Consider the following 40682-nt stretch of genomic DNA (forward strand, 5'->3'; position numbering starts at 1 on the left):
AGGTCTGCGATCTGTTCTCCGACGAGGAATGCTACAACTACTTCAAAGCCGCAGGTTATGAGGTCGATTGAGTGCAACAGGCTCTAGGTCCCGCGCGGCTTGGCCCGCGTGGTGGGATCGGCCTCGCGCGGATCGTCGGGCCAGGGATGGCGGGGATAGCGGCCGCGCATGTCCTTCCTGACATCGGCATAGGAGGATGCCCAGAACCCCGGCAGGTCGGTCGTCACCTGCACGGGCTTGCCGCCCGGCGACAGCAGGCTGATGCGCAGGGGGCGCCCACCCACGATCGGATGACGCGTCACCCCGAACAGCTCCTGCAAGCGCACCTCGATCGAGGGCTGTTCGTGGTCATAGTCGATCGGCACCTTGCGGCCCAGGGGCGTGGCAAAGTGCGCCGGCGCCTCGCGGTCCAGCCGCCGCTGGCCCTCCCAGCCGATCCGGGCCTTCAGCGGCTCGACCAAGTCAAGGGCGCGCAGGTCGGCCAGCGTCCTGATCCGCCCCAGCCAGGGCAGCAGCCAGCCGGCGTCGGCCAGCAGGCCGGCATCGTCCACCACGCCCAGGTCCGGCACCAGCGCGATCCGCGCCCGCAGCCGGGCAGCGGCCGGGCTCCAGGACAGGCCGTCCAGCCGCAGTCCTTCCAGCGCGGCGCGGGCAATAGCCTCGGGCGGCGCCTCGGGCCAGGGGCGATCCGACAGCACCAGCGCCCCCAGCCGTTCCTGCACCCGTGCCAGCACCCGCCCCTCGCGCCGGGACCATTCGCAAAGCTTGACCGTCTCGATCCGCTCACCATGCAGCGCGCGCAGCTCGCCCTCGCCCAACCGGGCGGCCATGCGGATGCGGGCCTCGCGCCCGTCGCCGTCCAGATCGGCGGCCACGACCAGCCGCTGCCCGGCCATCGGGTCCCCCGCATCCATCACCGCGCCCTTGCCGCCCGACAGCACGAAGCGCGGCTCGTCCCCCTTGCGCCGCAATCCGATCCGGTCGGGATAGGCCAGCGAAACCGCGCCTCCTGCTTCTTCGTTGCCCAAATACCCCCGGGGGGTCCGGGGGGGCAGCGCCCCCCCGCCATCGCGGGACGCAACCAGACGCCGCAACCGGGCGGCCTCGTCGCGGATCTGCTGGACCACCGCGCGGTTCACCTCATGCGGGTGCCGCGCCGCAAACCCCTTGGGATCGCGCACCGCCGCCAGCCGCAGCGCCAGATCCACCGGCGCGCCGCGCAGCGGGTCGCGGCTCGACAGCAGCGCCGCCAGATCCGCCGCCTCGGGCCCGACGCGCAGCAGCATATGCGCGGGACGCGGATGCAGCGGCAGCCGCGCCAGGGCGCGCCCGTGATCGGTGATCCGGCCCGATGCATCCAGCGCCTCCAGCCCATGCAACAGGGCCCGCGCCTCGGCCAGCGCGCCCTCGGGCGGGGGCGTCAGGAAGGCCAGATCGCCCGGCTCTGCGCCCCAGGCCGCCAGTTCCAGGGCCAGGCCCGCCAGATCCGCCACGGCGATCTCGGGCGGGGCGAAGGCGGGCAAGGCCCCCTCCTCGGCCCGCGCCCACAGGCGATAGCAGATGCCCGGCGCGACACGGCCCGCACGGCCCCGCCGCTGATCGGCCTCGGCCCGGCTGACGCGTTCCGTCACCAGCCGCGACATGCCCGATCCCGGATCGAACCGGGACCGCCGTGCCCGCCCCGCATCGACCACCACCCGCACCGCCGGAATGGTCAAGGAGGTTTCCGCAATCGCCGTCGCCAGCACGATCCGCCGCCGCGCGCCGGGCGGCGACAGCGCCGCCCGCTGCTCGGCAGGCTTCAGCGCGCCATAAAGCGGCAGCACCTCGCAGTCACCGCCAAGCTGCGCCATGACCCGCCGGATCTCGCCCTCGCCCGGCAGGAAGGCCAGGACGGTGCCGCCCGTCTCGCGGGTTTCCGCTTCGACCACGGCAATCAGCCGCGCGGCTTCATCGACCAGCCGGGCGACGGCGGACAACGGCTTGGGCAGCCAGCGCGTCTCGACCGGGAAGGCCCGGCCCTCGGACCGGATCACCGGCGCACCGTCCAGCAGCGCCGCCACGGGTTCGGCGTCCAGCGTGGCCGACATCACCAGCACCGCCAGATCCTCGCGCAGCGCCCCCTTGGCCTCCCACACCAAGGCCAGTCCCAGGTCCGCGTTCAGGCTGCGTTCGTGGAATTCGTCGAAGATCACGCAGCCGATGCCCTCCAGCGACGGATCGGACTGGATCATCCGCGTCAGGATGCCTTCCGTCACGACCTCGATCCGGCTGCCTCCGACCGATTCGCCGCGCATCCGGTAACCGACACGCGCCCCCACGGCTTCGCCCAGCTGCTCGGCCAGCCGCTCCGCCGCAGCCCGCGCCGCCAGCCGCCGAGGCTCCAGCATCACGATCTTGCCCGCCACCCGGTCCAGCAGCGCCAAGGGGACACGCGTCGTCTTGCCCGCCCCCGGCGGAGCCACCAGCACGGCGCGGCCATGGGCGGCAAGCGCCTCGCACAGCGCAGGAAGAACATCGTCGATAGGCAACCGATCCAGCATCCCAGCGTTATGTCGCAACGGCGGGCCAAGCGGAACCCCGGCCCGCCGCCCTAGGCAAACCCTTCCCCGGGGCCTATTTTCCAGAAAAGACGGCAGAAACAGGCAGGCGGAATGGGTATCGGCAGCACATTGATGGCGGGCATCGGCTTGGGCGACCCGGTGATCCGGCTGGGCGTCACGGGCCTGTCGCGCGCGGGCAAGACGGTGTTCATCACCTCGCTGGTGGCGAACCTGATGGACCGGGGCCGGATGCACGCGCTCCGCGCCGCCGCCGACGGCAGCCTCAAGGCCGCGTGGCTGCAACCGCAGCCCGACGACACCGTGCCGCGCTTCGATTTCGAACGCCACCTGGCCGCCCTGACCGGACCCGACCCGCACTGGCCGGACGGAACGCGCCATGTCAGCCAGTTGCGCCTGTCCCTGCGCCTGGACGGCAAGGGACTGCTGGGCGGCCTGACGGGCCCGCGCACCCTGCATCTGGACATCGTCGATTACCCCGGCGAATGGCTGCTGGACCTGCGCCTGATGGAAAAGGATTTTTCCGAATGGTCGGCCGAGGTCCTGGACCGCATGGACGGCCGCCCCGGCGCCGCTGACTACCAAGCCGCACTGAACGGCATCGACGGCGACCGCTTCGACGAACCCACCGCGCAATCCTTGGCCCAGACCTATACCGCCCATCTCCATGCCGCGCGCGAGGCGGGCTGGTCCGACTGCACCCCCGGCCGCTTCCTGATCCCCGGAGAGATGGAGGGTTCCCCCGCCCTGACCTTCGCCCCCCTGCCCGCCTCCTTCGCCGATGGCCGGCTGCACCGGGAATTCCGCCGCCGCTTCGACGCCTACAAGTCGCGCGTCGTGAAGCCCTTCTTCCGCGAACACTTCGCCCGCATCGACCGTCAGGTGGTGCTGGTGGACGTGCTGGGCGCGATCCACCAGGGCCCCCGCGCGGTCGAGGACATGCGCCGCGCCATGGCCGACGTGCTGACCGCCTTCCGCCCCGGCCGGGCGGGCTGGCTGGCGCAACTGCTGGGCACGCGGCGCGTGGAACGCATCCTGTTCGCCGCGACCAAGGCCGACCATCTGCACCATGTCCAGCACAACCGCCTGACGGCGATCCTGTCCGCCATGCTGCGCGAGGCGCGCGACCGCGCCGATTTCAGCGGCGCCCGGACCGAGGCCATGTCGGTCGCCGCCCTGCGCGCCACGACCGAGGACACGATCCGCCAGAACGGCGAGGATCTGCCCGCCGTGCGTGGCAGGCTGATGGACGGGCGGCAGGCGGCCTTCTATCCGGGCGAGCTGCCCGCCGATCCCGCCGCCCTGCTGCACCCGGCGCGGGATGGCGCTGCGCAATGGCTTGACGGCGACTATGCCATCATGAACTTTGCCCCCGCCCCGATGACTGCGCGCCCCGGCGACGGCCCGCCGCATATCCGGCTGGACCGCGCCGCCGAATTCCTGGTCGGAGACCGGCTATGAGCGACACCCCCCGCCGCGGCCCCGTGCTGATCGAACTGGACGCGCCCGCCGCCGAGCCCCGCACCGGCCCCGCGTCCGAAGTGCGGGACGACACGCTGAACCCCGCGGACGCCCCGCCCATCGACGCGGCCGACCCCTTCCTGCCCCGCCCCCGCACGATGGAGATGGTGACGCGCCTTGTCGGCCGCCCGCCGTCGAAGCTGACAAGGGTCTTCATCAATTCCGGCGTGGCGCTGTTCACCTTTCTTCTGTCCATCGCCGCGCTGAACTTCATCAACGACCTGCTGACCCGCTATCCGGTGCTGGGATGGATCGGGGTCGCGCTGTTCGCGCTGTTCACGCTGGCGGCGTTGGGCATGGCCTGGCGCGAATACCGGGCCTGGGCGCGGTTCGCCAGGATCGACGCGATCCAGCGCCAAGCGGGCACGGCCCTGGCCGACGACAGCATCGACAAGGCGCGCAGGGTAGCCGACGATCTGCTGGCGCTCTATCGCGACCGGCCAGAGATGGAGTGGAACCGCAAGCGCCTGTCCGACAACCGCGGCGACGCCTTCGACGCCCGCACCCTGCTGACCATGGCGGAAACCGAGCTTTTGGCGCAACTGGACCAGGACGCCCGGCGGGAAATCGAGGCCGCCGCCCGCACCGTCGCCACCGCCACGGCGCTGATCCCGCTGGCGCTTGCCGATGTCGCCGCCGCCCTTGCCGCGAACCTGCGGATGATCCGCCGCATGGCCGAAATCTATGGCGGCCGCGCGGGCGCCATCGGCGGCTGGCGGCTGGCGCGCACGGTCATCACCCATCTGGTCGCCACCGGCGCGGTGGCCGCAGGCGACGACCTGATCGAGACCGTCGCCGGGGGCGGAATCCTCTCCAAGGTGTCGCGCCGCTTCGGCGAGGGCGTGGTGAACGGCGCCCTGACCGCCCGCGTCGGCATCGCCGCGATGGAGGTGTGCCGTCCCCTGCCCTTCCTTGCCCAGCCCCGCCCCAAGGTCGGCAACCTGGTCACGCGCGGCTTGCGCGGGCTGTTCGGGTCCGACGAACGGGGCTAGAACCCTCCCGAAAGGGGACAGAGGATGGCGTTCTTTCTGGGAATCGACGGCGGCGGCACGGGATGCCGCGCGGCGCTGGCGGATGCGGACGGCCGCATCGTCGGCCAGGGCCAGGGCGGGCCCGCCAACATCAACACCGATGTCGAGGGCGCGGCGGTCAGCATCCTGCAAGCCACCGCCGAAGCCGTCGAGGGCACCGGCGCCGATCCCCGCGACCTGATCGCCACGCTGGGCCTTGCCGGGGGCACGATGGCCGCTGCCACGGAAAGGCTTTCGTTGCTTCTGCCTTTCGCGCGGGTGCAGATCGTCAATGACGGCGTGACCGCCGCGCGGGGCGCGCTGGGAATGCAGGACGGCATCCTGGCCGCGATGGGCACGGGGTCCGTCTTTGCCGTGCAGCGCGGCGGCGCGTTGCGGCAGGTCGGCGGGCGCGGCTTCCTGATGGGCGACGAGGGGTCGGGCGCCGTCCTGGGCCGTGCGCTGCTGTCCCTGGCCATGCGGGCCGAGGACGGGTTCGCGCCGATGACTCCGCTGCTGCAGGATCTGCTGGGGGAACTGGGCGGGGTCGAGGGGATCATACGCTTCGGCAACACCGCCCGCCCGGCGGATTTCGCCCGGCTGGCCCCGCGCATCGTCGCGGGCGAGGATCCGGCGGCGCGGCAGGTCTTCGATGCCGCTGTGGCCGAGGTGCGCCACATCCTGACGATGCTGCAAGCCGATGCGCCCCTGCCGGTGGTCTTCGTGGGCGGGCTTGGCCCGGCCTATGCGGCGCGGCTGACGGACTGGCCGCAGCGCCATGCGCTCGGGTCCGGGGTGGATGGCGCGCTGCTGATGGCGCGGCAGATGGCCGGGGCGGCATGACGGTCCTTGCCGCCGCGCAGGTGTTTGACGGCCAGCGGATGCTGCCCGACCATGCCGTGGTGATCGAGGGCGACCGCATCGCGGCGGTCCTGCCCGCCAGCGACGTCGGCCCGGTCACGCGGCTGGAGGGCACGCTCGCGCCCGGTTTCCTGGACCTGCAGGTGAACGGCGGCGGCGGGCTGATGGTGGGCGGCGACACCGATGTGGCGGAGGCCACGGCTGCCGTGATCGACGCGGGCATTCGGGCGGTGGGGGGTGCCGGGCTTCCTGGGCCTGCATCTGGAAGGCCCGCATCTGGACCCCCGCCGCCACGGCGCCCATGATCCCGCGTTGATCCGGCCCATGGAGGCCAACGATCTGGCGCGCCTCTGCAAGGCCGCGCGTGCCCTGCCCGTGCTGATGGTGACGCTGGCGCCCGAGGCCGCAACCCCGGACCAGATCGCCACCCTGTCCCGCGCGGGCATCATCGTCAGCTTGGGTCACACGGACTGCGACCACGACACCGCCCGCGCAGCCTTTGCGGCGGGCGCCTGCTGCGCCACGCATCTGTTCAACGCCATGAGCCAGATGGGCCACCGTTCGCCGGGTCTGGTCGGCGCGGTGCTGGCAGGCGACACCCATGCCGGGCTGATCGCAGACGCCATCCATGTCCACCCGGCGGTCCTGCGCACCGCGCTGGCGGCGCGACCGGACGGCATCTTCCTGGTGACGGACTGCATGGCGTTCGCGGGCACCGACCTGACCGAGATGACGTTGCAGGGCCGCACGATCCACCGCCGCGACGGGCGGCTGACCCTGGCGGACGGCACGCTGGCCGGGGCCGACCTGCGCATGGATGGGGCAATCCGGGTGCTGGTGGATCAGGCAGGCATCGCCCCGGAACGTGCGCTTGCCATGGCCACGTCGGAACCGGCCCGCATCATCGGCCTTTCAGACGAATACGGCGCGCTGCGGGAAGGCAGGCGCGCCGATCTGGTGCTGCTGGACGATGGGTGGCGCCTGCAATCCGTCTGGATCGCAGGCCAGCCCGTCACTCGGGAATGACCCGCACTGCCCCTTTCGAGGCGCTGGTGGTCATCGCCGCATAGGCGCGCAGCGCCGTCGTGATCTTGCGCGCGCGCGGCTTGGCGGGCTTCCAGCCCTCGGCCTCGCGCCTGGCGCGGCGGGCTGCCAGCGTTGCGTCGTCCACGGCCAGGTGGATCTTCCGGTTCGGGATGTCGATCTGGATCAGGTCGCCTTGTTCGACCAGGCCGATGGTACCGCCTTCCGCCGCCTCGGGCGAGACATGGCCGATCGACAGCCCGGACGAGCCGCCCGAAAAGCGACCGTCCGTCACCAGCGCGCAGGCCTTGCCCAGCCCTTTCGACTTCAGATAGCTGGTCGGATACAGCATTTCCTGCATCCCCGGACCGCCGCGCGGACCTTCGTAGCGGATCAGCACGACCTCTCCGGGCTTGACCTTGCCGGTCAGGATGCCGCTGACGGCATCGTCCTGGCTTTCGAAGATATGCGCCGGGCCTTCGAACTTCAGGATCGATTCGTCGACCCCCGCCGTCTTCACGATGCAGCCGTCCTCGGCCAGGTTGCCGTAAAGCACAGCCAGCCCGCCATCGGCGGTGAAGGGCGCGTTGACGGACCGGATCACGCCCGCCTGCCGGTCGAGATCCAGCGTCTCCCACCGCGCTTCCTGCGAGAAGGCCACCTGCGTCGGCACGCCGCCCGGCGCGGCGCTGAAGAACTTGTGCACCATCTCGCTGTCGGTGCGGCTGATGTCCCAGCGGTCGATGGCGTCGCCCATGGTGGGGGCATGGACGGTCGGCGTGTCGCGGTGGACCAGCCCGCCGCGTTCAAGCTGGCCCAGGATGGCAAAGATTCCGCCGGCGCGGTGGACGTCCTCCATGTGGACGTCCTGCTTGGCGGGGGCGACCTTGGACAGGCAGGGCACGTTGCGCGACAGCCGGTCGATGTCCTTCATGTCGAAGTCGATGCCGCCTTCATGGGCGGCGGCCAGGATGTGCAGCACGGTGTTGGTCGAGCCGCCCATGGCGATGTCCAGCGACATCGCGTTCTCGAACGCCTTCTTGTTGGCGATGTTGCGCGGCAGGACCGAGTCGTCCTCGCCCTCGTAGTAACGCCGCGCCAGATCGACGATCAGGTGGCCCGCCTCGACGAACAGGCGCTTGCGGTCGGCATGCGTCGCCAGGGTGGAGCCGTTGCCGGGCAGAGACAGGCCCAAGGCCTCGGTCAGGCAGTTCATGGAGTTGGCGGTGAACATGCCCGAGCAGGACCCGCAGGTCGGGCAAGCCGACCGCTCGATAACCTCCACATCGGCGTCCGACACGGTGTCGTCGGCGGCGGCGACCATGGCATCGACCAGATCCAGCGCATGGGTCTTGCCGTTCAGCACGACCTTGCCCGCCTCCATCGGCCCGCCGCTGACGAACACGGCGGGAATGTTCAGCCGCATCGCCGCGTTCAGCATCCCCGGCGTGATCTTGTCGCAGTTCGAGATGCATACCATCGCGTCGGCGCAGTGGGCGTTGACCATGTATTCCACGCTGTCCGCGATGATCTCGCGCGAGGGCAGCGAATAGAGCATCCCGTCATGGCCCATCGCGATGCCGTCATCGACCGCGATGGTGTTGAATTCCTTGGCGATGCCGCCCGCGGCCTCGACCTCGCGGGCGACAAGCTGGCCCAGGTCCTTCAGGTGGACATGGCCCGGCACGAACTGGGTGAAGCTGTTGACGATGGCGATGATCGGCTTGCCGAAGTCGCTGTCCTTCACCCCTGTCGCCCGCCATAGCCCGCGCGCGCCCGCCATGTTGCGGCCGTGGGTGGTGGTGCGGGAACGATAGGCGGGCATGGCTTGAGTCTCCTGTGGCTGGCGGGTTGGTTTAGCACCGATGATGGCGAAAGGAAATTGCCTGCCGACGGGGGATCGCGGGGTTTTTGTGTCGTCTTGCGTCCCGCGACCGCCGGGGGACTTCACGTCCCCCGGACCCCCCGTGGGATATTTGGGCCAAGATGAAGGTCAGGAAGCGAGCTTCATGGTGACGATGCCCGCGACGATCAGGCCCGCCGCCAGCAGGCGCGTGGCCGTGGCGGGTTCCCCGAACAGCACGATTCCCACAAGGAAGGCGCCCACCGCGCCGATGCCGACCCAGACGGTATAGGACGTGCCCAGCGGCAGCGTGCGCATCGCGACGGCCAGCAGCCAGAAGGACGCGATCATCCCCACGACCATGATGCCGGTGGGCCAGATGCGGGTGAAACCGGCGGATTGCTTCATCGCGGTTGCCCAGACGATTTCCAGAAGACCGGCGAGAAAAAGATAGAGCCAAGCCATGAACGACCCCAAGCCTGCCGGGTCGTCCCGGCGCGTTTGCCCGTGATGGGGAGGTCGTCCTCTGCTGCCCTTAAATAAGTGTGCCTGCCACCCTATTCAAGCCGCCCGACCTTGGCATTCTCGACCAGTTCGGTTTTGGCGCCCAGCAGGCGTTCGGCCAGCATCTTCACGCCCGAGATCAGCAGGTTGCTGCCGTCCCACAGTTCCGCCGAGGTGGGCCGGACGGTGATCACGCGCAGGTCGGGATGATCGGGGGAGGTGAAGAAGGTCTCGTCGGTCAGGCGCCAGACCTCGCGGGCCTTGTCGGGATCGTGGCGGATTTCGGCAGTGCCGTTGATCACGACGTAATCGTTCGCGCGTTCGTCCGAAAAGGCCAGCGAGACGTTCGGATTGGCCGCGATCTGGTCCAGCTTGCAGCCCTTGGTGTCGGTCAGGACATGGATCGCCCCTTCGTCCCGGCGGACGCGGGCATAAACGGGGCGGACCCGCTGGCCGTCGCCGTCGCACGTGACGAACATGCAGGGGTCCAGCCTGTCGGCGATGGTCCAGATGCGGTCGATGACGTCGGGATCGGGCATGGGGCCTCCGGGTCTGCGATACGGGCAAACGCATGGGACCGGGCGATGTTCCCCGACCTCAGCGCATCCCCAGCCCGGCCCGCATCATCAGCCGCCGCACCGGCGCGATGCCGTAAAGCCCGCCAAGCGCGGCCGCGCGCAGGTCGCGCAGGGGGCGCAGGGATGCCTGGCTGGCGCGGTTCAGCGCGTCGATGCCCAGCAGGCGGGCATAGGCCTCGGGGCGGCGGGTGCGGTCATAAGCGGCAAGGCTGTCCGGGTTGCCGGGGTCGTCGCCCGACAGGTCGATCAGCGCAGCGAGATCCGCCAGGCTCATGTTCAGGCCCTGGGCGCCGATGGGCGGAACGACATGGGCGGCCTCGGCGATCAGCGCCGTGCGCGGGCCGGTGAAGCGGTCGGCGATCTGGCTGATGATCGGCCATTGCGTCAGGCGCGTGGCAAGCGTCAGGCGACCCAGGACGCCTGCGGACCGGGCGTTCAGTTCCGCCTCGAAGGCATCAGGCGGCAGGGCGGCAAGGCGGGCGACCTCCCGGCCGTTCTCCATCCAGACGACCGCCGAACAGGGCTTGCCGTCCCGGTCGGGCAGCGGCACCAGCGTGAACGGCCCGCCCGAGCGGTGGATCTCGGTCGAGACGTTGCCGTGCGGCACGTCATGGGTGACGGCAAAGGCCAGCGCCTTCTGGCCGTAGCGGAAGGTCCGCACGCCGATGCCAAGCGCCTGCCGCACGGGCGAATCGCGCCCATCGGCGCCGATCAGCAACCGTGCCTGGACGCGGCAGCCATCGGTCAGCGTGACGATGGCGCCCGTGTCGCGGGCCAGCACGCCCGCCGTGCCGGTGCCGGGCTGGAAGCGGACGTTTTCCATCCCGGCCAGCCGGGCCGAGATCTCTCGCCGCAGGAGCCAGTTGGGCAGGTTCCAGCCGAAGGGTTGGTCGCCGATCTCGGAGGCGTCGAAGTCGCGGATCAGCCGGGTCGCGGGTTGCGCGCCGCCCGCATCGACGATGCGCATGACCTGCAGGGGCGTGGCATGGGGCAGCAGGCGGTCCCACAGCCCGATCCGCCGCAGCAGTGCGACCGAGGGGGTCAGAAAGGCGGTGGTGCGCAGGTCGGCCCCTTCGGCCCCCTCCTCGGTCACCGGCGGGGCGGGGTCGACGCAAAGGGTCTGAAAGCCCTGCGCCCCGAAGGCGGCAGCCGCGATCAGCCCGGCAATGCCGCCGCCCGAGACCAGGACGTCGATCCGAGAGGTGTCGCCTGCGATCATATGCCGCGGCCTAGTTTCCGGCGGTGAACAGCAGCATGACCGCGAAAACGGCCACGGTCAGGACCAGGCCCAGCAGGCCAAGCACCGGAAGGCCGAACTGGACGACGGCCAGAACGGCAATGGCAAGAACGACCAGCAGCAGGGCAACGGCAAGGAAATTCAGGCGATTTCCGCTTTTGTCGGCGGTATGGGTCATGGGGGAACCTATGGGATGGATGCGCGTCCGCCGGCATTGTCGCGCAATCAGCAGCCAAGGGCAATCTGGCGCAGGAAGCCCGTCAGGTCGTGGACGTGGTGATCGACATGGTCGGGCACCGCGCCGGCCATCACCTCTGGCCCGTGCCGCCCCGGCCCGACCAGGATCGTGCGCATCCCCAGGTCATGGGGAACCGCCAGGTTGCGGGGGTCATCCTCGAAAAAGGCGGCGCGGGTGGGGTCGATGCGCGCCGCCCCGATCACGGCCTGGAACGCCTCGGGGCGGGGCTTGGGGTGGAAATGGGTTTCGGCGATGCCATAGACCGCCTCGAACAGGGGGGCGGGGACGTCGTCGTTCACCAGACCCAGGCCCCGCGCCCGCAGCACCTTCACCGCATAGGCGGCATCGGCATTGGTGTGGACCAGCTTGCGACCCGGCAGCGCGGCGATGGCGGCGGCCAGATCTGGCGCGGGCAGCAGGGGGGCGAAGTCGATGTCGTGGACCTCGTCCAGGTAGGCTACCGGGTCGATGGCGTGTTCGGCCATCAGCCCGGCCAGGGTGGTGCCGTGCCGCATCCACCAGTCGCGCCGCATCCCGTCGGCGGCATCGCGTTCGACCGCCAGCGTACGCATGACGTAATCGGTCATCCGCGCCTCGATCTGCGGGAACAGCGCCATCTCGGGCGGATACAGGGTGTTGTCCAGATCGAAGATCCAGGTATCGACATGCGCGAAATCCATGCCCGCTGCCTAGCCCGCCAACAGCGCGCTTGCAATCGCCCCTCGCGCGGCCAATCGTGGCGGCCATGAAGGACGCATATTCCCTGATCCTGGCCGCGATCGAATCCGGCACCTATCGACCCGGCGACCGGCTGGTCGAATCGGAACTGGCCGAACGCTTCGGCGTGTCCCGTACGCCCGTCCGCGAGGCCCTGCAGCGGCTGGAAACGCAACAGATGCTGGTCCGCGACGGGCGCAGCCTGATCGTGGCCTCGCTCGACCACAACCAGCTGGCCGAGCTTTACACCGTCCGCGCCGAGCTTGAGGCCCTGGCCGCGCGCCTTGCCGCGCGCCACGCCACCCCCGAGGAGGTGCGCGTGCTGGCCCAGATGGTCGCGGACGACCAGCGGGCGGTCGGCGACCCCGAGGCCCTGGCGCGGGCCAACAAGCGCTTCCACCACCAGATCCACCTGGCGTCCCACAACCGCTACCTGGTCCAGCAGCTTGACCTGGTGCACCGGACCATGGCGCTGATGGCCAAGACCTCGCTGGCGGCCGAGGGGCGCAGCGAAACCGCGCTTGCCGAACACAAGCGCATCGTCGATGCCATCGCGGCGGGCGACGGAACGGCGGCGGACAAGGCGCTGCGCCAGCATATCTCGATGGCCTGGGAAACGCGCCTGAAGCTGGAGGCCGCGATCGACCGTGACTGACACCCCCCGCCCCGGGCCGCGCCTGATCCGGTCCGAGGCCGACCTGGCCGAGGGCATGGCGCATCTTGTGGCGGTCTGCCCCGTCTGGGCGCGGGTCGCGCCGCAGATCGGCCCCCTGCCCCTGCGGCGGCGCAGCGACGGGTTCGAGGCGATTGCCAGTGCCATCGTCGCCCAGCAGATCTCGGTCGCGGCGGCGGATGCGATCTGGGCGCGGATGGAGGCGGCGGGGCTGGCGACGGCCGGGGCCATTGCCGCTGCCGATGAGGACGCGTTGCGCGCGGCCGGCCTGTCCCGGCCCAAGGCGCGCTATCTGAAGGGGATCGCGGCGGCGGGGCTGGACTGGGACGGGTTGCGCGCCCTGCCCGACGACGACGTGATCGCGGCCCTGGTGGCGCTGCCCGGCATCGGCGTCTGGACGGCGGAAATCTATCTGAAGTTCGCGCTTGGCCGGGCGGATGTCTTTGCGGCGGGCGATCTGGCGCTGCAGGAATCGGCGCGGCTGATGTATGGCCTGGAGGCCCGCCCCGGCTCCGCCGCCCTGCGGCAGATGGCCGAACCCTGGCGGCCCTGGCGCGCGGTTGCGGCGCGCGGGCTGTGGGCCTATTACCGCCTGGCCAAAGGCCGCGAGGGAGTGCGATGAGCCAGTTGAAATCCGCCCGCAAGGGGCCGCCCAAGGCCGATGCGGTCGTTGTCTTCCTGCATGGCTACGGCGCCGACGGGGCCGACCTGCTGGGCCTGGCCGATCCCTTGTCGCCGCACCTGCCGGGCGTGGCCTTCCATGCCCCGGACGCGCCGGAACGCAGCATCAACAACCCCTTTGGCTACCAGTGGTTTCCGATCCCCTGGCTGGACGGGTCCACCGACGCGCAGGCCAAGGAATCGATGGTCCGGTCCGTCGGCCTGCTGAACGCCTGGCTGGACAAGGTTCTGTCCGACGAGGGGCTGACCGCGGACCGGATGGTCGTGGTGGGCTTTTCGCAAGGCACGATGATGGCGCTGCACGTCCTGCCGCGCCGCGACGAGGCCGTTGCCGGCATCGTCGGCTTTTCGGGTCGCCTGCTGGGCCCCGAGCTGCTGGCGGGCGAGGCGAAGGTCAAGCCGCCCGTCCTGCTGCTGCATGGCGACCAGGACCCGATGGTGCCGTTCCAGGACATGACCCTGGCCGGCGAGGCCCTTGAGGCCGCAGGCTTCACCGTCTACGGCCATGTGATGAAGGGCACGGGGCACGGGATCTCGCCCGACGGCCTGTCGGTCGCCTTGAGTTTCCTGAAGGATCGCCTGGGGAAATAGCCGGGGCGCTGCCCCCCAAGCCTGCCGCAAGGCGGCAGGCGTTCGTCGCTGAAAAAGGTCCGCCGGACCTTTTTCCGGGCGCTCCTTACCCCCAAGATTTTTCGACCGGGATGAAAGGGCGTCAACCCCAGATCGCCGGGTCGGCCAGTTCGATGGAGTTGCCCGCGGGATCGCGCAAATAGATCGACCGCGCGCCGTTCGGCCAGCGAAAATCAGCTTCGATGGCGATGCTTCGGGCGGTCAGGTGGCGGCGCCAGTCGTCCAGCCTGTCAGCCGCGACGGCAAGGCAGAAATGGCCCGGTCCGCGCGCGCCATGCGGGGGGACGGGCAGCCTGGCATCGGGTCCGGGCGGCTGTTCGGTGGCGGAGGGGTTGAAGACCAGCAGCACCTGCGAGGGCGCGACGCGAAAGAACACATGCCGCCCCGGCACGCTCTGGAACGGCTGCAAGCCCATCACGTCGCGCCAGAAGGCCGTGGCGGCTTCAAGGTCGCCTGCGTAAAGCGCGGATTCCAGCGTGCCCAGCACGGGTGGCGTTCGTTCGGTCATGGCGTGCAGCCTGCCATCCCCAGGGACATCCCGCAATCGTCATCGCGCTGTTACCGTTCGGGATTATTCCGGCGATGGATCGGATAGATCCGGGGGCTTGCCAGATCCCGGCCACGATATATAGTCAAGGTCACGGATCTGACGGGCGCCCCCGGTCAACCCCATGGGGGCAGGCGGGAAGGCGATATGCTGGATCATCGACACCAGACGGATTTTCGAACCCAGTTCGTGCGCGAGCCTGCAAGCCTGCGCCACTATCCCGCGCTGGTGCTGAACGCGGATTACCGGCCCTTGTCCTATTATCCCCTGTCCTTGTGGCCCTGGCAGGAGGCGATCAAGGCGGCCTTCCTGGACCGCGTGGACATCATCGCCGAATACGAGGAGGTGGTGCGAAGTCAGCGCCAGGCGTTCAAGCTGCCCTCGGTCGTCGTTCTGAAAGATTACGTCAAACCCCAGAAGCGCGTGGCCTTCACGCGCTTCAATCTTTTCCTGCGGGACGAATTCTGCTGCCAGTATTGCGGGGCCAAGGGCGACCTGACCTTCGACCATGTGGTGCCCCGGTCGCGGGGCGGCGTCACCAGCTGGGACAATGTGGTCGCCGCCTGCTCGCCCTGCAACCTGCGCAAGGCCAACCGCAGCCTGCGCCATTCGGGCATGAGCCTGCGCCGCAAGCCCCGCCAGCCCTCGCCCGAGGAAATGCACGCGGCGGGCCGGCGCTTTCCGCCGAATCACCTGCACGACAGCTGGATGGATTTCCTGTACTGGGACGCCGAACTGGAAAGCTGAAGGGTCAGGCGTCGTGGTCGTGCCGGCCCCGCTGCGACAGGTGCAGGGCTGCGGCCGCCGACAAGGCGACCATCGCCAGCACGACCATCGACGCGTCGGCCGAGAAGGCCGCCCACAACGTCAGCGCGGCGAAAAGGATGACTGCGGCGATCAGGACCAGGAAGTGCGGCAAGGGCATGGCGGGTCGTCTCCTCACCCTCAATATGGGATGAAGATTTCGTTTTGAAAAGACGATGCCGAAAATGCGCGCGAAATTGCCGCACAGTCGCGTGGTCGTCAGATCAGGCCCGCATGTTCCAGCGCCGCGTCGATCAGGCGCCGCGTCGGGTCGGTCAGCGGCACCAGCGGCAGGCGGACGCGTTCGTCGCACAGGCCCAGCCGCGACATCGCGTATTTGGCGCCCACCAGGCCCGGCTCGACGAAGATCGCGACGTGCAGGGGCATCAGCCGGTCCTGGTAGTCCAGCGCCTTGGCATAGTCGCCCGCCAGCGTGGCTTCCTGGAATTCCGCGCAGAGCTTCGGCGCGACATTGGCCGTGACGCTGATGCAGCCCACGCCGCCATGGGCGTTGAAGCCCAGCGCGGTCGCGTCCTCGCCCGACAGTTGCACGAAATCTGGGCCGCAGGTGATGCGCTGCTGGCTGACGCGCTCCAGCTTGCCGGTGGCGTCCTTGACGCCGACGATCGTGGGTAGCTTCGCCAGTTCGCCCATCGTTTCGGGCGTCATGTCGATGACCGAGCGGCCGGGAATGTTGTAGATGACGATGGGCAGGTCCGAGGCCTCGGCCAGGGCGGTGTAATGGGCGATCAGGCCCGCCTGCGTCGGCTTGTTGTAATAGGGCGTCACCACCAGGGCCGCGTCGGCGCCGACCTCGGCCGCGTGGCGAATCAGGCCGATGCCCTCGCGGGTGCTGTTCGATCCCGCGCCCGCGATGACCGGAATGCGGCCCGCGACGGCCTTGACGACCTCCTCGATCACCAGGCGGTGCTCGTCATGGGTCAGGGTCGGGCTTTCGCCGGTGGTGCCCACGGGTACAAGGCCGTGGCTGCCTTGGTCGATGTGCCATTCGACCAGCTTCTTCAGCGTGTCCAGGTCCAGCTCGCCGTCCGGGGTGAACGGCGTGACCAGTGCGGGCAGGGATCCCTTGAACATGACACGCTTCCTTGCAGGTGATATGGATTGCGCGCCTGATTAGCGGGGCAAGCGGCACTTGCCAAGGTTGTGAATTGCGTCATGGGTGCGGGGCGGCGACACAGGGCGGTGATGCGACTTCTGCGCGACATGATGGCCGCGGGGCTGCTGGTCCTTGCCACCTTGGCCCCCGCCCGGGCCGAGGATGCGGGCGCGATGGCGCTGGCCCTGTCGGCGGCGGATGCGCGCGACTGGATCACCGCCCGCGATGCCGCCCGCCGGTCCGGACCCATGGCCGAGGCCCTGGTCGGATGGCAGGCCCTGCGCGCGGGGCATGGGGCGCCGGGCGACTATATCGACTTCACGCGCGCCCATGGCGACTGGCCGGGCCTGGCGCTGCTGCGGGAACGCGGCGATGCGCGGCTGACCGCCGACCTGCCCCCGCGGGACCTCCGCGACTGGTTCGGGGAACGCCTGCCCGAAACGCTGGCGGCCGAGAAGGCCTATCTTGCCACGCTGGACCCCGAGGCGGCCAAGGCCGAGCGCGCGCGCTTCTGGACCACGGCTGCCCTGACCGCGCCCGAGGAAGCGGCCTTCCTGGCCGAGCACGGCGCCGAACTGGCGCCGCTGACGGGCGCGCGGGCCGTGGCGATGCTGGACCGGCAGGACTGGGCGCAGGCCGAGCGCCTGCTGCCGAAGCTGCCCGAGGCCGACCGCCCGCTGCTGGCCGCGCGCATCGCCTTGCAGGCCGGGCGGGCGGGGGTGGACGACCTGATCCTGGCGCTGCCCCCTGCGGCGCGGACCGATCCCGGACTGACCCTCGACCGCTATCTGTGGCGGGTCCGCGCCAAGCAGCACGAGGGCGCGCAGGCCCTGATGCTGGAAGCCTCGACCAGTGCGACGGCGCTGCGCGATCCGGCGGCCTGGGCGCCCATGCGGGTGGATTATGCGCGCATGGCGATGCGGAACGGCAACTGGGCGCGGGCCGAGGCGCTGGCCCGGGCCCACTTCCTGCCGCCCGACAACCGCCACTACGCGGATCTGGAATGGCTGGCGGGCTTTGCGGCGTTGAAGCAAGGGGCGCCGGACCGGGCGCTGGGGCATTTCCTGCATCTGGAAACCGTGGTCGGCAGCCAGATCAGCAGGTCCCGCGCCTTCTACTGGCAAGGCCGCGCGCACGGGGCGCTTGGCGACAAGGCGGCGGCGGACGCGGCCTTTGCCAAGGCGGCGGCGATGCCCGGCACCTTTTACGGCCAGCTTGCGTCCGAACGGATCGGCGCGACGATGCCCGCCGATTACGCCACGCCCGGCCCCCTGCCCGACTGGCGCGGCGCGGCGGCCCTGGGCGAAAGCAGCGTCTTCCAGGCCGGGCTGTGGCTGCTGGCGACCGGCCGCGCGGACGAGGCGCAGCGGTTCTTCCTGCACCTGTCCGAGACCGCCGATCCGCAGGACACCCTGCGCATGGCCCGCCTGATGTATGAAGCCGACATGCCGTGGCACGGGCTGCGCCTGTCCAAGCGCGCCGCCGACAAGGGCGCGATCCATCCCGCGGCCCATTTCCCCCTGACCGGGCTGCACGACACCGATTTCGGCGTCCCGTCCGAACTGGTGCTGTCCATCGCCCGCCAGGAATCCGAGTTCAACCCCGCGGCCCGCAGCCCGGTGGGTGCGCGCGGTCTGATGCAGGTGATGCCCGACACGGCCCGGCAGATGGCCCGCCAGATCCGCGAGCCCTTTCAGGCGGCGCGGCTGACGACGGACGGCGCCTACAACGCCCGATTGGGCGCGGCCTATCTGGCGGGGCTGCGCGACCGCTTCGGGGCATCGACGGCGCTGACGGCCTCGGGCTATAACGCGGGGCCGGGGCGTCCGGCGCGCTGGCTGCGCGACTTCGGCGACCTGCGCCGCGACGCCGACCCGGTGGACTGGGTCGAACTGATCCCCTTCGACGAGACGCGCAACTATGTCATGCGCGTGACCGAGGCGATGCCCGTCTATCGCGCCCGCATCCTGGGGCGCCCCGCGCCCATCGTGCCCACCTGGGACCTGACCGGCGGCGGGCTGATGCCGCCCCCGGTGGCGCGGCTGACGCTGGCCCTGTCGTCGCGGCCCGTGGCAAAGCCGTTCATCGGACCCGTGCTGCCCGAGGGGTGGGCGCCGGTGGCCATCGAGGCGTCGGCTGTCAGGCAGCCCTCACCCGCGCCCGCCACAAGGTGAACAGACCCGCCGCGACCACGATGGCCGTACCGATGACGACGTTCATGTGCAGCACCTCGCCGAAAACCAGGACGCCGATGACGCTGACCCAGGCCAGTTGCGTATAGGCGAAAGGCTGCAGGGCGGAGGCCTCGGCCAGTTCATAGGCGCGGATCAGCAGCCAGTGCGACAGAAGCCCGCAGACGCAGAGCAGCCCCATCCAGATCCAGTCGGCGGGGTCCAGCCATTCCCACTGGCCGATGCCCAGCACGGTCACAGTGATTGCCCCGGCGATGCCCGTCCAGAAGAAGCTGACCTGCGCCGGGTCGTCGCGCGACACATGCCGCGTCAGCAGGCCATAGACCGCGAACAGCAGCGCGCAGACAAGGGCCAGGCCGGCGCCCAGGTTCAGTTCCGTGCTGCCGGGCCGCAGGATGATCAGGATGCCGACAAAGCCCACGCCGATCGCCATCCAGCGCCGCCAGCCGACCTTCTCGCCCAGGATCGGCCCGGACAGGGCGGCAACCAGCAGCGGATAGGCGGTGAAGACCGCATGGGTGCCGACCAGGCCAAGGCGCACGAAGGCCTCGACCATCAGGGTCGTCTCGACCACCAGGATCGCGCCGCGCAGGATCTGCGTCTTGGGCCGCCTGGTGCGGATGGCGCGGCGCAGCCCGCCCGGCTGGCGAGAGACCATGGCGATCACGAACAGCGCGAAGACCCAGTAGCGCAGCATCACCACCAGCACCGGCGGATATTCCGACCCCAGCATCCGCGAGAATGCGTCCTGCAGCGCGAAGATGAAGCTGGTCGCGCACATCAGCAGGATCGCAAGGCCGGTGCGGTCGGGCACCGCGCCGGTCCTGGGCGGAATCGGAGGCGGCGCGGACGCGGTGGCCGCCGAGGCGGCGTAAGGCGGGTGGTTCTGGTCTTTCGGCATGGCGCGGTCCCTTGGACCCTTTCGCCATGCGCCTGTCTTGCCGCAAGGTCAAGGCAAGCCTGCCTTGCGCATCGTGCAATTCGCGCGCGTGGCGCCCCTGCCTCAGTCGCGGGTGCGGATGACCTTGGCCAGCGGCTCGAAGATCTGCGCGTTCGCGGCGATCAGGCGCCCCGATTCCAGCGGATCGTCGCCGTCGCGGATGCCTTCGACAAAGCCGCCCGCCTCGCGCACCATCAGGATGCCCGCCGCCACGTCCCAGGGCTTGTTGCCGCGTTCCCAATAGCCGTCATAGCGGCCCGCCGCCACATAGGCGAGATCCAGCGCCGCCGATCCCAGCCTGCGGACGCCAGCCGTCAGCGGCATCAGCCGCGCCAGGTCCTGCAAGGCTGCGGGCAGCGGACCCCGGCCCGCAAAGGGGATGCCGGTGGCAAACAGCGATTCGTCCAGGCGCCGCCGCCCCGAGACGCGCAGCCGCTGGTCGTTCATGAAGGCGCCGCCGCCCTTCTCGGCCACGAACAGCTCGTCCTTGGCGGCGTCGAAGATGACGGCGGCGACGATTTCCTTCTTGTGCTCCAGCGCGATGGAGACGGCCCAGTGCGGCAACCCGTGGAGGAAGTTGGTGGTGCCGTCCAGGGGATCGACGATCCAGCGCCGCGTCGGGTCCTCGCCCGCATCCTCGCCGGTTTCCTCGCCCAGCCAGCCATAGTTCGGACGCGCGCCGCGCAGTTCCTCCTTGATGATCCGCTCGGCCTCCTGGTCGGCCTTGCTGACGAAGTCGCCCGCGCCCTTGACGCTGACCTGAAGGTTCTCGACCTCGCGGAAATCCTTGACGAGGCTGCGCCCGGCCTTGCGGGCGGCCTTGATCATGACGTTCAGGTTGGCGCTTGCCATCGAATGCTCCGGGAAACAGGGGTTGGGGGCGTCATAGGGGCAAGCGGGGGGAATGTGAAGCGAAAGGGCGTCAGGCAGCCGCGCCCCGCAGCATCCGCAGGGGTTCGGTTCGCGACAGGCGCAGCACATGGGCCATGTAGGGCTGGGCCAGATCCTCGGCCCGCACGGCGGCGTAAAGGCGCCGGATGATGCCGCCGCGCGTCAGGGGCAGCATGGCGATTTCCGCATTGGCCGATTCCCGGCGCAGCACCCAGTCGGGCATCACCGCCACGCCCCGCCCCGATGCCACCAGCATCAGCGACACGGCGGTCAATTCGACCGTCCGCTGGCGGGCGGGTTCGATCCCCGCAGGCGTCAGGAACTGGCTGAACACGTCCAGCCGCGCGCGGTCCATGGGATAGGTGATCAGCGTTTCCCCGGCCAGGTCCTGCGGGTCGGCATGGCCCTTTTCCACCAGCGGATGCCCGGCGGGCACCACCAGCGTCGGCGAATAGTCGAACAGCGGCTGGAAGACGATGCCCGCCATCTCCTCGGGGTCGGACGAGATCACCAGATCGACCTCTTGCCGCGCCAGCGCGGGCAGCGCGCCGAAAGCCAGGCGCTGGCGGATGTCCAGGTCCACCTCGGGCCAGGCGCGGCGGAAGATATCGAGAACCGGCAGCAGCCAGTCGAAGCAGGCGTGGCACTCCATCGCGATGTGGAGCCGGCCGATGCGGCCCGCCTCGACGCCCTTGAACTCGGCCTCTGTCGCCGCGACCAGGGGCAGCACCTGCTCGGCCAGGCGCAGAAGGCGCATTCCGGCCGGCGACAGGCGCATGGGCTTGGCGCGGCGGACGAACAGGTCCACGCCCGCCTGCTCCTCCAGCGCCTTGACCTGGTGGGACAGGGCCGACTGGGTGATGTTCAGAACCTCGGCCGCGCGGGCCAGGCCGCCTTGTTCGTGGATGGCGCGGACGGTGCGCAGGTGGCGCAGCTCCAGATGCATGGTGAGACCGGCTCATGTTGATCTTGAAGATTATGAATTTGTCTCACGGCGGCACGCATGGCACAAGCATCCAAAGCAAAGGAATCGCGCATGTCCCGCCCCACGATCAGCTTCGAGTTCTTTCCGCCGAAGACGCTGGATGCGTCCTTCCGGCTGTGGGAAACCGCGCGGGCGCTGGCGCCGCTGGCCCCGGATTTCGTGTCCGTCACCTATGGCGCGGGCGGCACCACCCGCAAGCTGACGCACGAGGCGGTGACGACCATCAACCGCCATTACGGCATTCCCGTCGCCGCCCACCTGACCTGCGTGGAAGCCACCAAAACCGAGACGATGGAGATCGTGCAAGCCTATGCCGATGCCGGCATCCGCGAGATCGTGGCCCTGCGCGGCGACGCCCCCAAGGGCCAGGACCGCTTCACTCCGCATCCCGAGGGATTCGCCGATACGGTCGAACTGATCGAGGCAATCGCCACGCGGGGCGACATGACGGTCCGTGTCGGTGCATACCCCGAGCCGCACCCCGACAGCAGCGGCACGGATGCGGACGTCGCCTGGCTCAAGCGCAAGATCGACGCGGGCGCGACCAGTGCCATCACGCAGTTCTTCTTCGATGCCGACACCTTCTTCCGCTTTCGCGACAAATGCGCGGCGGCGGGGATCGCGGCGCCGATCATCCCCGGCATCCTGCCGATCCAAGGCTGGGCCGGGGCCAAGCGGTTCGCGGCCACCTGCGGCACCAGCGTGCCCGCCTGGGCCGAGGAGGCGTTTTCCAAGGCCGCCGCAGAAGGTCCTGCGGCGGAACGCATCCTGGCCGAACGGACCTGCGTCACGCTGTGCCGAGACCTGCTGGACGGCGGAGTGGAGCGGCTGCATTTCTATACGCTGAATCGGCCCGATCTGACGCTGGCGGTGTGTGGGGCGCTTGGGGTCCAGCCGGTGCGCGACCTGGGCGCGGTGGCCTAGCGGGGGACGTCCCGTCCCCCGGACCCCCTGTGGGTATTTGCGCAACGAAGAAGGCGGGGTGGGCCTGCCTATGCGAAGCCCATCACGGTTGCGCGGGTCAGGGCGCCGAAGCCGTTGAAGCGGGTATTGGTCACGACCGAATAGGCGCCGGCGCCGTGAAAGACGATGTAGTCATCCTCGGCCACGTCGTCGGGCAGCGCCAGTTCGCCCGGCAGGCGGTCGATCGAATCGCAGGTCGGGCCGAAGATGACCCGGCCGGACCGTTTGCCCGTGCGCGGCGTGCCCTGCGGGGTCAGGACTTCGATCCGGTCGAGATTGCCGATGACCGGCAGTTCGGTCAGCCCGCCATACACGCCGTCGTTCAGGAAGACATGGGTGCCATCGCGCACGGCCTTGACGCGCGCGATCAGTGCGCAGGCATCCGCGCACAGGCCCCTGCCCGGTTCGCAGACAAGGGCGGGCGCGTCGGCTCCGAAGCATTCCGCCACGGTGTCGCGGATTTCGGCGAAGATCGACGGCAGGTCAGGCTCGACCCCCATGGCGCGATACGAGGGGAAGCCGCCGCCGACATTCAGCCGCCGCGCCCGGACGCCCGCCATGTCGCAGATCTCTCGCGCGACGCGGATATAGCTTTCCCAGGCGATGGGGTCGGTGCATTGCGTGCCGGGATGGAAGGTCAGCGAAGGCACATAGCCCCGCTCGGCGACAAGCCCCAGCAGCTCTGCCGCGAGGTCCGGCGTCGCCCCGAACTTGGACCCGAAGTCATAGGCCGCCCCAAGCACCGGCAGCTTGAAGCGGGGCGCGATCTCGACCCCCTGCCCGTTCACCTGCGGCGGCACCTGCTCGAACAGCTTTTCCAGCTCGCTGCGGCTGTCCACCGACCAGGCAAGGATGCCTTCGCGCAGGCCATGGGCGATCTCGCGGCGCGAGCGGACGGGATTGTGGTAATGGCGCGCGGCGCGGGGGGCCAAGCGACCGATCAGGTCGATTTCCCACGGAGAGGCCACGTCGAAGCCCTTGATGCCGGCGGTGACAAGGTTCCGGATCACGGCCTCGTCCGGATTCGACTTCACCGCATAGGTGACAAGGCCAGGAAAGCCCGTCAGGAACTGACGCGCGCGATCCTGCAGCACCGTGGGCGCAAGGGCCATCACGGGATGGTCCGGCCGAAGATGCCGGATCAAGTCGGCCGGATTGTCCCAGACGGTCTTCTGCTTTCCCATGGACGGCATCCCTTTGCGCGGTCGGCTTGCAGCGATTGATGACACGGCCACGGCACAAGGGCAAACAGGCGGGGTCGGGAGTTCAGCGCAGCCGGAACAGGTCCACGAAGCCCTGCGCCGCCGCGGCATCGCCGGACAGCGCGATCCGCCCCTCTTGCGCCATCCGGGTGAGCGGTGTCCGGCCATAGACCGCCGCCGCCAGGCTGTTGCCGCTTCCCGACAACAGGAAATCCGCTGGGGGACCCTCGCCTGCCTCGACCTGCAGGACGCCGTCTCCGGACAGGCGCAGCACGAAACGCTCGGGCCCCATCCACATCGCCGCCGTTGCCCGCAGGCCTCCGGCGGGGCCGATCATCGCGGTCATGGAGATCACCAGGGCCGTGGGGCTGATGAAGCGCCGGGGATCGTGGCCCGGATGCCCGGCCCCCCAGCGGCACATCGCCTGCAGGACCGGCATCAGCCCGCGCCCCGACGCCGTCAGGCCGTAAAGCCCGTCGCCATGCACAGCCACGCCCGCCTCGATCAATTGCGCCAGCCGCTGCGTCAGGACCGCGGCCGTGATCCCCGGCAGTCCGTGGCGGATCGCCTGGAACCGCTTGGGCGCCAGCATCAGTTCCCGCACGACCAGCAGCGCCCAGCGGTCGCCCATGACGTTCAGGGCATGGGCGGCAAGGCATCCCTCGTCATAGCGGATGCGCGGGTTCTGGCGGGTCGCGGTCATCGTGGCACGGTATCAGTTGCTTTTTCATACTGCAACGGGCACCCTCAGCCGTGTCAGGCTCTCATGCCGCCTTCGGAGGAGTAAACCATGACCTATATTTCCGGCTTCGTCGCTGCCGTTCCCGCCGCCAACAAGGACGCCTTCATCGCGTATGCCAGGGCTGGCTGGCCCTGGTTCCAGAAGCGCGGCGCCCTGCGCATGGTCGAATGCTGGGGCGAGGACGTGGCCCACGGCAAGCAGACCGACTTCTACCGCGCGACCCAGGCCAAGGAGGGCGAGGTGCCGCTGTTCTCCTGGGTCGAATGGCCCGACCGCGCCACCTGCGACGCGGCATGGTCCAACATGGAAAGCGATCCCGACATGCAGACCATGCCGGAGATGCCCTTCGACGGGGCGCGCATGTTCTGGGGCGGCTTTTCCCCCATCGTCGAGGAAGGCGAAAGCAGGCCCCGCAGCTATGTCCAGGGCTTCGTCCTGGCCGCGCCGGGCGACAGGAAGCAGGCCTATGTCGACATGGCCAACAGCGCGACCGGGATGTTCCGGCGGTTCGGCGCGACCTACCAGGTCGAATGCTGGGGCGAGGACGTGCCGCATGGCAAGCAGACCGACTTCTACCGGGCCGCCCAGGCCAAGGAGGGCGAGGTGCCGCTGTTTTCCTGGATCGAATGGCCCGACCGCGCCACCTGCGACGAGGCGGGACGCAAGATGGAGGCCGAGATGGACGGGATGGAGATGCCGGAGATGCCCTTCGACGGGATGCGCATGTTCTGGGGCGGCTTCACGCCCGTCTTCGACAGCAAGACCGCGTAAGGGGCAGCCATGACCAAGGTTCACGGGCAGCCGATCTGGTTCGAGTTGATGACCGCCGGGGGCCGGCTGGCCGCCGCCGGCGATTTCTACAAGGCCGTCCTTGGCTGGCAGATCGCCGACAGCGGGATGGAGGGGTTCGCCTATCACCTCGCCACGTCGGAGGGGGACATGGTGGCGGGGCTGATGGAAATTCCCGACAATGCCGCCGGAATGCCGCCCAGTTGGATGCTGTATTTCGGGGTCGATGACGCCGACCGCGCCGCCGCCGATGTCACGGCGGCCGGGGGCCATGTCCACAAGGGGCCCGACGACATTCCCGGCACCGGGCGCTTTGCCGTCCTGTCCGATCCGCAAGGCGTGCCGTTCGGCGTCCTTGCACCCCTGCCGATGATGGAGGGCGACGCGGGCGGCCATGCCTTCGACCAGCGAAAGGCCGGGCACGGCAACTGGACGGAACTGATGACCACCGATCCCCGGGCGGGCTTGCGTTTCTACGCGGATCTGTTCGGCTGGACGGCGGGCGAGGCGATGGACATGGGCGCCATGGGCACATACCAGCTATTCCGCCATGACGGCACCGATATCGGTGGCATGATGGGCATCACCGAGGGGCAGCAGCCGTTCTGGCTGGCCTATTTCGGCGTCAATGGCGTGAACCCGGCGATCGGCCGCATCCGGGACGCGGGCGGCGCCGTGCAGCATGGGCCGCAAGAAGTTCCGGGCGGCGCCCATATCGCCGTCGCCACCGATCCGCAGGGCGCCTGGTTCGCCGTCGTCGGGCCGCTGGAGACAAGCGCATGACCCTGGTCCTGACCACCTATGACTGGGTGCCCGAATTTCCGCGCGGCTTCGTGCGCGACATCCGGGTGCGCTGGCTGCTGGAGGAACTCGGGCGGCCCTATCAGGTCGAGACCGTGCCCCTGCGGCAGAAATCAGCCGACCACATCGCGCAGCAGCCCTTCGCGCAGGTGCCCTTCATCCGCGACGGCGACCTGACGCTGTTCGAATCGGGCGCGATCCTGCTGCACCTGGCCGAGGACACGGTTCTGATGCCCGGGGACCGGCGTCCGCAGGTCCAGCAATGGCTGATCGCGGCGCTGAACAGCATCGAGCCCTTCATCATGGCCTGGATCGTCAACAAGTTCTTCGACAAGGACGAGGCGGGCGCCGCCCGGCGCGAGCCCCTTTTGCGGCAGCGGCTGGAGCAGTTGCAGGCAAGCCTGGGCGACCGCGACTGGCTGATGGGCGACAGCTTCACGGTGGCCGACCTGCTGATGGCCGACATCCTGCGCATTCCCGCCCGGAACGGCCTGCTGGACGACCTGCACGCGCTGGCGGCCTATGTGGAACGCGCGACCGACCGGCCGGCCTTTCGCAAGGCCCTGGCCTCTCAGATGGCGCACTGGAAGGCGGCGGATGACCGGATGGCCGCCGGATAGCGCCTGCACGCATGTCTTGGCCTTTGCGCCTCCATTCGGTAATCCGTCCCCAACAAAGGGGATAGGCCGACATGAGCATGGACAAGAGCTTTGACGCAAAGGCCGCCGAGGCCCGGATCAGCGCCGAATGGGAAAAGGCGAATGCCTTCGCCGCCGGTGCCAATGCCTCGCGCGCGGAAACCTTCACCGTGATGATCCCGCCGCCGAACGTCACCGGCAGCCTGCATATCGGCCATGCCTTCAACAACACGCTGCAGGACATCCTTGTCCGCTGGCACCGGATGCGCGGCTTCGACACGCTGTGGCAGCCGGGCCAGGACCATGCGGGGATCGCCACCCAGATGGTCGTGGAACGCCGCATGGCCGAACGGCAGGAACCCGGCCGCCGCGCCATAGGACGCGAAGCCTTTGCCCGGAAGATCTGGGACTGGAAGCAGGAATCCGGCGGCACGATCATCAACCAGTTGAAGCGCCTGGGGGCGAGCTGCGACTGGTCGCGCAACGCCTTCACCATGTCGGGCGCGCCGGGCGCCCCAGCGGGCGAGGAGGGCAACTTCCACGACGCCGTGATCCGCGTGTTCCTGGATCTCTACGGCAAGGGCATCATCTACCGCGGCAAGCGGCTGGTGAACTGGGACCCGCATTTCGAGACCGCCATCAGCGACCTGGAGGTCGAGAACCGCGAGGTTCCGGGCCACATGTGGCACTTCAAGTATCCGCTGGCAGGTGGCGAGACCTATGAATACGTGGAACGCGACGCGGACGGCAACGTCACCCTGCGCGAGACGCGCGACTATATCAGCATCGCCACGACCCGGCCCGAAACCATGCTGGGCGACGGCGCGGTGGCCGTCCACCCGGATGACGCGCGCTATGCCCCCATCGTGGGCAAGCTGTGCGAGATCCCCGTGGGTCCGAAGGAACACCGCCGGCTGATCCCGATCATCACCGACGAATATCCCGACCCGGCCTTCGGATCGGGCGCGGTCAAGATCACCGGCGCACATGACTTCAACGACTATGCCGTGGCGATGCGCAACGACATTCCGCTGTATGCGCTGATGGACACCAAGGGCGCGATGCGCGCCGACGGCCTGCCTTATGCCGAGTCCGCCGACATCGCCACCCGCGCGGCCCGGGGCGAGGATGTGGGCGACGTGTCGAACGTGAACCTGGTTCCCGAGGAACTGCGGGGCCTCGACCGCTACGAGGCGCGCAAGCGGGTGATCAAGCAGATCAACGCCGAAAAGCTGGCCGTCACCTATCTGCACAAGGAAATCGACGAGGACACCGGCGCCGAGCATCTGGAACGCCGTCCCCTTGTGGACAGCAAGCCGGTCATGCAGCCCTTCGGCGACCGCTCGGGCGTGGTGATCGAGCCGATGCTGACCGACCAGTGGTTCGTCGATACGCAGCGCATCGTCGGACCCGCGCTGGAGGCCGTTCGGTCGGGCCGCACGGAAATCCTGCCCGAGCAGCACCGGAAGGTGTATTTCAACTGGCTCGAGAATATCGAGCCCTGGACGATCAGCCGCCAGCTGTGGTGGGGACACCAGATCCCGGTGTGGTACGGTCTCGACCTGTCGCTGGAAGGCCAGGTCGATGACGACCGCGACGGCGCCCTGGACGAGGTCGAGATCTTCGCGCTGCTGGAGGAAGGCCTGGTCCACCGCGACGAGATCCACCACGCCGCCGCCAGCTTCGGCGATGTGGCCGAGCAGTTCCGCGATTCGATCGCGGCCCTGCCCCAGCCGCTGGAGATCGCCCGCGTCGTCGAGGTCGCCGACCGCAACGCCGCCATCGACGCCTTTGCGCAAGGTCTGGCCGACTACAACCTGACCCAGGACCCGACCCGGCTGGTCTATCCGGTCTGGCGCGACCCGGACGTGCTGGACACCTGGTTTTCCTCAGGCCTGTGGCCGCTGGGCACGCTGGGCTGGCCCGAGGACACGCCGGAACTGCGCCGGTATTTCCCGACCGAGGTTCTGGTCACGGGCTTCGACATCATCTTCTTCTGGGTCGCGCGGATGATGATGATGCAGCTTGAGGTCGCGGGCGACGTGCCCTTCCGCACGGTCTATGTCCACGGCCTCGTTCGCGACGAGAAGGGCGCGAAGATGTCGAAGTCCAAGGGCAACGTCATCGACCCGCTGACGCTGATCGACGATTTCGGCGCCGACGCGCTGCGCATGACCCTGACCGGCATGGCCGCCATGGGCCGCGACCCCAAGCTGGGGCCGAAGCATGTCGAGGGCGCGCGCAACTTCGTCACCAAGATCTGGAACGCCACCCGCTTCGCCGAGATGAACGGGGTGCGCGGCGGCGAGGCGATGCCGCAGCCGTCCCACACCGTGAACCGCTGGATCATCGGCGAGGTCGCGCGGATCAGGCTGGCGACGGACGAGGCGCTGGCCTCCTATCGCTTCAACGACGCGGCGAACGGCCTGTATGCCTTTGTCTGGGGCAAGGTCTGCGACTGGTATGTCGAATTCGCCAAGCCGCTGTTCGACGGCGACCATGCCGAGGAAACCCGCGCGACGATGGGTTGGGTGCTGGACCAGTGCTATCTGCTGCTGCACCCGATCATGCCCTTCGTGACCGAGGAGCTGTGGTCCCTGACCGGCGACCGCCCGAAGATGCTGGTCCATGGCGACTGGCCCGCCTATGGCGCGGACCTGATCGACGCGGATGCCGACCGGCAGATGAACTGGGTGATCGCCCTGATCGAGGCGGTGCGGTCCGCCCGTGCTCAGATGGGGGTGCCTGCGGGCGCGAAACTGGATCTGGTCGTGACCGAGGCCGACGCCGCCGCCCGCGCCGCGCTTGCCGCCAATAGCCCGCTGATCGAGCGGCTGGCCCGCGTCAATGCGCCGGCGGATGGGGTTGCGGGACGCGGCATGATCACGGTCGCGGCCCAGGGGGCCAGCTTTGCGCTGCCGATCGGCGACGTGATCGACGCGGGGGCGGAAACGGCGCGGCTGCAGAAATCCCTGGCGAAGTCGGAAAAGGACGCGGACGGGCTGCGCAAGCGGCTGGCGAACCCGAGATTCGTCGAGAACGCCGAGCCCGAGGTGATCGAGGAAACCCGCGAGAAGCTGGCGGCGCTTGACGACGACATCGCCCGGTTGAAGGCGGCGCTGGCGCAGCTGGCGGCGATGTGAGCCGCCGCTGGCGGAGGTGCCTGCGGCGATCGCAGGTGCCTCCGGCGGGGGTATTTGCGCAACGAAGAAGCGTCAGAGCGTGGACATGACCTGCGGCAGGACTTGGGCCAGGATGTCCAGCTCCGGGTCGGGGGCGCAGCTGATGCGGATGCAGCGGTTCAGCGGCGCCACGCCCGGCATTCGGATGAACACGCCCTGCGCCGCCAGGGCATCCACCAGGTGGCGGGCGAAGGCGCCGTCGCGGCCGGTATCGACGGCGACGAAATTCGTGGCAGAGGGCAGCGCCGCCATGCCGTTTTCGGCCGCGATGCCGGCGATCCGTTGCCGCGCGGCATCCACCCGTGCCAGGACCTGCGCCAACCAGTCCCCGTCTTGCAGGGCGGCCAGGGCACCGATCTGGCTGATGCGGTTCACGCCGAAATGGTTGCGCACCCGGTCGAAGGCCGCGATCAGGTCCGGGTGGCCGATGGCATAGCCCACGCGCGCGCCCGCCATGCCATGGGCCTTGGAGAAGGTCCTCATGCGGATCACGCGGGGGTCGTCGGCGGCGATGTCAGGGATGGCGCTGGCGGGGGCGAATTCGGCATAGGCCTCGTCCAGGACCAGCAGCGCGCCGTCGGGAAGTAGGTCCAGCATCGCCTCGATCACCGCGCCGTCGTGCCAGCTGCCCATCGGGTTGTCGGGATTGGCGAGATAGACCAGCTTCGCCCCGGTCTGGTGGGCGCGATCCAGCAGGGCCTGCGGGTCTTCGGCGTCGTTGCGGTAGGGTACCTTGTCCAGCACCCCGCCGAAGCCCGCGACATGAAAGTTGAAGGTCGGATAGGCCCCGTCCGAGGTCACGACCACGTCGCCCGGCGCGACCGTCAGGCGCACCAGCAGTCCGAGAAGGCCGTCGATCCCCTCGCCCACGATGATGTTCCCGGGGCGGATACCGTGGTGGGCGGCCAGGGCCCGGGTCAGATCGAAGCTGAGCGAGTCGCCGTATTTCCAGACATCCGGCACCGCCGCCTGCATGGCGGCCACCGCCCGGGGGCTGGGGCCGAAGCCGTTTTCGTTGGCGCCAAGCCGCGCCGCGAAGGGGCGGCCCGCCTGGCGCTCCAGCGTTTCCGGCCCGACGAAGGGCACGGTCGCGGGCAGGCTTGCGGCGATCGGGGCAAGGCGGACCATCAGAAGGCGCGGAAGGTCATGGTGGTCAGCGTGCGGCTGATATGGGGGATGTCGAACAGGCGTTCGGAGAGATACCGGCCGACATCCTCGTCCTCGGGGATGTAGACCTTGGCAATCAGGTCGTAGTCGCCCGAGGTGGAATAAAGCTCGCTGACGACCTCGCGGTCGTAGATGGCCTCGGCGACCTGGTAGGTCTTGCCGGGCTCGCAGCGGAACTGGACAAAGACGGGTCGCATGAAAGCCTCCTGGTTGGTGTCGGGTCGGAGGTTAGACCGCCGGCGCCGGACGGGTCCAGTCCCCGCGCGCATGGCCGCGCCAGAAGCGCGCCATCAGCAGACCCGCCGCCAGCGTCAGCCCGGCGCAGAGGCCCAGCCACAGCCCGGCGGGTCCGAAGCCCAGCGGAAAGGCCAGCCCCCAGGCGACCGGCATCCCCACCATCCAGTAGCTGAAGCCCGCGATCCACATCGGCACGCGGGTGTCATGCACCCCGCGCAGAAAGCCCAGGGCCAGCACCTGCAGCGCGTCGGCCAACTGGAACAGCGCGGCATAGAACAGCAGGCCCGCGCCGATCAGCACGATGGCATCGGCCTGCGGGTCGGTCGGGTCCAGATACAGCCGCATCAGCGGCCCCGCCGCCGCCAGGAACAGGGCGATGGTCAGGCAGGCGAAGGCCAGCGACATGCCCGTGACGGTCACCGCCGCGTCGCGCATGAAGGTGGCGTCGTCGCGCCCCTTGGCCTGCCCCACCCGGATCGTCGCCGCGTTGGACAGCCCCAGATGCGCCATGAACGCGACCGAGGTGATCTGCAGCGCGATGCCATGCGCGGCCAGTTGCTGCGTGCCGATCCAGCCCATCATGATGTTCGAACCGACGAACAGCCCGCCCTCGGCCACCATGGTCAGGCCGATGGGCAGGCCGATCGCCGCCACGGTCCGCAGCGCGGGCCAGTCGGGGCGCCACAGCCGCTGGAACAGGTGGAACTTGCGCGCGACGGGCAGCCAGGCGGCATAGACGACCAGCAGCACCAGTTGCAGGCATTGCACCGTCAGGCTGGCGATGGCCGCGCCCTGCACGCCCAGTTCCGGCGCGCCCAGGTTGCCGAAGATCAGCACCCAGTTCAGCACGACGTTCACCGGCAGCCCCGCCAGCGTGACCCACATCACGATCTGCGTCCGCTCCATCGCGGCAAGATAGGAATTGAGCGTCACCTGGCCCAGCACGACGGCCAGTCCCCAGCCGGCGACGCGAAGGTAATCCTGGGCATAGCCTGCGACCGCCGGGGTCTGGCCCAGCGCCGACAGGATCGGTTCGGACCACCACATCAGCGGCATGACCGCCAGGCCGAAGCCCCCCGACAGCCACAGGGCCATGCGGGTGGCGCGACGAACCTCGGTCTCGTCGCCGCGGGCGATGGCGGTGGCGATCAGGCCAAGGACGCCCGTGCCGAAACCCATCCCCAGGAAGAACAGGATGTGGAAGAAGGATGTGGCGATGACCAGGCCCGCCAGCGCCTCGACCCCGTACCAGCCGACCATGATCGTGTCGCCCACGCCGATGGCCATGCGCGCCAGATGGCTGCCGATCAGCGGCAGGCCGAGCGACAGGGTCGCGGCGACGTGGGGACGATAGCGGGCCATGCGATCGCCTTAGCGCGCGGCAGCGCACTGCACAATCTGCAAGATGAACAGGCAGTCTTCCGGCCGTGTTGAAAGCCGTCAGCCCTGGCCGGTGACCCTGACGCGGCGCACATAGGTCATGATGCGGCCGCGCACCTCGTCGGGTTCCGAGGCGACGGCCTGGATCAGCGCGCGCATGTCGCCCCGGGCCGTGTTCAGCTGGTCGATCAGCGACATCACCATGCCCAGAGAATCCGGGCGCAGATCGTAGAACTCGGACAGGTCGCAGAGCAGTTGCAGGCGGGCCACGTCGGCCTCGGTGAAGGCGGGGCCCTGGGGGGTGACGACGGGCGTCACGACTTGGGCCGAGACAAAGGACTGCAGGCGGGCGCGGTCCAGGTCGTCAAGGATCGCCACCACCTCGGTTTCGGAATAATGACGGGCCATGGCCTCATTCCCCCGTTTTCATGCCGGCGCGGGGATCATAGGCGTGATCCTTGCGCCATTCCTCGAAGAAGCGGACCAGCCTGTCGTCCACCCTGGGCGGCATGACGATCTTCAGTTCCACCTGCTGGTCGCCGCCATTGATGCCGCGCCCCCGCAGGCGCAGCCTCGTGCCGGTGGTCGCGCCCTTCGGGATGGTCAGGTTCACCGGCCCGTCGATGGTGGGGGCCGCAACCTTGCCGCCCAAGACGGCCTCGTCCAGGGAAATCGGCAGGGTCAGCAGGATGTCGTCGCCCTCGCGCCGGAAATCGGGATGGGGCGCGATGGAAACGGTCAGATAGGCGTCGCCCGCGCCGCCCTGACCCAGGCCCCTGCCCCCCTTGCCCTTCAGGCGGATGGTCTGGCCGTCGCGGACGCCCTTGGGGATCGTCACCTCCAGGTCGCCACCCTCGGGCAGGGTGATGCGGGTCTTGCCGCCCCTGGCGGCTGTCAGGAAATCGACCTGCAGCGAGAAGCGGTAATCCTGGCCGCGCGCATGGAAGTCGCGCGGGTCCTCGTGGCCGCCGCGCCCGAAGCCGCCGCCAAAGCCGCCGCGCCGCCCGAACAGGTCCGAGAAGACGTCCGACAGGTCGGGATCGCCGTCGAAGCCATAGCTGCGGGCATAGGGGTTGCCCGCCGCCTCGGCATGGTCGCGCCAGGCGCGGCGCTGCGGGCGTTCCTGGCCCTGGTCGTCGATCTCTCCGGCGTCGAAGCGGCGGCGCTGCTCGGGGTCCTTCAGCAGGTCGTAGGCGGCCGAGGCGGCCTTGAAGCGCGCGGTGGCCGCGGGGTCGGGGTTCAGGTCGGGGTGGTCCGACTTGGCGATCCTGCGATAGGCCTTCTTGATCTCGGCGTCGCTGGCCGCTTTCGTCAGTCCCAAGGCTGCATAGGGATCGCCCGCCATGACCATCTCCTCATTTCATCCCGCTCGATCAACAAGATAGGTGGTGCCCGCGTTTCATCAATAGGGCATCGGATATTGCTTGTGCAGCCGGTCGATGGCGCGCCTGAGATTGTCGGGCAGCGGCTTGCCCAAGCCCACGAGCAGATGGTCGAGCTGGTCCGTCCGCGTGGCGCCGACGATGGGCACGACCTTGAAGGGGCGTGTCGACTGCCAGGCAATCGCCATGTGGATCGGGTCCCAGCCGTGATCGGCCGCCAGCCTGTGATAGGCCTCGGTCGCAGCAAGGCCGGCCGGGGTCTTGCGCCCGCCCAGGTTTCCCGGGCCGCCGCTGGCCTTGTCCGCCGCCGCCCGGCTGCCGTCGGGCACGGCACCGCCGGCATACTTGCCCGTCAGCAGCCCCGCCGCCAGCGGAGAATAGGAAAGCAGCGTCACATCCTCGTTCACCGCGACCTCGGCCAGGTCGGTGTCGGCCAGGCGGTGAAGCAGCGAATATTCGTTCTGGATCGCCGCCATGCGCGGCCCGCCGATCCGGTCGGCCACGTCGCACCAGCGGGCGAGGCCCCAGGCGCTTTCGTTGGACAGGCCCGCGGCGCGGATCTTGCCCGCCTTCCGCGCGGCGTCCAGGGCCCCCAGCACGTCGGCCATGTGGTCCAGCGTCTGCTGCTTCGATTGCTTCGAGGGGTCGTAGGTCCAGTTCTGCCGGAACGCATAGCTGCCGCGCACGGGCCAGTGCAGTTGATACAGGTCGATGCGGTCGGTCCGCAGCCGCTTCAGCGACGCGTCGATGGCGGCGGCGACGATCGCCCTGTCATAGGGGGCGCCGTCGCGGACCATCTGGCTGGGGCCGGTGATCTTGGTGGCGATTTCCAACCGGTCGCGGTTGCCGCCCTTCGCCAGCCAGTTGCCGACAATGGTTTCGGTCAGGCCGATGGTCTCACGCCGGACGGGATTCACGGGATACATCTCGGCCGTGTCGATGAAGGTGATGCCGGCGTCGAGCGCGCGGTCCATCTGGGCATGGCCCTCGGCCTCGGGTGTCTGGTTGCCGAAGGTCATGGTGCCGAGGCAGATTCCGCTGACGGCGACATCGCTGCCGCCCAGTGTCACGCGCTTCATGGTGGTTCCTTTCGTCCGTTCGCGCGCACGTTAGCCATGGCCTGTCGGGGCGCAAGCCGGATCAGGCGCGGGCGTAACCCTGGGACGCCGCGATCAGCTGGCGGGTATAGTCCTGGCGCGCGGTACCCTGGCGCAGGGCATCGACGCCCATCACCTCGACGATGCGGCCCGCCTGCATCACGGCCAGACGGTCGCACATGTGGCCCACGACGGACAGGTCGTGGCTGACCATCACATAGGTCAGCCCGTGTTCGGCGCGCAGGTCCGAGAGCAGGTTCAGGATTTCCGCCTGCACGCTGACATCAAGGGCACTGGTCGGTTCATCCAGCAGCAGCAGGCGCGGTTCGGCGGCCAGGGCGCGGGCGATGGCGACCCGCTGCCGCTGCCCGCCCGAGAGCTGGTGCGGATAGCGGAAGCGGAAGCCCCGACCAAGGCCCACGTCGTCCAGCAGCCGCGGAATGCGGCGGTCGATGTCGTCCATCCCTTGCAGCCGCAGGGTTTCCGACAGCACCGCATCGACGGAATGGCGCGGGTGCAGGCTGGCATAGGGGTCCTGGAAGACCATCTGCACGGTCTTGTAGAAGGCCCGGTCGCGCTTGCGGGCGGCAAGGGCGCGGCCCGCGACCTCGATGGTGCCGGACCAGGTGTCGATCAGGCCCGCGACGGCGCGCAGGATGGTGGACTTGCCGGAGCCCGATTCGCCCACAAGGCCGAAGCTTTCGCCTTGGGCCACGGTGAAGCTGGCGTCCTTGACGGCGTCCACACGGTCGGGAGGGTGGCCGAACCAGACGTTCAGACGGTCGACCGTCAGCATCGGCGGCACCGTGGCGGATGGGTATTTGGACAACGAAGAAGCGGCATGTCACAAGCCTCCCGGAAAGTCGGTTTCCAGGCTTTGGGTGATCGTGTCGCCGTCGCGCCAGCTGTCCTGGCGTTGCAGGACCGGCAGGCGGTCCACCGGCGCATCCAGGCGCGGCAGGCTGTTCAGCAGCCCCTGGGTATAGGGGTGGCGGGCCTTGTGCAGATCCTTCGCGGCCAGTGTTTCGACGATCCGGCCCGCATACATGATCAGCACCCGGTCGCAGAACTGCGCCACAAGGTTCAGGTCATGGCTGATGAAGATCAGGCCCATGCCCCGGTCGCGGACCAGGCGGTCCATGATGTTCAGGACCTCGGTCCGGACCGACACGTCGAGGGCGCTTGTCGGTTCGTCCGCGATCAGGATTTCCGGGTCCGGGGCCAGCATCATGGCGATCATGATGCGCTGGCCCATGCCGCCCGATACCTCGTGCGGATAGGCGCCCATGACCCGTTCCGGGTCGCGGATCTGGACGGCAGCCAGCATGTCCAGCGCCTTTTGCCGGGCGGTGGCGCGGTTGCCACCGGCGTGGAGGCGGTAGGCCTCGACGATCTGGTCACCGATGGTCATCACCGGGTTCAGGCTGAACTTGGGATCCTGCATGACCATGCTGATCCGGTTGCCGCGGATCTTCCGCATCCGGCGTTCGGACAGGTTCAGGATCGGCTGGCCTTCGAGGTCGAGGCGGTCTGCGGTCACGCGGCCGGGCGCGCGGACAAGGCCCAGGATCGCGCGGCCGGTCATGGACTTGCCCGACCCCGATTCGCCGACCACCCCCAGGCGTTCGCGGCCCAGGTTGAAGCTGATGCCCCGCACGGCCTCGAACGTGCCTTGGCGGGTGGGAAAGGCGACGCGCAGGTTTTGCACAGACAGCAGCGTCATTCCTTGGCCCCCTTCGGGTCCAGCACGTCGCGCAAGCCGTCGCCCAGCAGGTTGAAGGCCATCGAGACGATGAAGATCGCGATCCCCGGCATGGCGGCGACCCACCAGAAGTCTAGGATATAGGTCCGCCCGTCCGAGATCATCGCCCCCCATTCCGGCATCGGCGGCTGCGCCCCGAGGCCTAGGAAGCCCAGGCCCGCCGCCGACAGGATGATCCCCGCCATGTCCAAGGCCACCCGCACGATCAGCGACGAGACGCAGAGCGGCCAGATGTGCTTGATGAGCAGGCGCAGCGGCCCCGCGCCCTGCAGGCGGGCGGCGGCGATGAAGTCGGCGTTGCGGATGGTCAGCGTTTCCGCCCGCGCAAGCCGGGCATAAGGGGGCCAGGCGGTCAGGGCCAGCGCCAGAACGGCGTTGGTGATGCTGGCGCCAAGCGCCGCCACGAAGGCCAGGGCCAGGATCAGCTTGGGGAAGGCCAGGAAGATGTCGGTGATCCGCATCAGCACCTGATCGACCCAGCCCCCCGCGAAGCCCGCCACCGTGCCGATGAACAGCCCGATCACCGGCGCGATCAGGGCCACGGTGCCGACGATGAACAGCGTGATGCGCGAGCCGTGGATCAGCCGCGACAGGATGTCCCGGCCAAGCGCGTCGGTGCCCAGCCAGTGTTCGGCGGACGGCGGTTGCAGCCGTCCGGCCAGGTTCTGCGTGAACGGGCTTTGCGGGGCCAGCCAGGGCGCCAGGACCGCCATGCCGATCAGCAGGACCAGCACGATCAGGCCCAGCATCGCCAGCTTGTTGCCCCGGAAGGTCAGCCAGCCCTGATACAGCGCGCCCATGCGCGCCTGCCGGCGGGTCTGGGGGGCGTCGGAAAGGAGCCAGGCGCGGTTCATTTCGACCTCGGGTCCAGGACGCGATACAGGATGTCGCTGAGAAGGTTCAGCAGCACGAAGCAGGTGCCGACCACCACCGTGCCGCCAAGGACGGCGTTCATGTCGCCCGACAGCAGCGCCTTGGTGATGTATTGGCCCAAGCCGGGCCAGGAAAAGATGATCTCGGTCAGGACCGATCCTTCCAGAAGCGACCCGAAGGACAGGGCGATCACCGTGACCAGTGGAATCGAGATGTTGCGGAACGCGTGCCGCCAGATCACCGCGCGTTCGGACAGGCCCTTGACGCGGGCGGTGGTGATGTATTCGGCGGAAAGCTGTTCCAGCATGAAGCTGCGGGTCATGCGGCTGATATAGGCGAGGCTGAAATAGCCCAGCAGGCTGGCGGGCAGGATGATGTGGGAAAAGGCGTCCTTGAACGCCCCCCAGTCGCCCGCGATCAGCGAGTCGACCAGGATGAGGCCGGTCACGGTCGGGATCATGCCGTCATGGATGATCCCCTGCCGCCCCGGCCCCCCGACCCAGCCCAGGATGCCGTAGAAGACCAGCAGTCCCATCAGCCCCAGCCAGAAGATCGGCATGGAATAGCCCACAAGCGCCACCACGCGGGCCACCTGATCGACGATCCCGCCCCGTCGGGCGGCGGCGATCACGCCCAGCGGAACGCCGATCAGCACGCCGATCAGGGTGCCCAGCGTCGCCAGTTCCACCGTCGCCGGGAACACCCGTCTGATGTCGTTCACGACCAGTTGCCCGGTCGAGATCGACCGCCCGAAGTCGCCCGTCAGCACGTCGCCCAGGTAGCGGGCGAACTGCACGTAAAGCGGCCGGTCCAGCCCCATCGCCTGATAGGCGGCATCGTATTGCGCCTGGGATGCCCGGTCGCCCACGACCTTCAGCACCGGGTCGATGGGCATCACCCGGCCGATGATGAACGTCACCAGCAGCAGGCCCAGCATTGTCAGGACCAGCGACAGGGCCGTGCCGCCGATGCTGCGGACACGGCGGCGGCGGGCGGCGGCGCGGCCGTCGCCCTGCCCCTTGTCGGTGTCGGTCACGGCCACGGGCCTATTCGCCCTTCGTCACCTGCCGATACATGACCGAGGTCACGGACCCGCCCGAGTTCCAGTTCTGCACATTCTCGCGCAGGCCGGTGTTCTCGACCCGCTGGAACAGCGGCACGATCGGCGCCTCGGCCTGATACTGCTTCTGGATGTCCAGATACATCTGCGCGCGCTTGTCGGCATCCTGTTCCAGGGTGGCGGCCACGGTGGCCTCGTTCATCGCCTGCGGCACGGCATAGGCGTTGCGCCAGGCCAGAAGACCCGTCGCCTGCGCCTCGTCGCTGTTGTCGGGGTTATAGGCGAAGGTCGCGACGTTGGTGTTCGGGTCGGAATAATCCGGCCCCCATTCACCCAGGAAGATCGGCACATCGCGGGCGCGATAGGCGTCCAGGACCTGCGCGCCGGTCATCTGCTGGATTTCCAGGGTCAGCCCGGCCTCGGCCATGGACGCCTGCAAGGCCTGCGCCACGTCCACGTATTCGCGCAGGTCGCGGACCTTGGTGGTGATGGTCTTGCCGGCCATGCCGGCTTCCTCGATCAGGGCCTTGGCCTTGGCCACGTCATAGGTCCAGGGCAGATCCTCGAGCGCACCCAGATAGCCCTTGGGCAGGATCGACTGGTGCGGCACGAACATGCCTTTGAGGAAGCTGTTCGCGATGCCGTCGTAATCGACCAGATGCTTCATCGCCTCGATCACCTGGGGGTTCGACAGCACGGGGTCCTTCTGGTTCAGGCCCATGTAGAGGATACGGCCGCGCGGTTCGTCCTGGATCTTCACGCCCTCGACCGCGCCGATGGATTCGACATCCGTGGGCGACAGGTTGCGGGCCGCGTCGATGTCGCCCTGTTCCAGCAGCAGCCGCTGCGCGCTGGATTCCGCGACGTTGCGCACCACCACGCGCTTCATGGCGGGGGCGCCCTGGAAATACGTCTCATAGGCGGCCAGTTGCACGGCCTCGTTCGGACGCCAGCCGGCCAGCGTATAGGGGCCGGAGCCCGCCTCGTTGGTGTTCAGCCAGGTGTTGCCCAGATCCTCGCCTTCGGCGTTCGCCATCACCGTTTCCTTGTCCACCACGCTGGCGATGTTGGCGGTCAGGCAGTTCAGCACGAAGGTCGGCGCATAGGGCTTGTCCATGTGCAGCGTCAGGGTGGTGTCGTCGAAGGTGATCTTTTCCTCGACGTTGTCGGCGGTGAAGCCGAACTGCGTCAGGATGAAGGCGGGCGTCTTGTCCAGCTTGACCGCGCGGTGCAGCGACCAGGCGGCATCCTCGGGGCGGACGGGGTTGCCGGAATGGAAGGTCACGCCCTGGCGCAGGGTGAAGGTGATGGACAGGCCGTCCTCGGACACTTCCCAGCTTTCGGCCAAGGACGGCTTGAAGCCCGCCGCCATGTCCAGCGGGTCGAAATCCACCAGCCGGTCATAGGTGTTCTGGTTCACGTCGTTGCCCGAGAACTCGAAGCTTTGGGCCGGGTCCAGGCTGATGATGTCGTCGATGGCGGCGGCCACGACCAGCGTGTCGGCGGGCGTTTCCGCCCAGGCCGCGGGCGCGATGGCCAAGGCCGAGGCCAGCAGGATGGCGCGCGGGGTCAGGTGGTGTTTCATGGTGGTTCCCTGTTCTTGTCGTCCCCGCATCAGGGCGGGGTTGGATAAGGGAAACGTGACCCAAGGCGAGGCGGCTGACAAGCCCTTGATCGTCAAGCCTGCCGCAACGTCCGGTGGAACGCGGCCAGCCAGCGGCGGGCGTCGAACCCCGGCGGGGGCATGGCGGCATAAAGCTGGCGGTCCAGGTCGGCCATCAGGGCGGGCGCCGGCTGGCCGCGCCAGCGCAGGTGGCGGTCGGCGGCGGCGCGCAGGACGGCAAGGTCGCCTGC

Annotated in this window: 39 protein-coding genes and 1 pseudogene; 14 read left to right on the forward strand and 26 right to left on the reverse strand. The window is 69.0% G+C overall.

Going from position 1 to position 40682, the window contains the following annotated elements; genetic code table 11:
* Positions 1-83: 83 nt before the first annotated feature.
* Positions 84-2543: an ATP-dependent helicase HrpB gene (gene hrpB, locus J0F76_RS12185; protein WP_207469780.1), complete on the reverse strand. Its 2460-nt coding sequence runs from the start codon at positions 2541-2543 to the stop codon at positions 84-86.
* A gap of 111 nt (positions 2544-2654) precedes the next feature.
* Here hrpB and J0F76_RS12190 point away from each other — a divergent pair, with 111 nt between their 5' ends.
* The 4 genes and pseudogenes from J0F76_RS12190 (at position 2655) to J0F76_RS12205 (ending at position 6979) form a co-directional block, all read left to right on the forward strand.
* On the forward strand, positions 2655-4022 hold the full coding sequence (locus tag J0F76_RS12190) for a YcjX family GTP-binding protein (protein ID WP_207469782.1): 1368 nt from the start codon (positions 2655-2657) through the stop codon (positions 4020-4022).
* Entirely contained in the window at positions 4019-5074 is a 1056-nt protein-coding gene (locus J0F76_RS12195) for a YcjF family protein (protein ID WP_207469784.1), read from the forward strand. The genes J0F76_RS12190 and J0F76_RS12195 overlap by 4 nt, the downstream gene beginning before the upstream one ends.
* Positions 5075-5098: 24 nt before the next feature.
* Complete coding sequence (locus J0F76_RS12200; protein ID WP_207469791.1) at positions 5099-5935, forward strand: glucosamine kinase nucleotide-binding domain-containing protein; 837 nt, start codon at positions 5099-5101, stop codon at positions 5933-5935.
* A pseudogene (locus J0F76_RS12205) lies at positions 5932-6979 on the forward strand (N-acetylglucosamine-6-phosphate deacetylase). Before J0F76_RS12200 ends, J0F76_RS12205 begins: the two are co-directional and overlap by 4 nt.
* Here J0F76_RS12205 and ilvD read toward each other — a convergent pair.
* From ilvD to J0F76_RS12235, 6 genes are all read right to left on the reverse strand, one after another.
* Complete coding sequence (ilvD, locus tag J0F76_RS12210; RefSeq protein ID WP_207469795.1) at positions 6966-8801, reverse strand: dihydroxy-acid dehydratase; 1836 nt, start codon at positions 8799-8801, stop codon at positions 6966-6968. The pseudogene J0F76_RS12205 and the gene ilvD overlap by 14 nt on opposite strands.
* Positions 8802-8969: 168 nt before the next feature.
* Positions 8970-9284, reverse strand: coding sequence for a DMT family transporter (locus J0F76_RS12215; RefSeq protein WP_207469796.1), 315 nt, complete (start codon positions 9282-9284; stop codon positions 8970-8972).
* A 92-nt stretch (positions 9285-9376) separates the two neighbouring features.
* Positions 9377-9862, reverse strand: a complete 486-nt coding sequence (locus tag J0F76_RS12220) for a pyridoxamine 5'-phosphate oxidase family protein (RefSeq protein ID WP_207469797.1) — start codon at positions 9860-9862, stop codon at positions 9377-9379.
* A gap of 58 nt (positions 9863-9920) precedes the next feature.
* Positions 9921-11120, reverse strand: coding sequence for a UbiH/UbiF family hydroxylase (locus J0F76_RS12225; protein WP_207469798.1), 1200 nt, complete (start codon positions 11118-11120; stop codon positions 9921-9923).
* Positions 11121-11130: 10 nt separating this feature from the next.
* The gene (locus J0F76_RS12230; RefSeq protein WP_207469799.1) at positions 11131-11316 is read right to left on the reverse strand and encodes a hypothetical protein; all 186 of its coding nucleotides are present in this window, start codon (positions 11314-11316) and stop codon (positions 11131-11133) included.
* A gap of 47 nt (positions 11317-11363) precedes the next feature.
* On the reverse strand, positions 11364-12056 hold the full coding sequence (locus tag J0F76_RS12235; RefSeq protein ID WP_207469800.1) for a pyrimidine 5'-nucleotidase: 693 nt from the start codon (positions 12054-12056) through the stop codon (positions 11364-11366).
* 65 nt (positions 12057-12121) lie between these two features.
* Between J0F76_RS12235 and J0F76_RS12240 the strand changes: the two genes are divergently transcribed.
* Genes J0F76_RS12240 through J0F76_RS12250 form a run of 3 tightly spaced genes read left to right on the forward strand, consistent with a single transcriptional unit; the run spans position 12122 to position 14038 of the window.
* Positions 12122-12748 carry a GntR family transcriptional regulator gene (locus J0F76_RS12240; protein WP_207469801.1) on the forward strand — a complete coding sequence of 209 codons (627 nt, stop codon included), beginning with the start codon at positions 12122-12124 and terminating at the stop codon, positions 12746-12748.
* A 55-nt stretch (positions 12749-12803) separates the two neighbouring features.
* Entirely contained in the window at positions 12804-13388 is a 585-nt protein-coding gene (locus tag J0F76_RS12245; RefSeq protein ID WP_207469849.1) for a DNA-3-methyladenine glycosylase family protein, read from the forward strand.
* Positions 13385-14038 carry an alpha/beta hydrolase gene (locus J0F76_RS12250; RefSeq protein WP_207469802.1) on the forward strand — a complete coding sequence of 218 codons (654 nt, stop codon included), beginning with the start codon at positions 13385-13387 and terminating at the stop codon, positions 14036-14038. Before J0F76_RS12245 ends, J0F76_RS12250 begins: the two co-directional genes overlap by 4 nt.
* A 121-nt stretch (positions 14039-14159) precedes the next feature.
* On the opposite strand, the gene J0F76_RS12255 is transcribed toward J0F76_RS12250, so the two are convergent.
* Positions 14160-14585, reverse strand: a complete 426-nt coding sequence (locus J0F76_RS12255) for a VOC family protein (RefSeq protein ID WP_207469803.1) — start codon at positions 14583-14585, stop codon at positions 14160-14162.
* 186 nt (positions 14586-14771) lie between these two features.
* On the opposite strand from J0F76_RS12255, the gene J0F76_RS12260 reads away from it, so the two are divergent.
* Entirely contained in the window at positions 14772-15371 is a 600-nt protein-coding gene (locus tag J0F76_RS12260) for an HNH endonuclease (RefSeq protein ID WP_207469805.1), read from the forward strand.
* Between the two features lie 4 nt (positions 15372-15375).
* On the opposite strand, the gene J0F76_RS12265 is transcribed toward J0F76_RS12260, so the two are convergent.
* Complete coding sequence (locus tag J0F76_RS12265) at positions 15376-15567, reverse strand: hypothetical protein (RefSeq protein WP_207469857.1); 192 nt, start codon at positions 15565-15567, stop codon at positions 15376-15378.
* Between the two features lie 80 nt (positions 15568-15647).
* The gene (dapA, locus tag J0F76_RS12270; RefSeq protein ID WP_207469807.1) at positions 15648-16523 is read right to left on the reverse strand and encodes a 4-hydroxy-tetrahydrodipicolinate synthase; all 876 of its coding nucleotides are present in this window, start codon (positions 16521-16523) and stop codon (positions 15648-15650) included.
* A 111-nt stretch (positions 16524-16634) separates the two neighbouring features.
* Between dapA and J0F76_RS12275 the strand changes: the two genes are divergently transcribed.
* The gene (locus J0F76_RS12275) at positions 16635-18719 is read left to right on the forward strand and encodes a lytic transglycosylase domain-containing protein (RefSeq protein ID WP_207469851.1); all 2085 of its coding nucleotides are present in this window, start codon (positions 16635-16637) and stop codon (positions 18717-18719) included.
* On the opposite strand, the gene J0F76_RS12280 is transcribed toward J0F76_RS12275, so the two are convergent.
* The 3 genes from J0F76_RS12280 to J0F76_RS12290 all read right to left on the reverse strand — a co-directional run bounded on the left by J0F76_RS12280 (position 18685) and on the right by J0F76_RS12290 (position 21514).
* Positions 18685-19638: a DMT family transporter gene (locus J0F76_RS12280; RefSeq protein ID WP_207469810.1), complete on the reverse strand. Its 954-nt coding sequence runs from the start codon at positions 19636-19638 to the stop codon at positions 18685-18687. The genes J0F76_RS12275 and J0F76_RS12280 overlap by 35 nt on opposite strands.
* A 102-nt stretch (positions 19639-19740) precedes the next feature.
* Entirely contained in the window at positions 19741-20529 is a 789-nt protein-coding gene (locus tag J0F76_RS12285; protein WP_207469812.1) for an inositol monophosphatase family protein, read from the reverse strand.
* Between the two features lie 70 nt (positions 20530-20599).
* Entirely contained in the window at positions 20600-21514 is a 915-nt protein-coding gene (locus J0F76_RS12290) for a LysR family transcriptional regulator (protein ID WP_207469814.1), read from the reverse strand.
* 90 nt (positions 21515-21604) lie between these two features.
* On the opposite strand from J0F76_RS12290, the gene metF reads away from it, so the two are divergent.
* Positions 21605-22477, forward strand: a complete 873-nt coding sequence (metF, locus tag J0F76_RS12295; protein ID WP_207469816.1) for a methylenetetrahydrofolate reductase [NAD(P)H] — start codon at positions 21605-21607, stop codon at positions 22475-22477.
* Between the two features lie 68 nt (positions 22478-22545).
* On the opposite strand, the gene J0F76_RS12300 is transcribed toward metF, so the two are convergent.
* Positions 22546-23700: a type III PLP-dependent enzyme gene (locus J0F76_RS12300; protein WP_207469818.1), complete on the reverse strand. Its 1155-nt coding sequence runs from the start codon at positions 23698-23700 to the stop codon at positions 22546-22548.
* A gap of 82 nt (positions 23701-23782) precedes the next feature.
* Positions 23783-24421, reverse strand: coding sequence for a winged helix-turn-helix transcriptional regulator (locus tag J0F76_RS12305; RefSeq protein WP_207469820.1), 639 nt, complete (start codon positions 24419-24421; stop codon positions 23783-23785).
* A gap of 87 nt (positions 24422-24508) precedes the next feature.
* On the opposite strand from J0F76_RS12305, the gene J0F76_RS12310 reads away from it, so the two are divergent.
* From J0F76_RS12310 to J0F76_RS12325, 4 genes are all read left to right on the forward strand, one after another.
* Positions 24509-25231, forward strand: coding sequence for a DUF1428 domain-containing protein (locus tag J0F76_RS12310; protein ID WP_207469822.1), 723 nt, complete (start codon positions 24509-24511; stop codon positions 25229-25231).
* 9 nt (positions 25232-25240) lie between these two features.
* On the forward strand, positions 25241-26032 hold the full coding sequence (locus J0F76_RS12315) for a VOC family protein (RefSeq protein ID WP_207469824.1): 792 nt from the start codon (positions 25241-25243) through the stop codon (positions 26030-26032).
* Positions 26029-26670, forward strand: coding sequence for a glutathione S-transferase family protein (locus tag J0F76_RS12320; protein WP_207469825.1), 642 nt, complete (start codon positions 26029-26031; stop codon positions 26668-26670). The genes J0F76_RS12315 and J0F76_RS12320 overlap by 4 nt, the downstream gene beginning before the upstream one ends.
* A gap of 71 nt (positions 26671-26741) precedes the next feature.
* Positions 26742-29831, forward strand: a complete 3090-nt coding sequence (locus J0F76_RS12325) for a valine--tRNA ligase (protein ID WP_207469827.1) — start codon at positions 26742-26744, stop codon at positions 29829-29831.
* Between the two features lie 72 nt (positions 29832-29903).
* Here the strand turns inward: J0F76_RS12325 and J0F76_RS12330 are convergent, their stop codons facing one another.
* The 11 genes from J0F76_RS12330 to J0F76_RS12380 all read right to left on the reverse strand — a co-directional run bounded on the left by J0F76_RS12330 (position 29904) and on the right by J0F76_RS12380 (position 40413).
* Complete coding sequence (locus J0F76_RS12330) at positions 29904-30998, reverse strand: pyridoxal phosphate-dependent aminotransferase (RefSeq protein ID WP_207469829.1); 1095 nt, start codon at positions 30996-30998, stop codon at positions 29904-29906.
* Positions 30998-31234, reverse strand: a complete 237-nt coding sequence (locus J0F76_RS12335) for an Lrp/AsnC ligand binding domain-containing protein (protein WP_207102089.1) — start codon at positions 31232-31234, stop codon at positions 30998-31000. Before J0F76_RS12335 ends, J0F76_RS12330 begins: the two co-directional genes overlap by 1 nt.
* Before the next feature lie 31 nt (positions 31235-31265).
* Complete coding sequence (locus tag J0F76_RS12340; RefSeq protein ID WP_207469831.1) at positions 31266-32636, reverse strand: MATE family efflux transporter; 1371 nt, start codon at positions 32634-32636, stop codon at positions 31266-31268.
* A 78-nt stretch (positions 32637-32714) separates the two neighbouring features.
* Positions 32715-33062 carry a hypothetical protein gene (locus tag J0F76_RS12345; RefSeq protein ID WP_207469833.1) on the reverse strand — a complete coding sequence of 116 codons (348 nt, stop codon included), beginning with the start codon at positions 33060-33062 and terminating at the stop codon, positions 32715-32717.
* Between the two features lie 4 nt (positions 33063-33066).
* Positions 33067-33999 carry a DnaJ C-terminal domain-containing protein gene (locus tag J0F76_RS12350; protein ID WP_207469841.1) on the reverse strand — a complete coding sequence of 311 codons (933 nt, stop codon included), beginning with the start codon at positions 33997-33999 and terminating at the stop codon, positions 33067-33069.
* A gap of 57 nt (positions 34000-34056) precedes the next feature.
* Positions 34057-35115, reverse strand: coding sequence for an aldo/keto reductase (locus tag J0F76_RS12355; protein ID WP_207469845.1), 1059 nt, complete (start codon positions 35113-35115; stop codon positions 34057-34059).
* A gap of 61 nt (positions 35116-35176) precedes the next feature.
* Positions 35177-35929: an ABC transporter ATP-binding protein gene (locus J0F76_RS12360; RefSeq protein ID WP_207469853.1), complete on the reverse strand. Its 753-nt coding sequence runs from the start codon at positions 35927-35929 to the stop codon at positions 35177-35179.
* 48 nt (positions 35930-35977) lie between these two features.
* Positions 35978-36856, reverse strand: coding sequence for an ABC transporter ATP-binding protein (locus J0F76_RS12365; protein WP_207469846.1), 879 nt, complete (start codon positions 36854-36856; stop codon positions 35978-35980).
* Positions 36853-37749, reverse strand: coding sequence for a nickel transporter permease (gene nikC, locus J0F76_RS12370; protein ID WP_242690170.1), 897 nt, complete (start codon positions 37747-37749; stop codon positions 36853-36855). Before nikC ends, J0F76_RS12365 begins: the two co-directional genes overlap by 4 nt.
* Positions 37746-38738, reverse strand: a complete 993-nt coding sequence (locus J0F76_RS12375; RefSeq protein WP_377706752.1) for an ABC transporter permease — start codon at positions 38736-38738, stop codon at positions 37746-37748. Before J0F76_RS12375 ends, nikC begins: the two co-directional genes overlap by 4 nt.
* Before the next feature lie 76 nt (positions 38739-38814).
* Entirely contained in the window at positions 38815-40413 is a 1599-nt protein-coding gene (locus J0F76_RS12380) for an ABC transporter substrate-binding protein (RefSeq protein ID WP_207469848.1), read from the reverse strand.
* Between the last annotated feature and the right edge of the window lie 269 nt (positions 40414-40682).

Origin of the sequence: Paracoccus fontiphilus (assembly GCF_017356265.1) — a bacterium.
In the GTDB taxonomy this organism is placed as follows: Bacteria; Pseudomonadota; Alphaproteobacteria; order Rhodobacterales; family Rhodobacteraceae; genus Paracoccus; species Paracoccus fontiphilus.

What these genes read in the sequence shown, in the direction of transcription:
- hrpB (WP_207469780.1), bottom strand. Translation starts at nt 2,543, where the DNA reads ATGCTGGATCGGTTGCCTATCGACGATGTTCTTCCTGCGCTGTGCGAG.
- J0F76_RS12190 (WP_207469782.1), top strand. Translation starts at nt 2,655, where the DNA reads ATGGGTATCGGCAGCACATTGATGGCGGGCATCGGCTTGGGCGACCCG.
- J0F76_RS12195 (WP_207469784.1), top strand. Translation starts at nt 4,019, where the DNA reads ATGAGCGACACCCCCCGCCGCGGCCCCGTGCTGATCGAACTGGACGCG.
- J0F76_RS12200 (WP_207469791.1), top strand. Translation starts at nt 5,099, where the DNA reads ATGGCGTTCTTTCTGGGAATCGACGGCGGCGGCACGGGATGCCGCGCG.
- ilvD (WP_207469795.1), bottom strand. Translation starts at nt 8,801, where the DNA reads ATGCCCGCCTATCGTTCCCGCACCACCACCCACGGCCGCAACATGGCG.
- J0F76_RS12215 (WP_207469796.1), bottom strand. Translation starts at nt 9,284, where the DNA reads ATGGCTTGGCTCTATCTTTTTCTCGCCGGTCTTCTGGAAATCGTCTGG.
- J0F76_RS12220 (WP_207469797.1), bottom strand. Translation starts at nt 9,862, where the DNA reads ATGCCCGATCCCGACGTCATCGACCGCATCTGGACCATCGCCGACAGG.
- J0F76_RS12225 (WP_207469798.1), bottom strand. Translation starts at nt 11,120, where the DNA reads ATGATCGCAGGCGACACCTCTCGGATCGACGTCCTGGTCTCGGGCGGC.
- J0F76_RS12230 (WP_207469799.1), bottom strand. Translation starts at nt 11,316, where the DNA reads ATGACCCATACCGCCGACAAAAGCGGAAATCGCCTGAATTTCCTTGCC.
- J0F76_RS12235 (WP_207469800.1), bottom strand. Translation starts at nt 12,056, where the DNA reads ATGGATTTCGCGCATGTCGATACCTGGATCTTCGATCTGGACAACACC.
- J0F76_RS12240 (WP_207469801.1), top strand. Translation starts at nt 12,122, where the DNA reads ATGAAGGACGCATATTCCCTGATCCTGGCCGCGATCGAATCCGGCACC.
- J0F76_RS12245 (WP_207469849.1), top strand. Translation starts at nt 12,804, where the DNA reads ATGGCGCATCTTGTGGCGGTCTGCCCCGTCTGGGCGCGGGTCGCGCCG.
- J0F76_RS12250 (WP_207469802.1), top strand. Translation starts at nt 13,385, where the DNA reads ATGAGCCAGTTGAAATCCGCCCGCAAGGGGCCGCCCAAGGCCGATGCG.
- J0F76_RS12255 (WP_207469803.1), bottom strand. Translation starts at nt 14,585, where the DNA reads ATGACCGAACGAACGCCACCCGTGCTGGGCACGCTGGAATCCGCGCTT.
- J0F76_RS12260 (WP_207469805.1), top strand. Translation starts at nt 14,772, where the DNA reads ATGCTGGATCATCGACACCAGACGGATTTTCGAACCCAGTTCGTGCGC.
- dapA (WP_207469807.1), bottom strand. Translation starts at nt 16,523, where the DNA reads ATGTTCAAGGGATCCCTGCCCGCACTGGTCACGCCGTTCACCCCGGAC.
- J0F76_RS12275 (WP_207469851.1), top strand. Translation starts at nt 16,635, where the DNA reads ATGCGACTTCTGCGCGACATGATGGCCGCGGGGCTGCTGGTCCTTGCC.
- J0F76_RS12280 (WP_207469810.1), bottom strand. Translation starts at nt 19,638, where the DNA reads ATGCCGAAAGACCAGAACCACCCGCCTTACGCCGCCTCGGCGGCCACC.
- J0F76_RS12285 (WP_207469812.1), bottom strand. Translation starts at nt 20,529, where the DNA reads ATGGCAAGCGCCAACCTGAACGTCATGATCAAGGCCGCCCGCAAGGCC.
- J0F76_RS12290 (WP_207469814.1), bottom strand. Translation starts at nt 21,514, where the DNA reads ATGCATCTGGAGCTGCGCCACCTGCGCACCGTCCGCGCCATCCACGAA.
- metF (WP_207469816.1), top strand. Translation starts at nt 21,605, where the DNA reads ATGTCCCGCCCCACGATCAGCTTCGAGTTCTTTCCGCCGAAGACGCTG.
- J0F76_RS12300 (WP_207469818.1), bottom strand. Translation starts at nt 23,700, where the DNA reads ATGGGAAAGCAGAAGACCGTCTGGGACAATCCGGCCGACTTGATCCGG.
- J0F76_RS12305 (WP_207469820.1), bottom strand. Translation starts at nt 24,421, where the DNA reads ATGACCGCGACCCGCCAGAACCCGCGCATCCGCTATGACGAGGGATGC.
- J0F76_RS12310 (WP_207469822.1), top strand. Translation starts at nt 24,509, where the DNA reads ATGACCTATATTTCCGGCTTCGTCGCTGCCGTTCCCGCCGCCAACAAG.
- J0F76_RS12315 (WP_207469824.1), top strand. Translation starts at nt 25,241, where the DNA reads ATGACCAAGGTTCACGGGCAGCCGATCTGGTTCGAGTTGATGACCGCC.
- J0F76_RS12320 (WP_207469825.1), top strand. Translation starts at nt 26,029, where the DNA reads ATGACCCTGGTCCTGACCACCTATGACTGGGTGCCCGAATTTCCGCGC.
- J0F76_RS12325 (WP_207469827.1), top strand. Translation starts at nt 26,742, where the DNA reads ATGAGCATGGACAAGAGCTTTGACGCAAAGGCCGCCGAGGCCCGGATC.
- J0F76_RS12330 (WP_207469829.1), bottom strand. Translation starts at nt 30,998, where the DNA reads ATGGTCCGCCTTGCCCCGATCGCCGCAAGCCTGCCCGCGACCGTGCCC.
- J0F76_RS12335 (WP_207102089.1), bottom strand. Translation starts at nt 31,234, where the DNA reads ATGCGACCCGTCTTTGTCCAGTTCCGCTGCGAGCCCGGCAAGACCTAC.
- J0F76_RS12340 (WP_207469831.1), bottom strand. Translation starts at nt 32,636, where the DNA reads ATGGCCCGCTATCGTCCCCACGTCGCCGCGACCCTGTCGCTCGGCCTG.
- J0F76_RS12345 (WP_207469833.1), bottom strand. Translation starts at nt 33,062, where the DNA reads ATGGCCCGTCATTATTCCGAAACCGAGGTGGTGGCGATCCTTGACGAC.
- J0F76_RS12350 (WP_207469841.1), bottom strand. Translation starts at nt 33,999, where the DNA reads ATGGCGGGCGATCCCTATGCAGCCTTGGGACTGACGAAAGCGGCCAGC.
- J0F76_RS12355 (WP_207469845.1), bottom strand. Translation starts at nt 35,115, where the DNA reads ATGAAGCGCGTGACACTGGGCGGCAGCGATGTCGCCGTCAGCGGAATC.
- J0F76_RS12360 (WP_207469853.1), bottom strand. Translation starts at nt 35,929, where the DNA reads ATGCTGACGGTCGACCGTCTGAACGTCTGGTTCGGCCACCCTCCCGAC.
- J0F76_RS12365 (WP_207469846.1), bottom strand. Translation starts at nt 36,856, where the DNA reads ATGACGCTGCTGTCTGTGCAAAACCTGCGCGTCGCCTTTCCCACCCGC.
- nikC (WP_242690170.1), bottom strand. Translation starts at nt 37,749, where the DNA reads ATGAACCGCGCCTGGCTCCTTTCCGACGCCCCCCAGACCCGCCGGCAG.
- J0F76_RS12380 (WP_207469848.1), bottom strand. Translation starts at nt 40,413, where the DNA reads ATGAAACACCACCTGACCCCGCGCGCCATCCTGCTGGCCTCGGCCTTG.